This window comes from Acidovorax sp. DMC1 (assembly GCF_056314325.1).
The window spans coordinates 261,253-317,756 of the sequence record NZ_JBQUYO010000002.1 but is presented as its reverse complement, the minus strand read 5'-3'; the positions used below and the strand labels follow the sequence as shown (position 1 = coordinate 317,756).

Here is a 56,504-nt window from a genome sequence, read left to right as displayed (position 1 = left end):
TCCGCGAAAAGCCCACGGCGTCAACCGTGGGCTTTTTCATTGGCGATGGCCGCTGGGGGCATACACCACCCGAGGCGATGTCTAGGTGTTTTCTAGCGTGATGGCGTGCGCGCGGCCGGAATGCGAGCACGCCCCGCCTTGACCGGTTGTGTGGCCTGAGCAAGCAAGGGCGCACACTGAGCATCGTCGTCAGCGCCGGGGACTGTGACCGGCAGCAGTGCCAAGGCTGCAGGCGCCGCGACTGCGGCGGCAATGGCTGCACCTGCGCGCAGCAGCAAGGGGCCCGGTTCTACGCCCACGTCGGGCTTGCCCAGCGTGCCGCGCACATATAACGGAGTGCGCAAAGAAAAGAACTTCCACTCCAAGGATGCGGGCTTCACGCTGAGGTTCAGGCGCTCGTCTGCCATGTCGATGGTGCCGGTGACATCCACCACCGCTTCGTTGGTGCTCAGCTTGGCAGTGCGGACCGTGGCAACCCCTTCGCGCACCGCCAGGTCAGCCACTGCGCACCGGAGCTGCACCTCCTTGTCGTCGCCAAACAGTTTGCCAATCACAATGCTGCCGACGTTGAGCGCAGCGCGGTCCAGCAGTTCGCGGCTCAGGGTTCCCTCGCGAACGTACAGGCGCGCCTCGCCATTGCTTGTGCCGAGCCATTGCGCCACGGAGTTGCCTTGGCCATTCAATGCGATGGCCCCATCCAGCCGACCCAGGCTTTTACGCGTCAATTCCACCTCGGGGAACAAGGCAGCGAGTCGCAGGTTTTGCACGCGGGTATCCATGCGTACCGTGAGCGGTCGTTTGCGACTGTCCAGCACCAGCTTTGACTCAATCTGGCCTTTGGCTACGCCAAAGTGCAAAGGCTCCAGGCGCAGCACTGCATCGTCGAGCACCGCGTGCACGCTGAGGTCTTCCAGTGGCAGGCTGTCGGGGCGGATCACTCGTTGTCCCGAGAATTTCAGATCCATGTCCATGTTGCTCCAACGATCGGTGGCAAAGGCCGCGTTGGGCAATACCCTGCCATTCCGACCCGCTGGGGCCTTCGCCGTGGTGGCTGCCCCGAGCACTGGCCCCAGGTCTGCAAGCCGCAATTGGTTGGATGTGATGGCTCCCGACAGCTTGCCGCGCGGCGCCCCTGATACAAAGCGCAGATTGCCGTGGAGGTCGCTCTGACCGACTGTTCCGGTGAAGTCACGGTAGTTCCACACGGCGCGGCCCGGCTGCAGGCTACCCTGCAGTCGGCCCTGGGTTTGAAACGCAGGTGTGTTGGGCAGAACCAGGCCCGTGAGCGGGTACAGATCCGCCATGCTGGCGCCCTTGAGCATGACCTGAAAATCCATGCCTGACAGGTCGCCCGGGTTGGCCAATATGCCCTGAACCGCTGTTTCCACACTGCCCGCCTTGGCTGTGAATTGCAGGGGGTAGTTCACTTGCTTGTCACGCAGTGTGAGGACGGAGCCGGCCTTGCCGTGGCCTTCGATGCGTGCTTTGCCCAGCGTACCCATCACATCGAATCGCACACCATAGCGTGGGGAACCAGAAGCAACGTCTGCGCTGGCCGCAGACGAGGCCGCAGCCTGCGGTGGCGCCATTACCGTCTCTTGTGGCAAGGTATCGACACGGGCGGTCAGATCAAGGTCCTGTGTGGCGTCGGCATACCCCAGTCGGCCTTTACGAACCACCAGCTGGTGGACGCTGAACGTCCAGCGAGTCTTCGTATCGGCGGGGTTATTTGGAGGGAAGGTCCAGTTGTCGGTGCCATCGCGCAACCGAGCCAGCGAGATATCCGGGCCAGAGAGTTCCAAGGTATCAATCACCACTTCACGAGCCAGCAACGGCCAGAGCTTGAGCGACGCGCGTGCCACCTCTGCGCTGGCCGTGGGGCGGGGTTCAGCGCTCTTCCCTGGGCGGACGAAGCCTGGCGGGTCTTGCAGAACCAGCTGCGTGCCCTGCACGGTGACGCCAGGTACCCAGCGGTGCCAGCCCTCTTCGAGCGGCTGCGGCCAGTGCCAGGAAGCGGACAGGTCGCCTTCCACCGCAAACTGACGTCCGCTCGCTTCGCTAGCGGCTTGGTTCAGCCAGGGCTTGGCGCGATTCCAGTCCCACTGGGTCAAAGTCACCGCGCCAATCAAGAGCAGCCCCATCACGCTCGCCGCCACACCCCAGGCTATGCGTACCCCGCGGCTGCCTTGTCTCCTTGGGAATGCGGGTTGAGCTAAGAGGCGGGGCGATGGGGTAGTAGCGTGGTTGGTCGGAGGGCTCGTCATAGAACGGTCATGCTAGCCCGCAGAACGTGACTTTGGGCCCTTTAGGCCGAGTCGCAGGCCTTTTGGCGCGCTTGTCCTACAGAGTGGGAACGCGTGGACGATCTTCTTGCCGTGCGGGGCGCGGGGCACGTTGGCCCTTGCCTGGTCTGATGCTGTGTTCTTACGCACGTCGATCCCTCCTAGAATTCGCACGCCATGCACAACCCCCGTCATCCCCATGTACTCCCGGTGCGCGACGGGGTAAGCCCTAGCTGTGTGGTGCTGCCCACACGCGGGCAGGGCAGCATGCTGGATTTCCTGGCGGAGCGACTGCCCGCAGTGTCCCGTGATGGCTGGTACGACCGCATGAAGGCGGGCGATGTGATGGATGAGCGCGGGCAGATTGTTCAGCCCGAGCGGCCCTTTGAGGGTGGGGTGCGTCTTTACTACTACCGCAGCCTCCCGGCGGAGCCCGCGTTACCTTTCTATGAAACCGTGCTGTACCAGGACGAGCATCTGGTAGTGGCGGACAAGCCGCACTTCATGCCGGTCACGCCCTCGGGCCGTTATCTGCAAAACACCTTGCTGGTGCGGCTGAAGCGTCGGCTGGGGCTACCCGAGTTGTCACCTCTGCATCGTATTGATCGCGATACAGCCGGGCTGGTGATGTTGTCGCTGCAGCAGCGCACCCGTGGTGTCTACCAGGCCTTGTTCCGTGACCGGCAGATCATCAAGCACTACGACGCGATTGCGCCCTGGCGTGCGGATGTGGCATTTCCTCGCGACCATGCCAGTCGCCTGGAAGAAAGCCCGCAGTTCTTTCGCATGCAAGAGGTACCTGGCGAGCCCAACAGCCACACCCACATGCAGGTGCTGGAGGTAGCAGGCGGCTGGGCGCGCTACCGCCTGTCGCCCATCACCGGCAAGCGGCACCAGCTGCGCGTGCACATGGCGGCCCTGGGGCTGCCGCTGCGCAATGACCCGTTCTACCCCGTCGTCAACGACCCGCCCGAAGGCGACTATTCGCGGCCCCTGCAGCTGTTGGCGCAGTCACTGGCGTTTGTGGACCCGGTCACGGGGGCGCAGCGGGTGTTTGAGAGCAGGCAGTCCCTGCACTTGCCCGTGGGTGGGTAGGTTCTCTTCACGCATTCGCGGGTGCTACGGCACGAGCACGTGTGCCGGGCATTGGTGATTTTTGCAAGGGTTTTCCCTAGTTTTTGACAGGCCATTGCAGACAGCGCCGTTTGCATTACTCCGTGAATCGGGTACTTTGTCTGCCTCATATGCACGCCGTTGCATAAATCACAGAAAAGCACCAGATGATTTCGTCAAACACCCGCCATTCCGTGGCATTCAAATTGTCGGCAACCGCCTTGTTCAGCCTGTTGGTGGTCTTGCTGGCCACCATGGGCATCGTCAGCGGCCTGCTCTGGAAAGACTTTGGCCGCCTTTCGCGGGACGATGCCAAGCAGTACGCCGCCCAGGTGCGCATGCTGGTGCAGACCTTTGACGACACCGCCCAAGAGCAGGCCAAGCGGGACTTCACCCTGTTCAAGGCGAATTTCCCCGGCCAGTTTTCGGTGGCCGAGGCGCCCGGGGCCGACGGAAAACCCGAGGCCGTGCTGTCGTTCCAGGGTGCGGCCGTCAATGGCGATTTCGAGGTGGTGGACCGCTTTTCCAAAGACAGCATGGGCGCTGTGGCGACCATTTTTGCGCGCACGGGGGAGGACTTCATCCGCGTGACCACTTCACTCAAAAAACAGGATGGCGAGCGCGCCTACAAGACCCTGCTGGACCGCAAGCACCCGGCCTATGCCCTGATGAATGAGGGCAAGACTTACATTGGCCGCGCCAGCCTGTTTGGCCGTGAATACATGACCGTGTACGAGCCCATCCGCGAGGGCAACCGCACCATCGGCATCCTGTTCATCGGCTCTGACATGGGCGCCATCCTGGGCAAGCTCGACACGGTCATGGCGGGGCAGAAGCTGTTTGTGACCGGGGCGGTCTATGCGGTCAACCTCTCGGCGGGCCCTGCGCGGGGCAGCATTTTTGGCCTGCCGGGCGCGGGCAAGTCCCTCAAGGTGGACGAAAAGGACGAGCAGGCCAAGGCGTGGATGGCGTCGTTGGCGGCAGTGGGGCAGTCGGGTGAATTGGAGTCGGACTGGTCCCCGCGCCGCACCGGCGAGGATGATCGTGCCACGCGTTACCTAGCGGTGGAGCACTACAAGCCCTGGAACTGGGCCATCGTGGCCGAAGCGCCCCTGACCGAAATGATGAGCGAGGCCCGCAACGTGCTGGCTTGGCTGTGGCTGGGTGTGGTGGTGGCGCTGGCCCTGCTGACGGTGGTGCTGGTGCTGGCCACCCGCCGCCTGGTCGGGGCGCCCGTGCAGCAGCTGAGCGCCGCGCTGGCCTATTTGGCGCAAGGCGATCTCACGCACGCGGTGTCGGTGCGGTCCCGCGACGAAATCGGCACGCTGGCCCAAGCGATGGAGGGCTTCCGGGCCCGCCTGGTGGAAAGCCTGGGCACCGTGCGCACCAGCGCCGACAGCGTGTCGGCCGCCAGCACGGAAATCGCCCAGGGCAACCATGACCTCTCGGGCCGCACCGAGAACCAGGCGAGCGCGCTGGAGCAGACGGCCGCAAGCATGGAGCAGTTGGGCGCCACCATCCGCCACAACGCCGACAGCGCTAGCCAGGCCAACCAGCTGGCCGTGGGTGCCAGCCGCGTGGCGCAACAGGGTGGGGAGGTGGTGTCCAAGGTGGTTAGCACCATGCAAGACATCAACAACAGCAGCCAGAAGATCGCCGACATCATCGGTGTGATCGACGGCATTGCGTTCCAGACCAACATCCTTGCGCTCAACGCGGCCGTGGAGGCCGCCCGTGCTGGTGAACAAGGCCGTGGCTTTGCGGTGGTGGCGGCCGAAGTGCGCAACCTGGCCCAGCGCACCGCCGCCGAGGCCAAGGCCATCAAGGAGCTGATTGGCGCCAGCAGCGCGATGGTGCAGCAGGGCTCAGTGCTCGCCGACCAGGCTGGCACCACCATGCAGGAGGTGGTCCGCTCCATCCAGCGTGTGGCCGAGATGGTCTCCGAGATCAGCGCCGCGAGCAACGAACAGACCGCCGGCGTGGGCCAGGTTGGTGAGGCCGTCACCCAGCTCGATCAAACCACGCAGCAGAACGCCGCACTGGTGGAAGAAATGGCCGCCGCCGCCAGCAGCCTGCGCACGCAGGCGCAGCAGATGGTGGAGGCGATTGCGCGGTTTAATCTGGGCGGCAGCGAAGGTCGGCACTGAGCTCTGCGGCGGCTATAGGTCTGCGTCGCCCGACACCGGTGAGGAGTCCCTGCCGCCTTCAGGTGTCGGTCTTCAGGCCGGTCACCGGAATGGAATGGGTTTGGCAGGCGTCGACGCTGCTTGTGGCAGTCGCGAGTTGAAAAAGCCAGCCAGTCCCCGTTGTACGTCGGGGTGCAGGCGCCACGCAGTCCAGCCCAGCCCCAGGCTTCGGAGGTACACAGTGACGTAGGCTTCTTCCAATGGGTATTCAATGGCGAGCGTGGGATTGTCCTGCCGCATCACAGGTACCCCGTCGCCCTTGCTGTCTTTGGGGGCTGTCGTGACTTCGGGCGTCATCTGCGAGCGCAACGTGGCCAGTTCCCGGATCAGATTTTCGATCTCGGGTGCTGTCAGGGTTTTGTTGATTGCCAGAGTCGCCTGTGCGCGGTCGTCGCTCAGTTGCATGGAGCTTTTCCTTCTTTCGCTGGGAGTGGTGAACCCTTTATTGTGCTGCTTTCGGCTGGGCGTTTGCCGACGGAGCCAAAACTCCCAATCAGAACCATTGCCTTAGAGCGGTCAGGAAGCGCGTGGCCGTGGCTACAATAGCGCCACATTGAAACCCTGAAATGGCGAACGCCATGAAGTGGTTTCAATCGCCAGACTGAAAGCCCGTTGTCCATCAACGGGCTCCACAAGGCGGGTGTAGTTCAATGGTAGAACGGCAGCTTCCCAAGCTTCATACGAGGGTTCGATTCCCTTCACCCGCTCCAGCCCTTGTTGGCTGAGCCAAATCCCCCTCCGCTTCAATTGCCAGCACTGCGTGTACCACGCGGAGTGTTCGCTCTTGTGCGGCGCATTCCTGCAAGCGCTCGTTTCGCATATTCATAGTCGTTTTGCTTGGTTGAGCGGGGGCCCCGTCTCTTCTAGATTCTGTGCATCGGGTGCCGCAAGCCCCGGCATTTCAGCAACACGGAAAGGAAGACGATGCTCAGCGCACAACAAACAACCACTTTTGCGCGCACTGTGCGCTCATGGCTCCGTGCCTCGGCGTTGGGCGGTGCCATGCTGGTCTGCAGCGCGGCGGGGGCCGCCACCCCCATCCCCGCAGGCCCCCTGGTCACCACCGAATGGCTCGTGCAAAACCTCGATAACCAGCAGATTCGCATCGTCGAAGTGAGCGTGAACCCGGGCCTGTACGAGCGTGGGCATGTGCGGGGGGCGGTCAATTTTTCATGGCACCAGGACCTGAACGACCGTGTGCGCCGTGACATTGTGGGCAAGGAGGCGTTTGAGGCCCTGTTGTCCAAGGCAGGCGTATCGCAGGACACCACGGTGGTGCTGTATGGCGACACCAACAACTGGTTTGCCGCCTGGGGCGCGTGGGTGTTTGACATCTATGGCGTCAAGAACGTGAAGCTGCTCGACGGCGGCCGCAAGAAGTGGGAGGCCGAGAACCAGCCGTTGAACAACCGCGTGCCCGAGTTTGCAGCCACCAACTACAAGGTGGCCAAGGTGAACACCGATCTGCGGGCCCGCTTGTCAGACGCCTTGGCGGCGGCCGAAGGCAAGAGCAACGCGAAGCTGGTGGACATCCGCTCGGCCGATGAGTATACGGGCAAGATTTTTGCGCCTGCCGGGGTGCCCGAGCTGAGCATCCGTGCCGGCCACATCCCCGGCGCAGCCAACGTGCCCTGGGGCCAGGCGGTCAAGGAAGATGGCACCTTCAAGTCGGCCGAAGACCTGAAGAAGCTCTACGCCAGTGCGGGCGTGGATGGCAGCAAGCCCATCATTACGTACTGCCGCATCGGCGAGCGATCCAGCCACACCTGGTTTGCGCTGTCCAAGATCCTGGGCTACAGCGTGAAGAACTACGACGGCTCGTGGACGGAATACGGCAACGCGGTGGGTGTGCCCATCACCAACCCGGCGGGCACCATCTGGGCCGCCAAATGATGGGGTTGGCCGATAGGACCTTTTGGGAAGAAGGTGCAATGCAAAACAAAGAGAGTTTTTGATTTTTGGTAGGGGGTCTCTTTTACAGCCCGCTTCGTGCGGGCTTTTTTATGCCTGGGGGATTCATGGCGTTCAAGATCAATTTTTCTCATGCGGGAGCCCTGGCGCTGTTGGTGGCGCTGGCGGGCGCAGCCCAGGCGGTGCAGGCGCTGCCGGGCGGACGCACGCTGGCGTTTGCTTTGGCCACGGGCGCGGTGCTGGGACTGGTGCTGCAGCGCTCGCGCTTTTGCTTTTATTGCCACGCGCGCGACTGGTTTGAGGACCACAACCCGCGCGGACTGCTGGCCATCGTGCTGGCGCTGGCCGTGGGCGTGGTGGGCTACACCGTGGTGCTGGGCAGTTGGCTGCCTGTGCCCCAGCCTGGCAAGCTGCCACCCGACATGCACATCGGCCCCGTGAGCTGGGTGTTGGTGGCGGCGGGGCTGTCGTTTGGTGCGGGCATGGTGGTGTCGGGCTCGTGCATCAGCGCGCACTGGTACCGGCTGGCCGAGGGCTCGGCGGTGTCGCCGTTTGCGCTGGTCGGGTCGGCCCTGGGTTTTGTCCTGGGCTTCAAAACCTGGAACCCCCTGTACAGCCTGAGCGTGGCCGATGCCCCCGTGGTGTGGCTGCCCGCACACCTGGGGTACGGCGGGGCGTTGCTGGTGCAATTGGGTGCGCTGGCATTGGCGGCGGCCTGGTTGTGGCGCGGATTTGCACGCGAGGCGGCTGCTGAACCGGTGCCAGGGGGCGCGGTGCCCAGCCTGGGCACCGTGTGGCGCAGCTTGTGGGCCGGGCGCTGGCCCTACTGGGTGGGGGGCCTGGCCGTGGGGCTGATTGGCGCCTTTGCCATTGTGCGGATGCGGCCGCTGGGGGTGACGGCCACGCTGGGCAGCGCGGCGCGCCAGTGGGCGCAAGGGCAGGGCTGGATCCCCGATCGGCTGGAGGGGCTGGATGGTTTTGCAGGTTGCGCCACCGCGCCGCAGTCCACCTGGTTCACCCCCAATGCCTTGCTGTTGGCGGGCTTGGTGGCGGGGGCATTTGCTGCGGCCCTGGCCAGCCGCCAGTGTGCGCTGCGCTTGCCCACCTGGCGCGATGCCTTGCGGGGCCTGGCAGGTGGCGTGCTGCTGGGCTGGGGCGCGATGACGGGGCTGGGCTGCACCATAGGCACGCTGCTGTCCGGCGGCATGGCGGGGGCACTGTCGGGCTGGGTGTTTGGCGCGGCAGTGTTTGCGGCCGTGTGGGCGGGGCTGCGGCTGAAGCGGCTGTGGCCCGCCGGGCGCTGAGGGGGCAGGCAGAGGGGCGTCCGATACACTGCGGCCCGCATGGATACGCACACGACAACGAGACCCTTCATGGCCTGCTTCTGGATGGCGATGATCGCCGCAGGCCTGGGCGGCTGCGCCTATTCGCCGCCCGCGCCTTTCATCGTTGTGGGCAACGAAAAGGTGGTGTCCATCAACTGGGAAAACTCCACGCTGGGCCCGGATGGGGCCCAGCAGGCGGCTGACAAACACTGTGCGCGGTATGGCCTGCAGGCGGAGCTGGCCGTGCAGGTCAGCCGGTTTGAAGCGGCCTACCGCTGCGTGTAGGTGCGCTGCGGTGTGGGGTGACCAAAAGTTTGAGCTTTTTTAGCACTTTCCGCGCGCCCCATCTATGCAATTTGCTATAAAAATAGCAGCTATTGGGGAAATGGTGGCGCGCGCTGAGCAGGGCGGAGAAGGGCAGGGCTACTTGCCGCTCTGGATGTCTCCCAGGCACAGGTACTTGATCTCCACATAGTCGTCCATGCCGTAGTGCGAGCCCTCGCGGCCCAGGCCGGACTGCTTGATGCCGCCAAAAGGCACATGCTCGGTGGCCAGGATGCCCACGTTGGCGCCGACCATGCCGTATTCCAGCGCCTCGGTCACGCGGAAGATGCGGCCCACGTCGCGGCTGTAGAAGTAGCTGGCCAGGCCGAACTCGGTGTTGTTGGCCGCATCGATGGCTTCCTGCTCGGTCTTGAACTTGAACACCGGAGCGAAGGGGCCGAAGGTTTCTTCGCGCGCACAGAGCATGTCGGCCGAGGCGTTGGCAACCACCGTGGGTTCAAAGAACTGGCCCGAGCCCAGGGCGGTGAGGCGCTGGCCGCCTGCGACCACCTGGCCACCCTTGGCCAGCGCATCGTCCACATGGCGCTGCACTTTGGCCAGGGCGGCTTCTTCGATCAGCGGGCCCTGGTTCACGCCGGCCTCAAAGCCGTTGCCCACCTTGGCCGTCTTCACCTTGGCGGCGAACTTGGCCACGAACTCGTCGTACACGTCTTCCTGCACATAGAAGCGGTTGGTGCACACGCAGGTCTGGCCGGCGTTGCGGTACTTGCTGGCGAAGGCGCCTTCCACGGCGCTGTCCACATCGGCGTCGTCGAACACGATGAAGGGCGCGTTGCCGCCCAGTTCCAGCGACATCTTCTTGACCGTGGGGGCCGACTGCGCCATCAGGATGCGGCCCACTTCGGTGCTGCCCGTGAAGCTGATGTGGCGCACCACGTCGCTCGCGCACAGCACCTTGCCGATGGCAATGGAGTTGTCGCTGTCGGCGGGCAGGATGTTGAACACACCGGCCGGGATGCCCGCGCGGATGGCCAGCTCGGCGGCGGCCAGGGCGGTCAGCGGCGTCAGCTCAGCGGGCTTGATGACCACTGGGCAGCCAGCGGCCAGCGCGGGCGCGACCTTGCGCGTGATCATGGCCAGCGGGAAGTTCCACGGCGTGATGGCTGCACACACGCCGATGGGCTGCTTGAGCACCAGCAGGCGGCGGTTATTGTCGAACTGGGGCAGGGTCTCGCCATTGATGCGCTTGGCTTCTTCGGCAAACCACTCCACAAAGCTCGCGCCGTAGGCGACTTCGCCCTTGGCTTCGGGCAGGGGCTTGCCCTGCTCGGCGGTCATGATGCGGCCCAGGTCGTCCTGGTGGGCCATCAGCAGGTCATACCACTTGCGCAGGATGATGCTGCGCTCCTTGGCGGTCTTGGTTTTCCAGGGGCCCCAGGCGGCGTTGGCGGCGGCAATGGCGGCCTCCGCTTCGGCCGGGCCCAGGTTGGCCACATCGGCCAGCTTGAGGCCTGTGGCCGGGTCGTTCACGTCAAACCGGCGGCTGCCTGCGACCCACTGGCCGTTGATGAGGCCGTCGGTCTTGAGCAGGGTGGGGTCGTTCAGCAGGGCGAGGGGGGATGTCTTCATGTCCATGGGATGCTTCCGGGTGAAGAAAAAATGGGGTAGGGGTTAAGGGAAAGGCTAGCACGCATTGCCGCCGCACTTGTCACCAATGTGGCACTGGCGGCGTGGTTTCAGGTTGGTTGACAAGAATGCGGCGGGTACGGTCCAGGCGAGCGCGCGAAGCAACTCCGGGGCGTATTCCATCATCCGCGCCGCCCCCGCAGCCATTCCAGCGCCAGCAGCAGGCTGGTGGTGAACAGGATCAGCAGCGTGGCCACGGCGGCAATGGTGGGCGAGATGTTTTCGCGGATGCCGTTGAACATCTGGCGCGGTAGCGTGGACTGGTCGGCGCCCGCGAGGAACAGCGTGACCACGACCTCGTCGAACGAGGTGGCAAACGCAAACAGCGCGCCCGAGATCACGCCCGGCGCAATCACCGGCAGTGTGATGCGGAAGAATGTGTTCAGTGGCGTCTCGCCCAGGCTCAGCGAAGCGCGCACCAGGTTGTGGTTGAAGCCTGCCAGCGTGGCCAGCACGGTGGTCAGCACAAACGGGGCGCCCAGCGCGGCGTGCACGGCGATGAGGCCCAGGTAGCTGTCGGCTAGCCCTAGCGGCGCAAAGTACAGGTAGGTGGCCACGCCCACCACGATGATGGGCACCACCATGGGCGCGATCAGGATGCCCAAGAGCAGCCCCTTGAAACGGAAGTCCGCCCGCGACAGCCCCACGGCCGCCAGCGTGCCCAGCACCGTGGCAATCAGCGTGGCCGCAGGCGCCACGATGAAGCTGTTGCGCGTGGCGCGCGCCCATTCGGGCGATTCGAACAGGTGCTGGTACCACTTGAGCGACCAGCCGTGAATGGGGTAGGCGAGGAACGAACTCTCGGAAAACGACAGCGGCACCATCACCAGGATGGGCGCCAGCAAGAAGGCGAGCACGGCCACACACAGCGCGCGCACGGCCCACCAGCCGAGCTTGTCGGCCAGCGTGGCATAGAGGGGGAAGGAGGGAAGGCGGAACATGGTCAGCGGCTTTCTGTGTCAGAAGATTGTTCAACCTGGGGTCAGCCCAGGCTCAACTCGGCCTTGCCAAAGCGCCGGTACACGCCATACAGCACCAGCGTGGCGGCCAGCAGCAGGGCGCCCAAAGCGCAGGCCATGCCCCAGTTCACTTCCACATTGGTGTAGCGGGCGATGTAGTAGCTCAGCATCTGGTCGTCCGCCCCGCCCAGCAGCGCAGGCGTGACGTAGTAGCCGATGGCCAGGATGAACACCAGCAGTGCGCCCGCGCCAATGCCGGGGTAGGTCTGCGGCACATACACCCGAAAGAACGCGGCCACCGGCGAGCTGCCCAGCGACACCGCCGCACGCAGATAGGTGGGCGGCACGCTTTTCATCACGCTGTACAGCGGCAGGATCATGAAGGGCAGCAGGATGTGCACCATGGCAATCACCACGCCCGTGCGGTTGAACAGCAGCGCCAGCGGCTGCTCGATCAGGCCCAACCCCATCAGCCCCCGGTTGACCAGCCCTTCGGACTGCAGCAGCACGATCCATGCGGCCACGCGCACGAGGATGGAGGTCCAGAACGGCACCAGCACCAGGATCATCAGCACATTGGCCGGGCGGGCGGGCAAGGTGGCCAGCCACCACGCCAGCGGGTAACCCAGCAGCAGGCACACCAGCGTGACCACCAGGCTGATATGGAAGGTGCGCAGCAGGATGCCGCCAAACGCGCGTTGCTCCTCGGGCATGCGTTCGACGTGGCCCAGCGCATCGCGCTGCAGGTCCACCGAGGCGAGCAGGTAGTCGGGCGTCCAGCGCGCGCCGTTCTTGGCAATGGCCTGCCACAGCGGGGCCTCGGCCCAGCGCGGGTCCTTGTCCAGCAGCTGTGCGCGGATGGCTTCGGGCGTGCCCTCCATGGGCAGCGCGCGGTACGCCCCCATGATGAGTGAGCGCGCGCCGGGCACTTCGGTGTTGAGCCGCCGCGCCAGCGCCCCGGCGTCGGAGCTGTCGGGCAGGCGGGCCAAATCCTGCACCAGCGCGGCGTAAGCGGGTGCGCCGGGTGCGTCCTTGCGGTCCCAGCCGTCCAGCGCGCGCATGGTGGCGGGCAGGGCGTTGGCGACCTCGGGGTTTTCCACCGCGCGCTGCAGCAGCGCAGCAATGGGCACCAGCAGCGTGAGCAGCAGGAACACCAGCAGGGGCAAGGTCAGCACAAAGGCGCGCCATTTGCGGCGCGACTCGGCGCGCGCCAGGGCCTGGCGCAGCGCACCGGGAGGGCTGCCTGCGGGGGCAGTGGCGTGGGGATGGGCCAGGGTGGCTTGCATGCGGGTGTCCTGCTCTCAGCGTTTCACAAGGGCATCTTCAGAGGGGCAATACAGGAGGCTTATTGCGTGGCCCAGGCGGCAAAGCGCTTCTCCAGCGCCTCGCCCTGGTCGGCCCAGAAGCCCACGTTGAACTGCAGCGCCTCCTTGGCGTTGGTGGCCGATGTGGGCAGGTCGTCCAGCACCTTCTTGTCCAGCGACGCCAGCGCCTTGCTGTTGGCCGGGCCGTAGGCAATGTTCTGCGCATAGGCCGCCTGTTGGGGCGTCTGCATGGTGAAGGCGATGAACTTCACGGCCGCATCCTTGTTGGGTGTGCCCTTGGGGATGGCCCAGTAGTCCAGGTCGTAGATGCCGCCGGGCCAGTAGATCTTGAGGTTGCGGCCTTCGCGGTTGGCCGCGTCGATCCGGCCGTTGAACACCGTGGTCAGCGCCACATCGCCCGCCACCAGGAACTGCGGCGCCTGGGCTCCGGCCTCCCACCACTGGATGCTGGGTTTGAGCTCCGTCAGCTTCTTGAACGCACGGTCGGCTCCATCCTTGGTGGCCAGCACCTTGTACACGTCTGCAGGCTTCACGCCGTCGGCCAGCAGTGCAAATTCGAGGTTGTAGCGTGCGCCCTTGCGCATGCCGCGCTTGCCAGGGATCTTTTTGGTGTCCCAAAAGTCGGCCCAGCTGGTGGGCGGGGTCTTGAGCTTGTCGCCGTTGTAGGCCATGACGGTGGACCACACAAAGATGCCCACGGCGCACTCGTGCACGGCGGCGGGCAGCAGGTCGGCCTTGGGCACGATCTTGCTGTAGTCCAGCTTTTCATACAGGCCTTCATCGCAGCCGCGCGCGGCGTCGGGCGATTCGACCTCTACCACGTCCCAGGTCACCTTCTTGGTCTCGACCATGGCTTTGACCTTGGCCTGCTCGCCGTTGTATTCCACGGCCACGATCTTGGTGCCCTGCTTTTCGTAGGGCTCATAGAACGCCTTTTTCTGCGCATTGGCATTGGCGCCGCCGAAGTTCACAACGGTGAGTTGCTGTTGCGCAAAGCTGGGCAGGGCGACCAGGCAGGCAGTCAGGGATGCGCAGGCGATAAGGCTCTTTTTCATGGTGCAGATTTCCTTGGGTAGTGGAGGAACGGGGACAGGGAAGTGACTGGGAATTGACAGGGAAAGGGGGCGGGCGGTGAGGGCGCAGCGGGTTTGTGCAACAACCTCACACGGCGTAGATGCGTGTGGCGGCGGGCGGGAACTCCAGCAACACCTGGTCTCCCGGCTGCGCGTGGCTGGTACCCAGGGGCGACAAGGCCCGCTTGACCGTGGCCGGCTCCTGGCCGTGGCCCAGCTCGCAGACCAGGCGCAGGTGGTCGCCGTAGTAAATGGTGCGCGCCACGGTGGCCGGGATGGCGTTGGGCCGGGGGTATTCGGACTGCGGGTGCAGCACGATGCGCTCGGGCCGCACGCAAGCTTGCACCCGCGCGCCCACCGGGGCCTGGTTTACGTTGATACCGGGCAGCAAGAAGCCGCCGGGCATCTGGATGGCGGCGTCGGCCCCAGCGCCCTGCAGCGTGCCCGAGAGCACGGTGCTGTCGCCCACAAAACCCGCCACAAAGCGGTTGCTGGGGGTTTCGTACAGGCTCTCCACATCGGCCAGCTGCTGGATCACGCCTTCGTTGAACACGGCCACGCGGTCGCTCATGGTCAGGGCCTCGCCCTGGTCGTGCGTCACGTACACAAAGGTCACGCCCAGCTGGCGGTGCAGCTCTTTCAGCTCTATCTGCATGTGCTCGCGCAGCTGCTTGTCCAGCGCACCCAGGGGCTCGTCCATCAGCACCAGCTGCGGGTTGAACACCAATGCGCGCGCCAGGGCCACGCGCTGCTGCTGGCCGCCCGACAGGCGTGCGGGCAGTCGGTCTGCCATGCCGCCTAGGCGCACCATGTCCAGCGCCTTCTTCACGCGTTCGGCCTGCTCGGCCTTGGGCACCTTGCGCACCGTCAGCGGGTAGGCCACGTTCTCGCCCACCGTGAGGTGGGGGAACAGCGCGTAGTTCTGGAACACCATGCCAAAGTTGCGCTTGTGTGGCGGCATGCGCGTGATCTGCTTGCCGTCCAGCAGCATGTCACCTGCGGTAGGCGACTCAAACCCGGCCAGCATCATCAGCGTGGTGGTCTTGCCCGAGCCCGACGGGCCCAGCAGGCTCAGAAACTCGCCGCGCTGGATGTCCAGGTCCAGCGCGCGCACCACCAACTGCTCGCCGTCGTAGGTCTTCTGCACGCCGGTAAAGCGCACCAGGGGTTCGGCAGGCTGGTTCATGGCGGGCGGTGCCGGGTAGGTGGAGTGAAGGGCCGGGCGCATGTCAGTTCGTGGCCGCAGCCACGGCCTCCAGGCTGTCGGCCAGGATGGCCAGGCCCTCGTGCAGCAACTCGTCCGAGGCGGTCAGCGGCACCAGGATGCGGATCACGTTGCCATGCGTGCCGCACGACAGCAGGATCAGCCCACGCCGCGCGGCCTCGGCCACCACCTGCTTGGTCAGGGCGGCGTCGGGGCGGCCCAGATCACCGTTCTCGAACAACTCGATCGCCACCATGGCGCCCAGGCCGCGCACGTCGCCAATGGCAGGCACCTTGGCCGCGATGTCTTTCAGGCCGCGCACCAACAGCGCGCCCATGTCCTGGCTGCGGGCCAGCAGCTTCTCTTGTACAAAGGCCTCGATCACGGCCAGCGCGGCGGCGCAGGCCACGGGGCTGCCTGCGTAGGTGCCACCCAGGCCACCAGGAGCGGGCGCATCCATCACATCGGCGCGGCCCACCACGCCTGCCAGCGGGAAGCCGCCCGCCAGCGACTTGGCCGTGGTGATCAGGTCGGGCGCCACGGGCCATTGCTCGCTGGCAAACCAGGTGCCGGTGCGGCCTGCGCCGGTCTGCACCTCGTCGGCAATCAGCAGGATGCCGTAGCGGTCGGCCAGCGCCTTCAGGCCGCTGATGAACTCAGGCGGGGCGACGTAGAAGCCGCCTTCGCCCTGCACGGGCTCGACGATGAAGGCCGCCACGCGCTCGGGCTCGATGTCGTTCTTGAAGATCAGCTCTACCGAATGCAGCGCCTGCTCCACGCTCACGCCGTGCAGCGCGTTGGGGAACAGGGCGTGGTAGGTCTCGCCAGGGAAGGGGCCAAACCCGATCTTGTAAGGCGCAACCTTGCCCGTGAGGCCCAGCGTGAGGTTGGTGCGGCCGTGGTAGCCGCCGGTGAAGGCGATCACGCCGGGGCGCTTGGTGTAGGCGCGGGCGATCTTGACGGCGTTCTCCACGGCCTCAGCGCCGGTGGTCAGCAGCAGGCTCTTCTTGGCAAACGCGCCGGGGGCCAAGGTGTTCAGGCGCTCGCACACTTCCACGTAGGGCTCGTACGCCACCACTTGGAAGCAGGTGTGGGTGTACAGGTCCAGCTGCGCCTTCACGGCGGCAATCACGCCGGTGTGCAGGTGGCCGGTGTTGAGAACGGCGATGCCACCGGCGAAGTCGATGAAGCGGCGGCCCTCCACATCCCACAGCTCGGCGTTGCGGGCTTTCTGGATGAAGAGGTCATGGGCCTGGCCCACGCCCCGGGCCACAGATGCGTGGCGGCGGGTGAGGAGGGCGGCGTTGGTGAAGTGGCGGTCTTGCTGCATGGTGGTCGGTGGGGTGGATGACGAGGAAATAAAGGAATGGGGCGGATTCTGGAAGTCGCGCCACACACCGTCCATGTACAGCGCAGCGCTGTTTGGCGCGCACTGTGCAGGTCTAAAATCCTGTACAGGCAATCCCTGATTTGGTGTGCGCCAAGCCGGTGCACAATTCGCCTCCTTTTTTCCCCTCCTGATGCTCACTCTCAGCCCGGACCTGCAGACACCGCTGGTCAGCCAGATCGTTGATGGGCTGCGGGGCCTGATCGTTGGGCAGGTGCTCAAACCCGGCAGCAAACTCCCGTCCATCCGCGCTTTTGCCGCTGCGCATGGCGTGAGCGTGTTCACCGTGGTCGAGGCCTACGACCGGCTGGTGGCGCAGGGTTGGCTGGTGTCGCGTGCCAACGCGGGCTTTTTTGTGAAGCGGCGGGGCGACGAAGGCGCAGCGCCCGGGGCTGGTGCGCCAGCACGGCCGGTGCCCCGTTTTGATGCGCGCTGGTACCTCAAACAAATTTTTGAAAACCGCAACCTGCCCATGAAACCGGGCTGTGGCTGGCTGCCGCACGATTGGCTGTTTGGCGATGCGGTCAAGCGCAGCATGCGCCAGCTGTCGTCTGATGGCCCGGAGCTGGACGGCTACGGTTTGCCCCACGGCCACATGGCGCTGCGCATGGTGGTGGCCGAGTCGCTGGCCGAGCACCATCTGGCGGTGGATGCCGAGCAGGTGCTGCTGACCCAGGGCTCCAGCCAGGCGCTGGACCTGGTGGCGCGCCGCCTGGTCAAGCCCGGCGACGTGGTGCTGGTGGACGACCCCGGCTACCCCAACCTGCACTTCATGCTGCGCTTTGCGGGCGCGCAGGTGGTGGGCGTTCCGCGCACCCCCACGGGCTACGACCTGCCTGCGCTGGAGGCGCTGCTGGCCGCGCACCGGCCCACGGTGTTCTTTACCCAGCCGCGCCTGCAAAGCCCCACCTGCTCCATGGCGTCGGTCGCGCACCTGCACCGCCTGCTGCAGCTGGCCGAGCAGCATGGCTTTGCACTGGTGGAGAACGACATCTACGCCGACATGGATTCGACCGTGCGCCCCTCGCTGGCCAGCCTGGACCAGCTCAGCCGCGTGGTCTACATCGGCAGCTTCTCCAAGACCATTTCGCCCAACCTGCGCACGGGCTACGTGGCAGCGCGGCGCGATCTGCTGGATGAGCTGGTGCAGCTCAAGATGATCTCGGGCCTGACGTCCTCCGAGATCACCGAGCGCATCACCTTCGGCGTGGTGACCGATGGCCGCTGGCGCAAGCACCTCAAGTCGCTGCGTGAGCGCCTGGCCGAGGCGCACCGCGCGGTGGGCCGGCGGCTGCTGAACCTGGGGTTTGAACTGTTCCACGAGCCCGAGGCGGGCATGTACCTGTGGGCGCGCCACCCTGATCTGCCTGACAGTGCTGAGTTGTCGAAGGAAGCCACGGGCGCGGGCATCATGCTCGGCCCCGGCCAGCTCTTTCTGGTGGAGCCGCGCCCTACGGGCTGGCTGCGCTTCAACGTGTCGTTCAGCCAGGACGAGCGGCTGTGGCGCTTCTTGGAACAGCGCATCCTGCTGGGGCAGCAGGTGGCGGAATAGGTCGGTTCCATGCGCTGAGAGTCCGCGCGCAGTCCCCTGCGGGATCGCAAACAGCCTCTCTGAATGCGTTTTTAAGCATTTTTGGCACCATGCGCTAGTGCAATATGGCTTGTTTGCTATCAAATATGTAGTTGGCGGGCAAGCTACCCCGCTTTCCTTGCCGGAGGGCCTGGAGCCTACCGGTCGATGATGCGCCGCGCAAACCGCTCCAGGTACTCCATCAGCTGCTCCGCCCCGGCCATGGCGTGCGCTTCGTCGCCGCTGGCAATGCCCTGGGCCAGCTGCATGTGGGCGCGTGCGCCTTCGGACACCTCGCCCTCGTGCTGGTAGGCATACCAGAAGCGCCTGCATTGCACGATGAGCGGCTGCACGCATTTGACGGCCGAGTGGTTCTGGCTGGCCTGGTGCACCACCACGTCCAGCGCGTGGTCGGCCTGCATGTAGTCGTCCAGGTGGCCGCGTGCGGCGGCTTCCACCATCTTTTCGGCGCAATGCACGATGGCCTGGCGCTGCGGCGCTGTGGCGCGGCGCGCGGCACACGATGCGATCAGGCGCTCCAGCACGCGGCGTGTCTGGATCACGTCCAGGTGGTCGGCCAGGTCGATGTGCGACACCAGCAGCCCGCGTCGGGGCTGCTGCGCAATCAGGCCGATGGATACCATGCGCAGCAGCGCTTCGCGCACAGGGGTGCGGCCGAGGCCCGTGCTTTCCACAATCTCGGCCTCCACCACGGGCGAGCCGGGCTGCAGCTGCAGGGTGGAGATCATGGCCTCGATGGCGTCATAGGCCACGTCGGCCGCGCGCCGTTTGGGCGCGGGCTCTCGCTGGGTGGGGGCACTGCGGGTGGTCATGGGGAGCAGGGTGTGGGGAGCGGGGTTGCGGACCGCATCTTAGTGGCTTGCGGTAGCGGCCCCGCTGCCATCAGGCCAGGCTGGCGCCCGCCTTGCGCAGCTCGGCAATCTGCGGCGCCTTGGGCAGCCACAGCTTGTCGAACTCCTGGATGGTGCTGTCGGGGTTGAAGGCCGATGCGGTCTTGAACGCGATGGACGTGCCCTTGAACTTCTCGATCAGCCCGGCCTCGGTGGTCACGATGTCGTTGATCTGTGCGTCGAGCGACTGCGCCACCAGTTTGCGGATGAGGTCCTTGTCTTTGGCGTCCAGGCCTTGCCAGATGCGGCCCGACACCAGTGGCGCAAACGGCATGAAGAGCGCATTCATCTGCAGCAGCGTCTTGGCCACCTTGTCAAAGCGCTGGTTCCACGAGAACTCGATGTCGGCCTCCAGCCCGTCCACCTGGCCGTTGCTCATCGCATCGAACACCTGGGGCGTGGGGATGGGCGTGGGGGCTGCGCCCAGCATTTGATAAAAGTCGCGGTACACGGGCGTGGGGTTGATGCGCAGCTTCATGCCCTTGATGTCGGTGGGCAGGTTGATGTCCTTGGTGGAGAAAACGGCGCGCATGCCGGTAATGCCCCAGCCCAGGCCGATGGTGCCGGTCTCGCGCGGCAGCACCTCCAGCAGCTTGGTGGCGGCGGGGTGTTTGACCAGCTTGGCCACGGCGGGCGTGGAGCGCACTAGATAGGGCGCATTGATGGCCGCGATGCTGGCCACACGCGAGCCCAGCTCGGCCGCCTGGATCCAGCCCATATCGAGCGCACCGGACTGCAGCTGCTGCATCATCGCCGCCTCGTTGCCCAACTGGCCCGAGTGGAAGACCGTGACGCTCAGGCGGCCGTCGGTTTCCTTCTTCAGTGCCTCGCCAAACTGCAGCGCGGCGCGGTTCCACGAGTGGCCAGCGGGCGTGATCAGGCCCAGGCGGAATTCCTTGGCGTCGGCGGCCCGCACCAGCGCCGGAAAGCCCAGCCCCGTGACGGCGGCTGCGGCCACGGCGTGGCGCTGGATGAAGTGGCGGCGGGAGACTGGGCGGGCAGGCTGGGTCGTCATGGTGAACTCCGTGTGAAAGAACGTTGGGAGGGGGACGGATCTGTCGGACGGCATGCCCCGCTACTTGAGCAGGCCGAGCGACAGGCTGGGGAACAGCGACAACATCACCAGCGCCACGCAGCTGATGATGAAAAACGGCAGGGTCACGATGAACATCTTTCCGGGCTTGGCCCCGGTGACGGCCGACGCGACAAAAAAGCTCAGACCCACGGGCGGGGTCATCAGCCCCAACACCAGGTTGACGACGATCACCACGCCAAAGTGGCGCGGGTCGATGTGATAGACCTCGGTGGCAATCGGCAGCAGGATGGGCGCGGTCATGATGAGACCGGGGATGCCGTCGATCACCGTGCCGATGACCAGCAGGATGACGTTGGTGAGCAGCAGGAAGGTGACCGGGTCGTGCGCCACCGTCTGCACCCAGGCGGCCACCATCTGCGGCACCTTGCCGTAGATCAGCAGCCACGAGAACACGGCCGCCGCCGCCACCAGAAACAGCACGATGGCCGAGTAGATCGCCGAGCGCAGCAGGATGGCTGGCATGGCGCTAAAGCGGAATTCCTTGGTCACATACCGGCCCACCAGCGCCGAGACCAGCGCGCCCACGGCGGCCGATTCGGTGGGGTTGGCCACGCCACTCAGGATGGAGCCGACGATGATGATGGGGATCAGCAGCGTGGGGCTGGCCTGCACCACGGTGCGCGCGCGCTGGGCCAGGGTGCGTTTTTCGCTGCGCGGGTAGTTGTAGACAAACCCCATGAGCGCGATCACGACAAAGAACAGCAGCGTGAGCAGCACGCCGGGCAGGATGCCCGCAATCAGCATGTCGCCCACGGCCACCTGGGCCAGCACGCTGTAGACCACAAACATCACCGAGGGCGGGATGATGGGGCCCAGCATGCCGCCGTACACCGTGAGGCCCGCAGCAAAGGTCTTGTCGTAGCCCTGCTTCTCCATCTCGGGCACCATGACCTGCGACATGATGGCCACCTGCGCAGTGGCCGAGCCGATGATGGACGACACCAGCATGTTGGCCAGGATGTTGACGTAGGCCAGGCCGCCCTTGACCGAGCCTATGAAAGCCATCGACAGGTCCACCAGCCGCCGCGTGATGCCGCCGCTGTTCATGATCTCGCCGATCAGGATGAACAGCGGAATGGCGATGAGCCCATAGCTGTCCACCCCGCCGAACATCTGCATGGGGAAGGACTGGAAAAGCACCGGGCTGCCGATGCTGAGGATGTACACCGCGCCCGACAGGCACAGGCACACGCCGATGGGCACACCCACCATCAAGGCGGCGAGGAAGAACAGGGTGGTGATCATGGTCGGGGCTCGGGTGGGGGGATGGGCGCAGGGGGACGGGTCGTGGACGTGGGGCGTTCAGTTCACGGCGTCGGCGTTGACCACGTCAAAGCCCGCGTGCTGCACACGCTCTGCGGCGCCCATGTCTTCCAGCAGGTTGGCCAGCGCATGCACCGTGAAGGTGGCCGAGAAGATCGGCAGGATGAGCTGCAGCACCCAGGTGGGCCAGTTCAGCGTCTGGGTGCGCTCTGTGTAGAGGAAGTTGAAGCTCTCGGCCGCAAACTCCTTGGCGTCAAAGCCGTAGCGTGCGATGCCGATGGGGTCCATCCACACCCAGCACATCACCAGCATGGCCAGGCCAAACAGCAGCACGCCCACGGTGGCCGCCACCTTGAATGCCCGGGCACCCCGCGCGCCGAGGTGGTCGGTCAGCATGGTCACGGCAAAGTCCATGCGCAGCCGCGTCATGACCGACGCGCCTACAAAGGTCAGCCACACCACGGTGTAGACCGCCGCTTCGTCCACCCAGTAGATGGGCATCCCGGTGTAGCGCGTGACCACGTTGAGCAGGATGAGCAGCACCAGCAACGTCATCAGGCCCGTGAGCACCTGCCGCTCGGTGCGCAGGATGTGCGAGGACAGCGCCAGCACCCAGCGAACAGGTGCACGTGGCGTGGCAGCGGGTGGTGGGGCGGGGCTGTGGGTGGATGGCATGGTGCAGTGCTCGGGGTGCAAGGGGCGTGGGCAGGTGGCTTGGGGAGGTTGGATTTTTAATATCTGGTAGATATATTTGCAAGCAAGATGAATGCCTGTTGCTTGTGGGGGGACGTCGCTGCAGAGCTGGAGAAAAGGCTTCGGGTCAGGCAGGCGTCGCTGCGCTGGGGCCTTCCGGCGCAGGCCCGCCGCAGGCGGCCAGGGTGCCGATGCGTGCAGGTGCCAGCAGGTGCCGGGGCGCGGTCGGTGTCCACCCAAACAGGTGCTGTGTGGCTGCACCGCAAATGCGCCCCTGGCAGGCGCCCATGCCGCAGCGGGTGTGCAGCTTGGCGTCGATCCAGCCCTGGCGTGGTGCCAGGTCGGCATAGGCCACGTCTTCGCAGCGGCACACCAGGGTGTCAGGCCGGGGCAGGGCCTTGAGCTGCTCGTTCAGCACAAACGAGGACTGCAGCGCCTGGGCAAACCTTTCCCAGCGCGCAAGTTGCGAGCGCAGTGCCTGGGCCTGCTGCACGTGGCCTGCGGCTGTGTGGCCTGCAATGGCGCCCTGCACCAGGGCACGTTCGCTGCCGCCAAAGCCCGTGCTTTCCCCGGCCGCCAAAACGCCGTGCACCGTGGTGCGCATCTGCGCGTCCACTGCCAGACCGAGGCCGCCGCTCAGCGGTCCGCCCAGCACGCAACCGAGTAGCTGGCCCAGCTGGGTGTTGGGTACCAGGCCAAAGCCGCAGGCCACGCGGTCGCAGGCGATGGTTTCTTCTGCGTGCGCGCCATTGCGCAGCCGCACAGACTGCACCTGGGTGGTGCCATGTGCCTCCAGAACATGGGTGCTTGCGCGCAAGCCCGGGTGGATCAAGGTGAGCGCCTGCAGCGCCTTGGCCGGCCAGCGTGGCAGTTGCGCCGCAAAGCGCGCGAGTGCTGCCCAGGAGGCCTGCTCGGCAATGCGCACCACCCTGGCACCGGCCTGCGTGGCTGTGGCGGCCGTTGCCAGCAGCAGGGGGCCTGTACCAGCAATCACGATGCGCTGGCCGCGCACGTCCAGCCCCGCCTTGATGAGGGCCTGCAGCGCACCCGCACCCGTCACGCCGGGCAAGGTCCAGCCGGAGAAGGGCAACAGCAGCTCGCGTGCGCCGGTGCACAGGATGATGCGGTGGCTGTGCTGGGTCCAGCCCCGGTCAGCGTCTTCCAGCAGCAGGGCGGGGGCGTTGTCGGTGGGGTGACTGGCTCCCAGCCCCACCACCCGGGTGCCAGTCAATACGCGTATGTTGGTGTGCTTGGCGAGCGCCGCGCGATGCTGCTGCGCCATAGGGGGCAGTGCGGCCTGCGGGCCGTCGCGCCAGATCTGGCCGCCGGGCTGGGGGTTGTCGTCCACCACCGTTATCGCGGCCCCGCTGGGTGCGGCCGCCAGTGTTGCTGCCATGCCCGCTGGGCCCGCGCCGATGATGAGAATGTCGCAGCGTTCGTGCATGGGGGCGGGTGCGGGTATGCGGGTCATTGGCATGACATGGCGCTCCCGGAGGCGGTACCTGCATCGGTCTCGATGGCCATGCCCTCGGCGCACACCGTCTGGCAGGCCAGGCGGATGCGGCCCTGGATGCGCACTCGGCATTCATGGCACACGCCCATGCCACACAGCGGCGCGCGCGCTTCGCCTGTGACCGAGGTACGGGTAGTACCCGGCGGTTGTTGCGCCAGCGCGGCGGCCACGCTGGTGCCCGCTGGCACCAGCCGGGGAGTTCCGTTCACGACGATCTGCACGGTGGGGGTGCGGGAGGCGGGGCGTGTCATGCAGCACCCCGCAAATCAAAACGCTGCGCGGCGTAGGGCATGGGGTCGATGGGCGGTGTACTGCCGGTGATTTGCGCGGCCAGCAGCTGTGCGGTGCTGGGGGCCGTGGTCACGCCCAGCCCTTCGTGGCCCACGGCCAGCCACAGGTGGGGGTGCGTCGGGTGCGGGCCGATGATGGGCAGGCTGTCGGGCGTGGCAGCGCGAAAACCCGTCCAGGTACGAATCGCGTTCAGGTCCGCCAGGCCGGGCAGGTAGTCGAGCGCGCGCTGCAGCATGCGTGCCATCACGATGTTGTTGACGGCCGGGTCGGTGGTGTCGAACTCGCGCGACGAGCCGATCAGCAGTTGCCCCGTGGGCCGGGGTTGTACGTTGAAGGCCACCGAGGTCCCATCGCTGTGGTGCGCGCTGGTGATGTAGCCCAGCTCCACCAGCTGGTGGTGCACGGTGCCGGGGTAGCGGTCTGTGATGACGAGGTGGCCCTTTTTGGGGCGCAGCGGCAGGCCGGGGCACAGCTGCGGGGCCTGGATGCCGCTGGTCAGCACGATGGCGCCCGCGCTGCGCTGACTGCCGTCGCGCAGGGTGACGGTGTGGCCGTCGATCTGCGCGGCTTCGGCCTGTTCAAAAACCACGGTTCCATGCGCTGCAGCCTGGGCCACCAGCCACTGGGCGGCACGCGGGGCATAAACCACGCTGTCGCCATTCACCTTCAGCGCGCCCGCCAGGCCGCGGCGCAGCGCAGGTTCTGCGCGGGCGAGGGCTACGGCATCCAGCATCTCGCAGGCCACGCCTTGGGCTTGCAAGGTGGCGCGCTTGGCGTGCGCAGCCAGCAGCTCTTCCTCGTTGGCAGCCAGCCAGAGCGTGCCGCAGGCGGTGAAGGCGCAGCCAGCATCCATCTGCGGTGCCAATGCGTGCCAGAGGTCGAGCGACGATTTGCTGAGCGCCAGCTCAGCCGGGTTGTCATCCATCACCACCAGATGGCCCATGCCTGCCGCCGTGGCACCGCCCAGGCGCGCATCAATGATCCGCACCGACAGCCCGGCCTGTACGAGCGCATGGGCACAGGCCGCGCCGACGATGCCAGCGCCGATCACAAGGACGTCGGTGGTTTGCATGGGGCCTGTGCTGTGGGAGAAGGCGGTTTACAGCCGGATGCCCCAGCCGAAGGGGTCCGTGTCGTCGATCAGCAGGGTCGCTTCGGCACTCATGTAGGCACGGCCACGCAAGGTGGGGATGAGCTTGCCACCGTCCTGCAGCGTGTAGCTTGCCTCGAACTGGCTGCCGATGATGCTGGCCTGGCGCCACACCTGACCCGGCTGGAGCTTGCCATCGGCGGCCAGGCAGGCAATTTTGGCGCTGGTACCGGTGCCGCAGGGCGAGCGGTCGTAGGCTTTGCCGGGGCACAGCACGTAGTTGCGGCTGTCCGCGGGATCATCGGTGCTGTCGTCGTCAGCAAATAGTTCGATGTGGTCGATCTCGCCACCGTTGTCGCCGCGAATGCCCTGGTCCTTCAGGGCCTGCTGCACGGCGCAGGTGTAGTGCATCAGTGCCTCCAGGTTGTCGCTCGCCACGCGCTGGCCGTGGTCCGAGATCAAAAAGAACCAGTTGCCACCCCAGGCCACATCGCCCACCACGCGGCCGTAGCCGGGCACATCCACCGCCAGCTGGTGGTGCAGGCGGTAGGCGGGCACATTGCGCACGCTCACCGATCCGTCGGTGTGCAAGGTCGTGGTGACGGTGCCCACCGGCGTTTCGATGCGGTGATCGCCAGGCTGGATGCGGCCCATGTGGGCCAGCGATGCGATCAGGCCAATCGTGCCGTGGCCACACATGCCCAGGTAGCCGCTGTTGTTGAAGAAGATCACGCCCGCCGCGTTGGCGGGGTCTTGCGGTGCGCAGAGCAGCGCGCCCACCACCACGTCGCTACCGCGCGGCTCCAGCACGGTGGCGGCGCGCCAGGCATCGTGCTCGCGTGCCAGCCGCTCGCGCCGCTCGGCCATGGTGCCAGTGCCCAGGTCCGGAAATCCGCCAATGACAAGCCGGGTGGGCTCACCGCCGGTATGGGAGTCGATCACTTGGATGTGTTGCATGGTGCTGTGGTCGTGGTGGGGCAGTGGCTTAGTGTCTCAGGCCACAGACTGGTACTGGGTCGGGCGGGTTTCGAGCGCTTTGCGCACCACGCGCTCGACAAACGCCCGCTCTTCACCCACCAGCGGCAGGCGGGGGCGGCGCATGTGCTCGGTGCCCACACCCACCAGCACGTCGATGAGCTTGAGGTTCTGCACCAGCTTGTTCGATACATCGAGGTGCAGCATGGGCGTCATCCATTGGTACAGCGGCAGGGCTTCAGCAAATTTGCCCGCCTTCATCAGCTCGTACAGCGCCACCGTTTCGCGCGGGAAGGCGCAGCCCACGCCGGCCAGCAGGCCGTCGCAGCCCAGGGCCAGGCCTTCGTAGGCCAGGTCGTCCACGCCCAGGAAGAGCTGGTAGCGGTTGCCCACGGTGTTGCGCAGGTCGGTGATGCGGCGGATGTCGCCTGTGCTTTCCTTGATGGCGGCAATCCATTCGCAGTCGGCCAGCTCCAGCATGTGCTCGGGCTTCAGGTCCACGCGGTAGGCGACGGGGTTGTTGTAGACCATGAGCGGGCGCTGGGCGGCATGGGCCATGGCCCGGACGTTGGCCATGGCCTCGCGGGCGTCGGCCACGTAGATCACCGAGGGCATGACCATGTAGCCCGCCACACCCAGCCGATTGCCTCCGTCGATGTAGCGCAGGGCCTCGCGGGTGCTGGTCTCGGACACATTGGCCAGCACGGGCACGCGGCCGTCGGCTGCTTCCAGGGCAATTTTGGCGACCTGGAGCTTTTCTTCCAGCGTGAGGGTGCTGGCCTCGCCCAGCGAGCCGCAGGTGACCAGCCCGTGAATGCCGTTACGGATCTGGAAGTCGATGTGCCGTGCCGTGCCTTCGGCGTCGATGGACTCGTCGGCATGGAACTTGGTGGTGACGGCGGGGAAGATGCCTTGCCAGCGGGGTTGTGGGTTCACAGGGTGCTCCTTGGGTGCGTTGGGCGATGAAGTTATTAATATATTAACAAGATATCAAAAGCGCGCAAGCGAATTTTCGAGCGCGGGCCATTGGTCGCTGGGCGAATTGGAGGCGAGGGGCAGGCATGGAACCTGCAAATCCTGTGCCGCCCTTTGCTGTCGCACCGCTGCCACGGGCGCCAGGGCTGCAAACCTATAATGAAAGGTTGGTCCCCATAGGGGCAGCGACAGGCAGCGCACAGGCGCGGGTCCTGCGGTCTGCCTGCTCCGTGCAACCACTCCACAACACCATGAGCACTCCCACTTTTTCTGTCGCTGACATCCGCAAGTCCTTCCTGGACTTCTTCGTCTCCAAGGGCCACACCGTTGTGGCGTCCAGCCCCCTGGTGCCTGGCAACGACCCCACGCTGATGTTCACCAACTCGGGCATGGTGCAGTTCAAGGACGTGTTCCTGGGCACCGACAAGCGCCCTTACAACCGGGCGGTGTCCGTACAGGCCTGCCTGCGTGCTGGCGGCAAGCACAACGACCTGGAAAACGTGGGCTACACCGCGCGCCACCACACCTTCTTTGAAATGCTGGGCAACTGGTCGTTTGGCGATTACTTCAAGCGCGAATCGCTGAAGTGGGCCTGGGAACTGCTGACGCAGGTCTACAAGCTGCCCCCCGAGCGCCTGCTGGCCACGGTGTACCAAGAGGACGACGAGGCCTATGACATCTGGACCAAGGAAATCGGCCTGCCGCCCGAGCGTGTGATCCGCATCGGCGACAACAAGGGCGGTCGCTACAAGTCCGACAACTTCTGGATGATGGCCGACACCGGCCCGTGCGGCCCTTGCAGCGAAATCTTCTACGACCACGGCCCTGAGATCCCTGGCGGCCCTCCAGGCAGCCCCGACGAAGACGGCGACCGTTTCATCGAGATCTGGAACAACGTGTTCATGCAGTTCAACATGGACGAAACCGGTGCCGTCACCCCGCTGCCCGCCCCCTGCGTGGACACCGGCATGGGCCTGGAGCGCCTCGCCGCCATCCTGCAGCATGTGCACAGCAACTACGAGATCGACCTGTTCGATCAGCTCATCAAGGCTGCCGGTCGCGAAACCGGCGTGACCGACCTCAACAACAAGAGCCTGCGCGTGATTGCCGACCACATCCGCGCGACCGCTTTCCTGGTGAGTGATGGCGTGATCCCCAGTAACGAAGGCCGTGGCTACGTGCAGCGCCGCATCGTGCGCCGCGCCATCCGCCACGGCTACAAGCTGGGCAAGAAGACGCCGTTCTTCCACAAGCTGGTGGCCGACCTGGTGCGCCTGATGGGCGATGCCTACCCATCGCTGCGCGAGCAGGAGCAGCGCATCACCGACGTGCTCAAGACCGAAGAAGAGCGTTTCTTTGAGACGCTGGCCAACGGCATGGAAATTTTGGACGCCGCGCTGGATGGCGGCGCCAAGGTGCTACCGGGCGACGTGGCCTTCAAGCTGCACGACACCTACGGTTTCCCGCTCGACCTGACCAACGACGTGTGCCGCGAGCGCGACGTGGAAGTGGACGAGGCCGGCTTCAAGACCGCCATGGAAAAGCAGAAGGCCCAGGCACGTGCTGCTGGCAAGTTCAAGATGGACAAGGCGCTGGAGTACACCGGTGCTGCCAACCAGTTCACCGGCTACGAGCACCTGGCCGAGACTGCAAAAATCGTAGCTATCTACGTAGACGGGAACAGCGCTGCAGCCCTGAAAGCGGGTCAAAACGGCGTGGTGGTGCTGGACACGACCCCGTTCTACGCCGAAAGCGGCGGCCAAGTGGGTGACGAGGGTGTGATCAATAGCGGCTCTGCCCGCTTTGCGGTGGGCGATACGCTCAAGATCAAGGCCGATGTGTACGGCCACCACGGCACCCTGGAAGAGGGCACGCTGAACGTGGGCGACACGGTACAGGCCCAGGTGAACACCGCAGTGCGCGCTGCCACCATGCGCAACCACTCGGTCACGCACATCATGCACAAGGCCCTGCGCGAAGTGCTGGGCAGTCACGTGCAGCAAAAGGGTAGCTTGGTCAATGCCGACCGCACCCGTTTCGACTTTGCCCACAACGCACCCGTGACCGCTGCTGAGATCCGTGAGATCGAGCGCCGCGTGAACGAGGAAATCCTGGCCAACACGGCCACCGACGCGCGCGTGATGGACATCGAATCGGCCCAGAAGACCGGCGCCATGATGCTGTTCGGCGAAAAGTACGGCGAAACCGTGCGCGTGCTCGACATCGGTACCAGCCGCGAACTGTGCGGCGGCACCCACGTGCAGCGCACGGGCGACATCGGCCTGTTCAAGGTGGTGGGCGAAGGCGGCGTGGCCGCAGGCGTGCGCCGCATCGAGGCCGTGACCGGCGCCAACGCGCTGGCCTATCTGCAGAACCTGGAAGACACCGTGCACCAGGCCGCCAGCACCCTCAAGGCGCCGGTGGCCGAGCTCAATGGCCGCATCAGCCAGGCGCTGGACAATGCGCGCGCTCTGGAGAAGGAAGTCGCTGCGCTCAAGGGCAAGCTGGCCTCCAGCCAGGGCGACGAGCTGGTGAACCAGGCGGTGGAAGTCAAGGGCCTGAAGGTGCTGGCTGCCGCGCTGCCCGGCGCCGACGCCAAGACCCTGCGCGACACCATGGACAAGCTCAAGGACAAGCTCAAGACCGCTGCCATCGTGCTGGCCGCTGTGGATGGCGACAAGGTGCAGATTGCTGCGGGCGTGACGGCCGACAGCGTGGGCAAGCTCAAGGCCGGTGAACTGGTCAACTTTGTGGCCCAGCAAGTGGGCGGCAAGGGCGGCGGCAAGCCTGACATGGCGATGGCCGGTGGTACCGACGCGGCCAAGCTGCCTGCAGCGCTGGCCTCGGTGACGGGCTGGATCACGCAGCAACTGGGCTGATGTCCCGGGCCACCACAGCGGCACCGGCCGCTGTGGTGTGGCAGCCATGGCTGCCAAAAAGAGGGTGACGGAACGCGGGCTTTCACCCTAAAGTGCAGCGCATGGACACCCTGCGCGACAGCCCCCAAGACCCGCCGCCGTCCGCTGTGCTGCGCGGCACTGGTGCTGCTTTGGCGGGCCAAGGCGGCCACCTGCCGTGGTGGCGCCGTATCACCATCCCCTTTGAGGTCCTGATCGCCACCGTGGTGGTCACCGCCATGCTGTTGCTGACAGCGTTGCTGGTGTACCAGGTCAGCACCAGCGCGCGCCAGGCCATCATTGCGGCGTCGGACGAGAGCGCGCAGCGCATCAGCCAGCTCATCGCCGAACGGGTGCACCGCATCGTGGACCCGGCCGATGCCACCATCCGCCTGCTGGCGTTCGACCCGGTGGCCTCGGCGTCTACCTTGCCAGCACGGCTGCGACGCCTGCCCGTGCTAGCGCGGCTGCTGGAGCAGAACCAGCTGCTGTCGGCAGTGTTCATCGGTTACCCGGACGGGCAGTTTCTGCTGGTGCGACCGGTGCGCAACGAGGCTTTGCGGGTGCGGCTGGATGCACCGCCCAAAACGGCGTACCTGGTGCAATCCATGGCGCGAGAGCGTGGCCTGGCGGGCATGGTGGGGCGCTGGAGCTATTACGACGCAGACTTGCGGTTGATTGATTCCGCCGTCCGCCCGGAATACCGCTATGACCCCCGTACCCGTCCCTGGTATGCCGAGGCGCTGGAGCAAAACACGCAGATCCTGACGTCACCCTATGTGTTCTTCACCACGCAGGAGGTCGGCATCACCCTGAGCCAGCCCAGCGAGGACGGGCGTGCGGTGATTGGCCTGGACGTGGCCCTGACCGACCTGGGGCATGAGATCAGCGGCCTGCGCCTGATGCCCCGCACCGAGATTGCGGTCGTGGACAAAGACCGCCGCGTGCTGGCCTACCCCGACATGTCGCGCGTGCTGCTGCGCGATGGCAACACGCCCGGCCTTCGGCTGCGTGCGCTGGACGACCTGGGCGTGCCCAGCCTGCAAGCGCTACAGGCGCTCGGCCTGAAAGATGGCGAGTCGCGCCGCCTGCAGGCCGATGGCGAGGAATGGCTGGGCCGCTCGCTGCCGCTGGCGTCGATGCGCTGGCAGGGGCTGCAGATTCTGATGGCGATTCCCACCAAGGAGCTGCTGGCCGACGTGAACAACAATTTGCGCCAGCAGGTGTGGCTGTCGGTGTCGCTCATCGGTCTGATGCTGCCGTTGGGCTGGCTCGCTGGCCGACGGGTGGGACGCAGCCTGTTCGGGCTCGCGTTGCAGGCCAGGGCGCTGGCGCGCTTTGATTTCCGGCGGCCCGAACGGCGGGTGTCGCCAGTGCGCGAGGTGCGCGACCTGGGGCAGGTGATGGACCGCATGTCCGACACCATCCAGGAGTTCCTGCACATCACCCACCACATCAGCGCCGAATCGCGCACTGACCTGATGCTGTCGAGTGTGCTGTACGAGCTGGTGCGCGCCACCAGTTGCACCGGCGGTGCGGTGTACCTGGTGGACCCGCAGCGCACCGGCTTGCTGCGTGCCGCCCGCCATTGCGAGGACCCTGAGCAGCAGTCCCGCTACCCCGAGCACCTGGCTATGGTGCATTTCATCAACCACACCGAGCCCCAGCCTGGTGACCAGCACGAAGACGACGATGACACCGAGCCCGCCCGCGTACTGCGCGTGCAGCTGCGCACCCGCGACGGGCAGCCCCTGGGCCTGCTGGTGCTGCGCTACATCGCAGACCAGACGCAGGACGACGCGCATTTCCGGGCCTTTGTCGAAAAGCTGTCGGGCACGCTGTCGGTAGCCATTGAGACCCGCAGCCTGATCGAAGGCCAGAAGAAGCTGCTGGACGCCGTCATCCGCCTGCTGGCCGACGCCATCGACGCCAAGAGCCCCTACACCGGCGGCCACTGTGAGCGGGTGCCCGAGCTGGCCGAAGCACTCATGGACCGCATGTGTGCAGCCAAAGACGGCCCGTTTGCCCAGGTCACCATGACCGACGCCGAGCGCTACGAGTTCCGCCTGGGGGCCTGGCTGCACGACTGCGGCAAGGTCACCAGCCCGGAGCACATCATCGACAAGGCCACCAAGCTGGAAACGCTCTACAACCGCATTCATGAGGTGCGCATGCGCTTTGAGGTGTTGTGGCGGGACGCAGAGCTGGACTACTGGAAGCAGCATGTGTCGGGCGTGGACCCGGTGCGCCTGCAGCGCGAGCTGCTGCAACGGCGCGAACAGTTGCAGGACGACTTTGCCTTTGTGGCCCGCTGCAACGTCGGGGGTGAATTCATGGCCGAAGCGGATATCGCCCGCCTAAAGGCCATTGGCCGCCAGATCTGGCAGCGGCATTTTGACGACCGCCTGGGCCTGTCGGCCGCTGAGATGCTGCGGCTTTCGACCGTGCCGGTGCGCCCCTTGCCCGCCAACGAGCCGCTGCTGGCCGACCGGCCGGAGCACATCGTGCCCTGGGGCACCCGCAAGCCGCCGGTGGAGGCGGGCAACCCCGCCAACCGCTGGGGCTTTGACATGGTGCTGCCGCCGTACGAGGCGCACCTGGGTGAGCTGCACAACCTGTCCATCCAGCGGGGCACGCTCACGGCGGAAGACCGCTTCAAGATCAACGACCACATCGTGCAGACCATCATCATGCTCAGCGGTCTGCCGTTTCCGCCGCACCTGGCGCGCGTACCGTCGATTGCCGGGTCCCACCACGAAAAGCTGGACGGCACCGGCTACCCGCGGCGCCTGAAGGCGCCAGAGCTGACGCTGGCCGACCGTGTGATGACCCTGGCCGATATCTTTGAGGCGCTGACTGCGGCCGACCGGCCCTACAAGCCACCCAAGACGCTGTCCGAGTCGCTCAAGATCATGACCCACATGGTGCGCGAGCGGCATATCGATGCCGAGGTGTTCCGCTTCTTCCTGACCAGCGGTGTGTGGCGGGACTACGCAGAGCGCTTCCTGACGCCTGCGCAGCGCGATGAGGTGAATGTGGAGGCGATCCTGGCATCGCTGGGCTGACAGGGGGCACCGCACTGCGCACTGCACGGTGGCCGATGGAATCCGGCTTGGTCAGTGCCCGCCTTTGCGTACCGGTTCGTAGAAAGTGGGGGCTGGGGAGGGCGCAGCCCGCTCAGAACAATTCGACGTCGTCGTTGGCGACCTTGGTCGCCAAGTGCCCGCTGGCCACCAGATCGTCGTAGAAGCAGACCTGGTTGCGGCCATGTTCCTTGGCGTAGTACAGCGCCTGATCGGCCTGGCCCAGGATTTCGACCGGCGAACCGCGCGTGGTACTCACAAAACCCAGGCTCACCGTCACCTGGCCCACCTGCGGGAAGTGGTACTCCTGCACGGCCAGCCGGAAGCGGTTGAACACCTTGTGGGCAGTGCTCAGCGTGGTGGAGCGCAGCAGCACCACAAACTCTTCGCCGCCAAAGCGGAAGATGCGGTCGTGGCTGCGGAACGAGCTGCGCAGGATGTTGGCGATCAGGATCAGCACTTCGTCGCCATACAGGTGGCCGAAGCGGTCGTTGACCTGCTTGAAGTGGTCGATGTCCACCACCGCCAGCCATTGCTGCACGGGCTCGTTGTCGCTGGCCACGGCGGTTTCTTCGGCTGCAAAGGACTCGGTGACTGCGCCAGACCGGCTGGCCAGCCCGCTCATGGTGTAGCGGGAGAATTGCTCGTCAAACGTCTTGCGGTTGAACAGGCCGGTGAGCGCATCGCGCTCGCTGTAGTCGAGCAGGCTCTGGTAGTTCTGGTACACCTGAAACACGCCCATGAGCACGTCAAGCTTGTGGGCCGAGAACGGGCGCGACTGGGTGATCTCCAGGCAGGTGCTGACCTTGTCGTGCATCCACACCGGCAGCCAGAGCACATGGCGGCCGCGGCGGGGTGAGGCCAGGGCGCGCTCGCCCCGGTTGTCCACGCAGTCCCGCAGGGCGGGGTACTGGTCCAGCGGCTCCCTGCGGGGGTCGGCTGCAGCTTCGGAGTCGGTGGACACCAGCTGGCCGTTATCCACCCAGGTGCGGGGGCGCACATGGGGCACACCGCCCTCCGTGAACAGTTCCAGGGCCCGCACCTCGATGATGCTGCTGAGTTTTTGCAGCGTGGACAGCACCGACACCTCCAGCCGCAGGTGGTCGCGGTGGCCAGTCATCTCCACCAGGTTTTGCAGGATGGGTTTCATAGGCGGTGTGCTGCGGGCCGATCGGGGCATGTCGTTGGGTCAGTTACGGCGCACAAACACCACGTCCCACACCCCATGGCCCAGTCGCAGGCCTCGGTTTTCGAACTTGGTCAGCGGGCGGTAGTCGGGTTGCGGTGCAAAGCCGTCTGCGGTGTTTTGCAGCAGGGGCTCGGCGCTCAGCACCTGCAGCATCTGCTCTGCGTAGGGTTGCCAGTCGGTGGCGCAATGCAGGTAGCCGCCGGGCTTGAGGCGTGCAGCCAGCTTGGCCACCAGCGGGGGCTGGATCAGGCGGCGCTTGTTGTGCTTTTTCTTGTGCCAGGGGTCGGGGAAGAAGATGTGCACGCCGTCGAGGACGCCGGGCGGCAGCATGTGGTCGATCACCTCCACGGCGTCGTGCTGCAGGATGCGGATGTTGGTCAGCCCTTGTTCGCCAATGCGCTTGAGCAGGGCGCCCACGCCGGGCTCATGCACCTCGCAGCACAGAAAGTTGTCGTCAGGCCGCACGCGGGCAATATGGGCCGTGGCCTCGCCCATGCCAAAACCGATCTCCAGCACCAGCGGCGCGCTGCGGCCAAAGGCGGCGGTGGCGTCCAGCGGGGCAGCGGTGTAGGGCAGCACAAAACGCGGGCCGAAGTCTTCAAAGGCCTTGGCCTGGCCCGTGGTGGTGCGGCCGGCGCGGCGCACAAAGCTCTTGATGGTTTTGGGGTGGGTCACACCGGCGGGGGCAGATCCCTGTGCAGTGGGCGCTGTGGGGGCGGGGGAGGCTGCGGGCGCAGCACTGGCGGGGGCGGAGGCTGTGGTCAATTCGGTCACGGTGGGCCATTGTAGTTTCGTCGCCACGCCGCGACCCACTGTGCCAGTGCGTCGGGTATGCAAATGTTGTGCAGATTTGCCACAGCGGGCAAGCCCAGGGCCAGCGCGGCGTGCGACAAGGCCCGTAAGGGGTTGTCCAGGTCCAGCGCCTGCGCGCCGTTTTGTTTGGAGAGCTTTTCGCCGTTGTCACCGCACACCAGCGGGGTGTGCAGATAGCGCGGCGTGGGCAGCCCCAGCGCCTGCTGCAGCAGGATCTGGCGCGGGGTGTTGTCTGCCAGGTCCTCTCCCCGGACCACGTCGGTGATGCCCTGGTCGGCATCGTCCACCACCACGGCCAGCTGGTAAGCCCACAGCCCGTCTGCGCGGCGCAGCACGAAGTCGCCTACGGCGTTAGCCACCTGTTGCTGCTGGCGTCCCAGGCGGCGGTCGTGCCACTGCAGCAGGCCATCTGCTACTGAATATGTAGCGCTGCAGGCATGATCCACTGGCGCAATAGGCTGTTTTGGCTTGAAGTCTGTGACATTGAAGCGCCAGGAGCGCCCCGTGCGGCCGTTCAGCCCCTGGCGGCAAGTGCCGGGGTAGGGCAGCGCCGCATGCCGCTCGCGGGCATGGCCCTGGGCGGCATGGGCGTCTTCGATGTCCTTGCGTGAGCACGCGCAGGGGTAGGCATCGCCCTGCGCCACCAGCTGGTCCAGGGCGCGCTGGTACAGACTGCTGCGCGCAGACTGCCACTGGGGCGGGGCGTCGGGGTGCAGGCCACAGGTGGCCAGTTGCTGCAGGATGAAGGTGTCGGCCCCTGGCACGCAGCGGGGCTGGTCCACATCCTCGATGCGCACCAGCCACCGGCCGCTGTGTGCGCGTGCATCCAGCCAGCTGGCCAGCGCGGCCACCAGAGAACCCGCGTGCAGCGGGCCCGTGGGGGAGGGGGCAAACCGCCCCACATAGCGCCCCACATTGCGCTCCTCTGTGCGTGCTGTGGGGCTGCCCTCGTTGTGCGGCGTTGCTCCTACGCCCCCCGTCATGCCACGGCAAGTGCCAGTTCCAGGCCCGACACAAAGGCATCTTCCAGCCGGTGCCCCAGGCACCAGTCTCCGCAGGCGCCCAGGCCGGCCTTGGCATCCCACAGGTGGCTCTTGCCCAGCGGGTGGGTGGTTTGCGCATAGCGCCAGCGGCGGGTGTCGGCATGCGCAGGCTCGGCCCGGATGCCGGTGACCTCGGCAAATGCCTTGAGCAGCTTGGCCTGCACGCGGGCTTCGTCGTCTTCGAGGTGTTCTGCCGACCAGGCGGGGCTGGCCTGCACCGTCCAGCGCTCCACCACGTTGCGGCCCGGCTTGGACGACTCGCGCGCCAGCCAGGCAATGCGGTGGTGGGTGCTGCGTGCCGCGTTCCATTGCGGGCCCAGCGTGGTCAGGCCCGGGCGCACGGCCTGGGGGTAGGCCAGCATCAGGGTCCAGCAGGGCGCGATGGCGACCTTGGACATGGCGTCGGCCAGCGGGGAGTCGAGCCCGGAGCCGGAAATCAAGGCCTGTGCGGGCACCGAGGGCTGGGCCAGCAGTACCGCGTCAAAGCCCGCATACACATGCTGCTCGCCGCCCGCGCCTTCGGTGCGCAGTTGCCACCCGGGTGCGTTCACGGCGTCGGGTTCGATGCGGGTGACGCGGGTGTGGGTGACCAGCTGGCCTGCCTGGGCCAAGGGTTCCGCCCAGGTGGTCACCAGCGACTGCATGCCTGGGGTGGCGACCCAGTGGGCTTCGCGGTGGGGCAGGCCCACGGCGGCCACCCGGCCTGCGGCGTCCAGCACCTGGACCGAATTGGCGCTCCAGCGCTTGCAGATGCCGGGCACGGTGTCGATGGCTCGGGCAAAGCGCGGGTCGCGCACGGTGAAATACTGGGCACCGGCATCAAAGTTGCCAAAGGGGCTGTCGATGGTGGCGGTGCGGCCGCCGGCCTGGTGGGACTTTTCGAACACCGTCACCCGGTGGCCGGCCTGGACCAGGGTGCGGGCACAGGCAATGCCCGCCATGCCCGCGCCGATGATGGCGAAGTGGCGCTGCGGTTTGCCGGAGGGGGTGACGGGGGTGGCGTGCGCTGCGGAGGCCGCAGGGGCCGGGGCGCTGGTGCGTCGGAGCCGTTTGGCAGGGAGAGGATCAGGTTTGCTCATGGGAGGCCTTTCGGTGACGTTCGGCAAAAGAAATGCGATGCAAAACCAACAGCAACCACTCTACACGCGGTGCCGGCCTGTGCGCACTTGATCAGGGTCACAAATGATGGTGGTTTTCCAGCAGAGCGCGGCGTGTGGCGGGGCTTTGAAGCTGGTTCAGCCACCACTGCAGCGCGCGGCCGGGGGCGGTGAAGCCAGGGCCGCCCCAGGCGTAGTGCACGCGCACGTTGCGCTCCGGCCGGGCCACGCGGCGCGCCACCAGGCGGCCGGCCTCCAGGTAGGGGCGCACCATGGGTTCGGGCAGAAAGCCGCCGCCCAGGCCGCGCAACTGCACGCGCACCTTGGCCTGCATGGTGTCCACCGTCAACACGTCCTGTCCGCCCAGCAGGCCCATGGTGGCGCCGCCACGGGTGGCCGAGTCGGCCACGGCCACGGCGCGGTGCTCCAGCAGCGTGGCGTCGGAGATCGGCTCGGGCGCGGTGGCCAGCGGGTGGTGGGGCGCCACCACGTAGATGAAGAGCACATCGCCCAGCAGCCCTTGCTGCAGGCCGGCCACGTTGTTGCTGGCCACGGATACGCCAATGGCCAGGTCGGCGCGGCCGGAGGTCAGCGCCTCCAGCGTGCCGGTCATGATGCCGTCGCGCAGCTTGAGGCGCGTGGGGGGCTTCATGGCGTAGAACGCGTCCACCAGCTCCAGCAGGGTGTGGGGCGAGATGATGCCGTCCACCGACAGCGTGAGTTGCGGCTCCCAGCCCGTGGCCACGCGGCGCACGCGGTGGGCCACGGCGTCGATGTCCTGCAGCAGGCGCGCGCCTTCGCGCAGCAGCTCTACCCCGGCCTCGGTGGGGCGGGCCTGGCGCGCGCTGCGGTCGAACAGCAGCACGTCCAGTGCGTCTTCGATCTGGCGCACGCGATAGGTGAGGGCGCTGGGCACCAGGCCCAGTTGCCGTGCGGCGGCGGCAAAGCTGCCGGCCTCGGCAATCACCTGCAGCATGGTCAGCGCATCGGGGGTGAGGACGTCGCGGGCGTTTTGCATGGTGGCGCCATGTTAATTCAGATTATTTGAACTTTGCCATCAATCCGTCTGTGCCCGCAGCGGGTGTGGCAGTCCTACAGTCGAGTCTTGAAAGGAGCACTCACATGCTGACTGTTCGTAAATCGCAAGACCGGGGCCACGCCGACCATGGCTGGCTCAATTCCTTCCACAGCTTCTCGTTCGCCGGGTACTACGACCCTGCCCACATGGGCTTTGGCAACCTGCGCGTCATCAACGAAGACCGCATTGCGCCGGGCACCGGGTTTGGAACCCATGGCCACCGCGACATGGAAATCATCAGCTACGTGCTGTCGGGCGAATTGGCCCACAAGGACAGCATGGGCAACGTCAAGGGCATCCCGCCCGGTGACGTGCAGCGCATGAGCGCAGGCACTGGCGTGCAGCACAGCGAGTTCAACCACGCTGCGGGCCAGACCACGCACTTCCTGCAGATCTGGATTGAGCCCAACGTACGCGGCATTCCGCCCAGCTACGAGCAAAAGACCTTTGCCGAGGCGGAAAAGCGCGGCGCCTTGCGCCTGGTGGCGTCGCCCGATGGCGCCCAGGGCTCGGTCAAGATCCATGCCGATGCGGCCTTGTATGCGGGTTTGCTGGATGGGGACGAGTCCGTCACTCTGGCGCTGAACCCCGCCCGCAAGACCTATGTGCACCTTGTGCGCGGCGCGCTGACCGCCAACGGCCAGACCCTGTCGGGCGGCGATGCGCTGCTGATGGAAAAGGAAACCACCTTGTCGTTGACCGATGGCCACGACGCCGAGGTGCTGGTGTTTGACCTGGCCGCCTGATTTTTACTTCGTAACCACTTTCACTCAGGAGTTCTTCACCATGTTCACATCCCTGCAAAACCCCCTGGCTCTGGCGTCGCGCCTGCTGCTGGCCGCCCTGTTCCTGCCTGCGGGCATTGGCAAGCTCACCGGCTTTGCCGGTACCGTGGGCTACATCACTTCGGTCGGTCTGCCCATGCCCACGGTGGCGGCAGCCGTTGCGGCGGCGGTTGAAGTGCTGGGCAGCCTGGCGCTAATCTTTGGCGTGGGCACCCGGTTCGCCGCGCTGGCGCTGGCCTTCTTCACGCTGGTGGCCAGCTTCTTCTTCCATGCCTACTGGAATTTGCCCGCTGACAAGCAAATGATGCAGCAGCTCATGTTCTTCAAGAACGTGGGCGTGACCGGCGGCCTGCTCGCCCTGGCAGCCTTTGGCGCCGGTGCGTGGAGCCTGGACGCACGCCGCTCGGACCGCTGATCCGGTTGGCATAGAAAGGGCCTGCAGCCCGCAGGGGTGCAGGTTCTGGCATTCAATCGCGTGGTTGTTTGTTGTTCTACAGGCAGTTCGTCGGTCGTTTTTTTGGTTTTTCCCCTGGTCTCGTTCCCTCATCGTTTCAACAGGAGTTATCTCATGGCACACATCGCAGTTGTTTACCACTCGGGTTATGGTCACACGCAGCGCCTGGCGCAGGCGGTGGCGGAGGGCGCAGGCGCCCAGCTGGTCGCCATCGATGCAGAGGGCAACTTGCCCGAAGGCGGCTGGGAAACACTGGCTGCCGCCAGTGCCATCATTTTTGGCTCACCCACCTACATGGCCGGCCCGAGCTGGCAGTTCAAGAAGTTTGCCGACGCCTCGTCCAAGCCCTGGTTCAGCCAGGCCTGGAAGGACAAGCTGTTTGCAGGCTTTACCAACAGCGCCAGCACCAACGGTGACAAGCAGATCACGCTGGACTACATGTTCCACCTGGCCATGCAGCACGGTGGCATCTGGGTGGGCAACGGCATGATGCCCGCCAACTCCAAGGCGGCCACGCGCAACGATGTGAACTGGATCGGCTCGTTCAGCGGCGCCATGTCCCAGTCGCCGTCCGACGCCTCGGCTGCCGAGATGTTCCCCGGCGATCTTGAGACGGGCAAGCAGTTCGGCCAGCGCGTGGCCGACGTGGCCCGCCGCCTCGCCCGTTAACGCGAAGCCCCCTTTTGGCGCTACAGTGGCGCGCCCCAATACAACCAGGAGAACACCCCATGGCAGTTGAATTGCGGCGCGTCCCCGGCGCGCCCATGGCCCAGACCGTGCGCATCCGTGCGCACGACCTCGTGGCCGATGGCAGTGTGGAAGAGGGCGGCACCGACAGCGGCCCCAGCCCGCACGATCTGTATGACGCTGCCCTGGGGGCCTGCAAGGCGCTCACGGTGTTGTGGTACGCGCGCCGCAAGGGCCTGCCGGTGGACGATGTGCAGACCGTGGTCGAGCGCGACGCCTCGGCCGAGCGTGCGGGCGTCTACCGCCTCGCGACCCGGCTGCAGGTCAGCGGTGATCTCACCGATGCCCAGATCGCCGAGCTGGAAACCGTGGCGCAGAAATGCCCTGTGCACAAGTTGATGACCACGGTGACGACCGAGATCAGCACTTCGTTGGAGCGTGCACCATGAGCGATACCCCCAGCTTTCTGCCCCTCACGGGCCATGCCAAGGACCTGGGCGGCGGTTTCACCGTGCGCCGCCTGCTGCCCGCTGTGCAGCGCAAGGCCGTGGGGCCCTTCCTGTTTTTCGACCACTTCGGCCCGGTGACGGTGGCACCGGGTGACAGCCACGACGTGCGGCCCCATCCGCACATTGGCCTGGCGACGGTGACCTACCTGTTCTCGGGCGCCATCATGCACCGCGACAGCCTGGGCTATGTGCAGCAGATCGAACCCGGCGCCATCAACTGGATGACGGCAGGGCGGGGCATCGTGCACTCCGAGCGTCGCCCGGAGAGCCTGGCAAACCAGCCCTATGTGAACCACGGCATCCAGCTGTGGGCTGCTCTGCCACTGGCCCACGAAGAAGCCGACCCCTCGTTTGTGCACACGCCTGCTGCGGCCATCCCGCAGGTGCAGGTGGATGGGGCCAGCGTGCGGGTGCTGATCGGCGAGGCGTTTGGTCAGGCCTCACCGGTGGCCACGTATTCGCGCACCTTGTACCTGGACGTGCAGCTGCCTGCGGGCGCCACCCTGGAGATCCCGGCCCTGGTGCCTGAGCTGGCGGTGTACACCGTGGATGCACCGGTGTCGCTGAACGGTGGTGAGGTGCCTGCGCACATCCTGGCCGTGGTGGAGCCCGGCCAGCCTTTGCGTCTGTCGGCAGGTGACAGTGCCGTGCGCCTGATGGTGATCGGCGGCGAGCCGCTGGATGCGCCACGCCACATGTGGTGGAACTTTGTCTCCAGCCGCAAGGACCGCATCGTGCAGGCCGCCAGCGACTGGGAGGCCCAGGCCATGGGCCAGGTGCCGGGCGAGGTGGAGTGGATACCGCTGCCGGAACACCGCTTCAAAGCGTGATCAAAGCGTGATCAGAGTGTGATATTTGGATAAAAATGGGCTGTAGTGCTAGTGAATCAAGCGCTGGCAGCTCATGATTTGATAGCGTTTTCTGCGGCCGCTGAGGGCACATCGGTGGCAAGCCCGGTGTCCAGCACGCGGCGCTCGTCGAACACAAAGCACCCGCCGTGGTAGTGCGCGCCGTCTGTCAGCTCAAAGTATTTCAGGATGCCACCCTCCAGCTGGTAGACATGGGGCAGGCCTTCCTCGCGCATGAGAATGGCGGCTTTTTCGCACCGGATCCCGCCGGTGCAGAAGCTCACCACGGTCTTGTCCTGCAGCTCGGCCTTGTGGGCGCGCAGCGCGGGCGGAAACTCGGTGAACTTGTCGATGCGCCAGTCGATGGCGTTGTCGAACGTGCCTGCGTCCACCTCAAAGGCGTTGCGAGTGTCGAGTGTGACCACTTCGCGGCCTTCGTCGTCGTGCCCCTGGTCCAGCCAGCGGCGCAGCGTGGCCGGGTCTACCGAGGGCGCACGGCCTGCGGCAGGTCGGATGGTGGGGTGGTCCATGCGGATGATCTCGCGCTTGACCTTGACCAGCATCTTGCGAAACGGCACCGTGGCCGACCAGCTTTCCTTGGGTTCCAGGTCGGCAAAGCGGGCATCGGTGCGCAGCTGAGCGACAAACCCCCGCACGGCATCGGCCGGGCCCGCCAGAAAGAAGTTGATGCCTTCCTCCGCCAGCAGGATGGTGCCCTTGAGCTGGGCGGCCACCGCACGCTCATGCAGCACATCGCGCAGTGTGGCGGCATCGGGCAGCGGCACAAACTTGTAGCAGGAGATGTTGAGGACGGTGTCGGTAGGGTTCACGGCAGTAAAAAAGCACAAAGGCCCGCTGGCGGGCCTGTGGGTCACAGTGGCCGGGCTGCGCATTGCGCTGCCGGGCGTTTTCGGGTCATGCCGCCGGTGACAGCAGCGTGGACTCGATCTTGTTGGCCAGCTGCGCAATGGCCAGCGCCGCTGGGCAGCCGGGGGTTTGCAGCAGCAACAACTGGCGGCGCATCACGGCATCGCGCACCGAGGGGTCGGCCGGGATGTCGCCCATGTGGATCAGGCGCATGGGTCGGCCGGACTCGGTGCTCACAAAGCGGTCGAGCACCTGCTGCAGCTGGCTGGTGATGGCGCGGCCATCGCCAGGACGCGCGGCCTGGTTGATGACCATGCGCACATGTTGGCGCTTTTGCTGCATGGCCAGTACCTTGATGGCGGCGTAGGCATCGGTGAGCGAGGTGGGTTCGGGCGTGGCCACAATCAGCACCTCGGACGCCAACGACACCGAGAACAGCACCACGTCGGAGATGCCGGCACCGGTATCGAGCAGCACCACGTCGTAGCGCGGCGTGAGTGCCTGGATCACGTTCAGGAACTGGTTGCGCACCTCGGGCGTGAGGCGCGAATACTCCACCATGCCCGAGCCGGCCAGCAGCACATCAAAGCCACCAGGCGCGGCGATCACGGCGTCGTCCAGCGCGGCTTTGCCGGTGAACACGTCGTGCAGGGTTATCTTGGGGTGCAGATTCAGCACCACGTCCAGGTTGGCCAGGCCCAGGTCGGCGTCGAGCACCAGCACGCGCTGGCCTCGGCGGGTGAGGGCTGCGGCCAGGTTGGCCGATACGAAAGTCTTGCCCACACCACCTTTGCCGCTGGTCACCGCAATGATGCGGGCACCAGAAGCGGCCGAGGCCAGGGGGGCGGCAGGGCCTGCAGGGGCTGCAGGCGTGGTGGGTTGTGGGGACAGCGCGTCGCTCATCATCTAACTTTCAGTAGGCGCTGCCTGTTGGGTTGGGGTCCAGTGGAGGCAGATCGCCCCAACCCGAGGGGGTGTAGAGCGGGCCAAACAACAGGCTTTTCTCTTCGGCACTGACGGTGCTGTCGGGTTGTTCCTCGATGCTGACACGGTTGCGGCCCGACGCCTTGGCCTGGTAGAGCTGGTGGTCGGCACGGTCGGTCCACAGCAGGGTGGTGGAGCGGATCCACTGCATGGCGAACGCGCCACCAATGCTCACCGTCACATTCAGCTCCACCGTCGGGGAGATGCGGATGGGCGTGTTGGCCACTGCGCGCCGGATGCGTTCTGCCACCACCCGGCCAAAGGCGGCCTGGCAGGCGGGCAGCACCACCGCAAATTCTTCGCCGCCGTAGCGGGCCAGGGTGTCCATGGGGCGCACACAGGCGCTGAGCGTGCGGGCTACCGACTGGAGCACCACATCGCCAGCCAGATGGCCGTGGGTGTCATTCACCCTTTTGAAGTGGTCGATGTCCAGCATCAGCAGCAGGGCTGCCTCGCCGGAGCGTGTGACGCGATCGATTTCGCGTTCCAGCACGGCGCGGAAATGTCTGCGGTTCGCCAGTCCCGTGAGCGGGTCTTTGAGCGACAGCTCGCACAGGCCATCGATAAGGCCCTGCAAATAAAGGGAAGGCACCTCGCGGTGCAATGCTGCCTCGCTGCCGCCGACCTGAGCCACCAGTGCGTGGGCAGTATCCAGGCGAAGGTCGCGCAGATCTACCAGATGAGAGGCCGCAGAGTCAGACACAAATTGGAACAAAAAGAGTTGAGCAAGTGTACCAGCGCGTCAGCAAGAACAAGGCCGTGGCACAGCAGTCGCAGCGTAGGTAAAACCCGGCTCACGCCCGCGCCACGGGCTCGGGAAGCTGTTGCAGTGCCACCAGCGCCTCGGCGTCGGTCCGGTACATGGCCAGCCCGGGGCGCAAGTCCAGCAGGCCGGCCTGGCGCAGCACCTGCTCCACCGGCAGCTTCAGACCGCTCAGATGCAAGGTGCCGCCCCGCAGTTCCATCTGCGCCAGCAGTTGGGCAAAGGTTTCGACGCCCGTCACATCGATGCGATTGATGGGCTGGGCCAGCAGGCACAGGTGCACCACGTCGGGGTGGGCGGCCAGGTGCTCGGTCACGCGCCGCTCCAGCGCACTGGCGGAGGCAAAGTCCAGCTCCGCATCCATGCGCAGCGCTAGCAACCGTGGGGCGAGGGGTGGCAGCTGCCACAGGTGCCGGTCGCGCAGGCTGCCGTCCGGGTGCAGGCCCACCTCGATGATGCGCGGGTGCAGGCGCTGGTACAGGAAGTGGCTCAGGTTCATCAACAAACCCACCAGCACGCCCCAGTACATGCGCGGGGCGGTGGCCAGGGTCAGGGCAAAGGTGACGCCGCCGATCACAGCCTCTACGCGCGACACCCGCCACAGCCTCATCAGGGTGCCCGGTTTGATGAGGCTGGTGACGGCCGTGACCACGACCGCCGCCAGCACCGACTGCGGCACGTGGTACAGCGCGGGCGTCAACCACAGCAGCACGACCAGCACCAGGCTGATCGCAAACAGTGTGGCCCAGCCCGTCTTGGCACCGGCGTAGAGGTTGATGGCCGAGCGCGAAAACGACGCACTCGTGGCAAAACTGCCGCACAGGCCACTGCTGATCTTGGCCAGGCCCTGGCCAATCAGGTCCTGGTTTTCGTTCCACTGCTCCTTGGAGCGCTGGCTTTCCACCTTGGCGCTGGACGCGGTCTCCAAAAAGCTCACCAGCGTCACCACCAGCACGGGCATGACCAGTGCGCTGAAACTGGACCAGGGCAGGGCGCCCGGCCAGTAGGGGGCGGGCAAGCCCGAGGGCAATGCACCCACCACGGCACCCCCAGCATCGGCGTAGCCCAGGGCCCAGCTCAAGGCGCCTGCCGCGCCCACCACCACAATCGCAGCCGGAAACTGCGGCAGCCAGCGGCGCGCCAGCATCAGCAAGCCCAGGCTGCCCAGGCCAAAGCCCGCGGCCGTCAGGTCAAACAGGCCGGGTGAGGGCGTCGAGAGCAGAGCGCTCCAGTCGGCGGCGCGCAGTCCAGTCAGCGCCGCCAGTTGCGAGCCCAGGATCAGCAGCGCTGCGGCCTGCGTAAAACCATTGAGCACGGGCGAGGTCACGAGGTTGAGCAACCAGCCAAAGCGCGCGATACCCATCACCATTTGCAGCAGCCCCGACAGCAGGGCCATCCACGCGGCCAGGGCCACCCACTGCGCACTGCCGGGTTCGGCCAGGCCGGTGAGCGAGGCGCCGATCAGAAGGCTGGTCAGCGCGGTGGGGCCCACCCCCAGCCGGGTGGAGGAGCTGAACAGCACTGCGATCAGCGCCGGAATCAGCGACGCGTAGATGCCTGTGACCAGGGGCATGCCTGCCAGCGCTGCGTAGGCTACGCCCTGGGGCACCAGCATCAGCCCTACTGTCATGCCTGCCCAGAACTCGCCTTTGAGCAGTTGCCGATCCGGGCGGGGCCATTTCAAAAAAGGAAGCCAGCGTGCGAGCGAATGCAGGGTCATGCCCTCGATTGTCGCGCGCCCGGGACCTCGGCACCCCGGCTCTTCCCAATAGGCAAGGTCACCGGTGGTGGCGGACCGCAGGCTCCTTCGTCCTACAGGCACTTCGGCCCTGTCCGACCCGCAGGCTTCGACCGCTTGCCTACAGTCTGCCCATGTCTTAACCGCAAGGAGTCAAAGCATGAATTCCCAAAACCTGATGGATCGTCCCGCCCACCGCATCGCCAGCATCTTGGCCGTCAGCGCCCTGGCCTTGGGTCTCGCCGCATGCGGCAAGACCGAAGAGCCCACCGTGGGCCAGCGTCTGGACTCTGCGGTCGAAAAGACCGAGCAGGCGGCTGCCGACGCCCGAGTGAAGGCCGAAAGCGCCATGCAGAGTGCCGAAACCAAGATGGAGCAGGGCGCTGCCAATGCAGAAGCTACCGCCAAGGACGCCGCCAACACCGCCAAGGGCGCGATTGACGACGCCACAATCACCGCCCAGGTGAATGCGGGCTTGGCCAAGGACCCCGATCTGAGCGCGCTCAAGATCAACGTGGACACCGTGAACGGCAAGGTCACCCTGAACGGCCCCGCGCCCTCTACCGTAGCCCGTGACCGCGCCGAAACCATCGCCAAGAGCGTGACCGGCGTGACCTCCGTCAACAACCAGCTGGTCGTCACTGCCAGCTAATGTCGGACCACAGGGCGGGCGGCCTGTGCCGCACAGCCCTGATCACCGCACCCACGCGCCGCCCGGCTCACCACCGGGCGGCGCGCTACCATGGCCGGCATGAAAGACCACGACATCGATCTTGCCACCCACCTCGTCCACCACGACTACCAGCCGCCGACTGGTTTTGTAGCCCCCCAGCCCGGGGTGTTCAAAGCCTCCACGGTCATCTTCCCCAACGTCGCGGCCATGCGCTCGCGGGAGTGGAAGGACAAGAGCGGTTACACCTACGGCCTGCACGGTACGCCCACCACCTTCATCCTCGAAGAACGCCTGTGCGCGCTGGAAGGTGGCCTGCAGTGTGTGCTGGTGCCCAGCGGCCTCGCCGCCATCGCGAACGTGGGGATGGCCTTGCTCAAGTCCGGCGATGAGGTGCTGATCCCCGACAACGCCTACGGTCCCGGCAAGGACTTTGCCAACGGCGAGCTGGCCCGTTTCGGCATCACCCATGCGTTTTACGACCCGCTGGACCCGGCCGACCTGGCCGCGCGCATCACCCCCGCCACCCGGCTGGTGTGGCTGGAGGCGCCGGGCTCGGTGAGCATGGAGTTTCCTGACCTGTGCGAGCAGGTGCGCATCTGCCGTGCCCGCGGCGTGACCACGGCGCTGGACAACACCTGGGGTGCGGGTCTGGCGTTTGCGCCGTTTGACCTGACGGGCGATGGCAGCCTGGGGGTGGACATTTCTGCCCATGCGCTCACCAAGTACCCCAGCGGTGGTGGCGATGTGCTCATGGGCAGCGTCATCACACGCGACCTGGGCCTGCACATGAAGATCAAGCTCACCCACATGCGGCTGGGCCTGGGCGTCGGCGCCAACGATGCGGAGGCGATCCTGCGTGCGTTGCCCAGCATCGGTCTGCGCTATCGCGCCCACGACGAAGCCGCGCGCCAGCTGGCGCGCTGGTTGCAGCAGCAGCCCGCCATCGCGCAAGTGCTGCACCCTGCGCTGGAGGGCGCGCCCGGTCATTCCCACTGGAAGGCGCTGTGCGGCGCTGCCGAGGGCGGGCAGGGCGCGGCGGCCGGCCTGTTCAGCGTGATGATCGACGCGCGCTACACCCAGCAGCAGGTGGATGTCTTCTGCGACAGCCTGCGCCTGTTCAAGCTGGGCTACAGCTGGGGCGGCCCCATGAGCCTGGTGGTGCCCTACACCATCGCCAGCATGCGCAGCCGCCCGTCGCCCCACCTGAAGCCGGGCACGCTGGTGCGTTTTTCCATCGGGCTGGAGGCGGTGGAGGACCTGCGGCGTGATCTGCAGCAGGCGATGGAGCGGGCCTTCCCCGCCTGAGCTGCCCTTCGGCCTTCTGCCCAGGGTGTAGATGTGGGTCGGGCTACGGGCTTTCCTCAGTGGCGCAGCCGAACGCGCGGGCTTAGTGTGGCGGCATGAACGCGACATCTTCCAAGCCCGGGCCGGACACCGTTGGTACCCCAGACACCTCCGAGGCCCGGCAGGCCGAGGCCATCGCCGACCGCGTGAAGGCCCAGACGGCGCAACCTGTGCAGCTGCAGCCGTTGCGCCTGGCCGATCCTTTGCGGTGGTTGGTGCGGGGCCTGGATGATGTACGAGCAGCGCCCGGCATTGCGGTGTTTTACGGCGTGTGCTTCTGGGCCATGGCCGTGGTGCTGGGCTGGGTGTTTCGCACGCGGCCGGAGTACACCATGTCCATGGCCAGCGGTTGCCTGCTGCTGGGGCCGTTTCTGGCCATGGGGCTGTATGACACCAGCCGTCGGCGTGAGGCCGGCCTCCAGCCGCAGCTGAGCGAATCCCTGACGTGCTGGGACAGCCACATGGGTAGCATGGGCATGCTGGTGCTGGTGCTCGTGGTGCTGGAACTGCTCTGGGGCCGTGCGTCGCTGGTGGTGTTTGCGGTGTTCTTCAACACCGGCATGCCGTCCACCACGGGCGTGCTGCAGGCGGTGTTCAACCCGCAGAACTGGAGCTTTGTGGCGGTGTACACGGTGGTGGGCGGCGTGTTTGCGGCGCTGGTGTTTTCCACCTCGGTGGTGTCCATCCCCATGATCCTGGACCGCGATACCGACGCGCTGACTGCGGGCATCACCAGCATGCGTGCGGTGATTGAAAACCCCGGCGTGATGCTGCTGTGGGGGGCATTGATCACCCTCATCGTGGCCATCTCACTGTGGTTCTGGGGCGTGGGCCTGCTGCTGGCGGGGCCTGTGCTGGGTTTTGCCAGCTGGCATGCGTACCGAGCTGCCGTCATTCCGCTGCAGCGCACCCCGGCAGGGGCCTGAAAACCCCGTCCTGTTACAGTGAGTCTCAACTTCAGGAAGCAACTACCTTGGCAACACCCAACTACGGATACGAAAAACGCCAGCGCGAACTCGCCAAAAAGCAGAAAAAAGAAGACAAGCTGAGGGCCAAAGCGCAGCGCAAGCCAAACGATCCGCAGGGGGATGACCTGCCCGCTGACGAGCAGCCAGAGGGCGACGCGGGCCACCCCGAACAGCCTGCGGGTTGAATGACCCGCCTGCGTGGCGGCTAGCGCAGCAGTTTTTTCAACTCTGGCCACACATTGGCCAGCATTTGCGGATGCGCCTCGGCGCGAGGGTGGATGCGGTCGGGCTGGAACAGGCGCGTGGGGTCTGGCCCATCTGCCACCCCTTTCAGGAAAAACGGCACCACCGCCGCCTTGTGGGCCTGTGCCACGCTGGTAAACAGGCCCGCAAACTTGTTGGCGTAGTCGGTGCCGTAATTGGGCGGCACCTGCATGCCCACCAGCAGCACCTTGGCCCCGGCCTTCTGGGCCGTCTGGGTCATCCAGGTCAGGTTTTCTTCGGTGTTCTTGAGCGGCAGCCCGCGCAGCGCATCGTTGCCGCCTAGCTCGATCACCACATGGCTGGGCTGGTGCTGGGCCAGTAAAGCCGCCAGGCGCGAACGGCCGCCCGAGGTGGTCTCACCACTCACGCTGGCATTGACCACGGTGGCCGTGAGCTTGTCCTGTGCCAACTGCTTTTCCAGCAGCGCCACCCAGCCGGTGCCCCGCGCCAGGCCGTATTCGGCACTGAGTGAATCCCCCAGCACCAGGATCACGGGCGTGCGCCCCGCAGCCCCCGGCTTGGTGGGGGCTTGCGCAAAGGCCATGGGGGCACAAAGCCCCACCACCAGGCCGATAGATGCGCTCAGGATAAAGTGGCGTCGTTGCTGCAGATTGCGAATCAAAGTAAAGAGCCTTTCATGTCCGAATCCTCCCCACTGCCCAAGACACCGCCAGCCACCCCCATCATCGCCGTGGAGCATGTGTTCAAGTCGGTGACGGATTCCACCGGAACCCTCGACATTCTGCGGGATATCGATTTCCGCCTGGCGGCCAGGGAAACGGCGGCCATCGTTGGTGCCTCGGGCTCGGGCAAGAGCACGCTGCTGTCCATCATCGCGGGGCTCGATACGCCCACCCGTGGCACGGTGCGCCTGGACGGCCAGGACCTGTTTGCCATTGACGAAGATGCACGGGCTGCGCTGCGCGCCCAGAAGGTGGGCTTTGTGTTCCAGAGTTTCCAGCTCATGGGCAACCTGACGGCGCTGGAGAACGTAATGCTGCCGCTGGAGCTGGCCGAGCGCCGCGATGCGCGCAAGGCCGCTACGGAGATGCTGGCGCGCGTCGGGTTGGGCCAGCGCCTGTCGCATTACCCCAAGGTGCTGTCAGGCGGCGAGCAGCAGCGCGTGGCCCTGGCTCGGGCGTTTGTGGTGCAGCCGGCCGTGCTGCTGGCCGATGAACCCACGGGCAGCCTGGACTTTGCGACGGGCGAAACCATCATGAAGCTCATGTTCGAGCTCAACCGCGAGTTGGGCACGACCCTGGTGCTGGTGACCCACGACCGTGGAATTGCTGCCCAGTGCGAGCGGCGCATCACCATCGACGCAGGGCGTGTTGTGTGAGGGGTTAGCGGGATTATTCGAGCTTTTTAGGCCGCAGGCGCTAGTGAAACATGCGCTAGCAGCTATGAAATTGATAGTGTCCTGATGGATAGTGTCGCGCCGAGCGGATAATCCCCCCATGTCCAGCCCCAAAGTTCTCTTCGGCTTTCACGCCGTGGGCGTGCGTCTGAAGACCGCGCCGCAATCCATCATCGAGATTTACTACGAAGCCACGCGCCGCGATGCGCGCATGCGTCAGTTTCTCGACCGCGCCCGCGAGGCCGGTGCCCGCCTCATCGAAGCCGACAGTGTGCGCATTGCCAAGCTGGCGGGCAGCCACGGCCACCAGGGCGTGGCCGCGCGGGTAGAGCCCGTGAAGGTGGCCACCTCACTGGATGAACTGCTGGAAGACCTGGAAGCCGCTGGCATCGAGCAGCCCCTGCTGCTGGTGCTGGACGGCGTGACCGACCCGCACAACCTGGGCGCCTGCCTGCGTGTGGCCGATGGCGCGGGGGCCCATGCCGTCATCGCCCCCAAGGACCACGCCGTGGGCATCAATGCCACCGTGGCCAAGGTGGCCAGCGGTGCCGCCGAGACCATGCCGTATTTCATGGTCACCAACCTGGCGCGCACGCTGAACGAACTCAAGGAGCGCAACATCTGGTGCATCGGCACCAGCGACGATGCGCCCAAGACCATTTACCAGGTAGACCTGAAAGGCCCCGTGGCCCTGGTGCTGGGTGCCGAGGGCGACGGCATGCGCCAGCTCACGCGCAAGACCTGCGACGAGCTGGTCAGCATCCCCATGAAGGGCGCGGTCGAAAGCCTGAACGTGTCGGTGGCCAGCGGCGTGTGCCTGTACGAGGCGCTGCGCCAGCGGACCTGATCCCCGGCCCGCTGCACGCATCAACGAGGGTTCCATGCTGGACACCGTGAAAGCCTGGGTCCTGCACAGCCAGTGCATTGCCGTGCTGACAGGCGCCGGAGTCAGCGCCGAATCCGGCGTGCCCACCTTTCGCGATGCGCAGACAGGGTACTGGGCACAGTTCCGCCCCGAAGACATGGCGACGGAATCAGGCTTTCGCGCCCACCCCCAGCGTGTGTGGGACTGGTACCAGTACCGGCGCGACCTGCTGGCCGGCGTGTCGCCCAACTCTGGGCACCGGGCGCTGGCCGATTTTCAGCGCCGCCACCCCGGCCGCATCACCCTGATCACCCAGAACGTGGACGGCCTGCACCAGCGCGCGGGCAGCACCGGCGTGCTGTGCCTGCACGGCGACATCTTTCAGGACCGGTGGCTTGATACCCCGCGCAACTGCTGCTTCGTCGACCACGCAGTGGCCGGCCACCCGCCGTACTGCGACCGCTGCGGCAACCTGCTGCGCCCGGGCGTGGTGTGGTTTGGCGAGCCTTTGCCGCTGGCGACACTGGAAGCCGCCGAACAGGCGGCCAAGCAGTGCGACCTGATGCTGGTGGTGGGCACGGCCGGTGCGGTGTACCCCGCCGCGGGCCTGGCCCACCAGGCTCGGGCCGCCGGTGCCAGGGTGGTGGTGCTCAACCCCGCGCCCAGTGCGCTGGATGAGGTGGCCCACCAGGTGCTGAAGGGCACGGCGGCTACGCTGCTGCCCCAGTTGCTGGACGACTGAGCGTACGCGGGGCAGAACGTCTCGGTTCGGAGCGCCACCACCGGTGTTTCGCGGCGGCTCGCGTCTCAGTAGAAACCCTGATTTGATGTACTGCCGCCACCCTTTGTCGCCCATTGGACAGGTGCAAGGGCGCGGAGCCCGGTAGCCTCCGCCCCTTTGTTTTACCCGCCTTGCACACCATGAGCCGTCGCCAATTTCTTTTGCGTGCCACCCAGGCCGTCGCCGCCACTGGCCTGCCCGCATGGGCCCACACCGCGATGGCGGCCGAAGAGGCGCTGACCGCGCGCTCCGTCACCCTGGGCTGCTCCATCGCGCTGACGGGCCCGCTGGGGCAGGCGGGCATCGAGCAGGTGGCGGGCATGAAGGCCGCGTTTGCCGAGGTGAATGCCGCCGGTGGCGTGCTGGGCCGCGAGATCCGCATGGAGGTCAAGGACGACGGCTATGTGGCTGCACGCACCCTCAAGAACGTGACCGAGATGGTGGAGGCGCAGTCGGTGTTCGCACTGATCTCGCCGCTGGGCACGGCCAACACCGCGTCCATCCTGCCGCTCATCGAGTCCAAGGGCATCCCCACCGTGGGCCCGGTGACCGGCGCTACATCGCTGCGTGCAGCGGCCAACAAGCACGTGTTCTTCCTGCGTCCCAGCTACCGCGAAGAAACCCAGCGCCTGGTCAAGCAGATCGTGGAAATGGGCCTCAAGCGCATTGCGGTGGTGTACCTGGACAACCCGTTTGGCAAAGAGGTGCTCAAGGACATGTCCACTGCGCTGGACGAGATCAAGGTCGAGCGCGGCGGCGAGTTTGCGCTGGCCGTGGATGGCAAGAACGGTGCCGAGCTGGCCGACAAAGTGGCGGCCGAGCGCCCCGGCGCCGTGCTGCTGGCCACCACGGGCACGGCCAACACCGCGTTTGTACAGGCCTTCCGTGCCAAGGCGCAAGGCGTGCCGCTGGCGGGCCTTTCCGTCACCGTGATCTCGTCGGAGCTGCCCAAGCTGGCTGCCTCCACGCGTGGCCTGGCGCTGGTTCAGGTGTTCCCCGATGCCAATTCGCAAAAGTCGGTGGCGGTGCGCAAGTTCCAGGCCACGATGAAGGCCACGGGTGGGGACCCGGCGTTCCTGAACAGCAACAGCGCACTGGAAGGCTGGCTCAACGCGCAGATCATGATCGAAGGCCTGAAGAACGCGGGCAAGGAACCCACGCGCGAGCGCCTGCGCGCCGGGCTGACTGCCATCCGCTCGCTATCGTTTGGCGACTTCAACGTGGGCTTTGGCAACAAGGCGCCGTACATCGGCTCGGACGCCATCTACCTGGCGATCTACGCGGAGAATGGTCGCCGGATCAGCTGATGGGCTTATGGGCTGAGGGGCGTCATTCCGTTCACCCAGCATCCCGTCAAGCCATACGCCAAGGGCCCGCGCACGCGCGGGCCCTTTTGTTTGGATTCAGCCTTGGGCGCTGGCAGCGTCCAGCTGGGCCAGCGCATCACTGTCCAGTTGCAGCTGGGTGGCCTTGACCAGTTCGTGCAGCTGGGCTACTGACGTGGCGCTGGCAATGGGCGCGGTGATGCCCGGTTGCACCATCTGCCAGGCCACGGCCACCTGGCCGGGCGTGGCGTTGTAGCGTTGTGCCACGGCGTCCAGCGCCGCCAGAATGCGCAGCCCCCGGTCGGTGAGGTACTTGGCCGTGGTGTTGGCGCCGCGTGCGCTCTTGGCGGCGTCGGCCGCCGTGCGGTACTTGCCGGTGAGGAACCCGGCGGCCAGCGCATAAAAGTTGATCACGCCGACCTGCTGCTGTACGCACAGCGGCTGCAGCGCGTCTTCAAACACGGCGCGGTCGTACAGGTTGAACAGCGGCTGCAGGCTTTCGTAGCGCGGCAGGCCCAGGCGTTCGCTGGTCTGCAGGGCCTCCTGCAGGCGCGCGGCGCTGTAGTTGGAGGCGCCAATGGCACGCACCTTGCCAGCCCGGATCAGATCGGCGTACGCGCCCAGTGTGTCGGCCAGCGGCACGGTGGTGTCGTCGTCGTGTGACTGGTACAGGTCGATGTGGTCGGTTTGCAGGCGCTGCAGCGATGCCTCCACCGCCTGGCGGATGTAGGCGGGGCGCAGGCCCACCTCGCCATCCCCCATGTCCTTGCCCACCTTGGTGGCCAGCACGATGCGGTGGCGCTTGCCGCTGCGCTTGAGCCAGCGGCCGATCACCGATTCGGATTCGCCCCCCGTGTGCCCCGGTGCCCAGCGCGAGTACACATCGGCGGTGTCGATGAAGTTGAAGCCTGCGTCCACCCACGCGTCGAGCAGTGCAAACGAGGTGGCTTCATCGGCCGTCCAACCAAACACATTGCCGCCAAAACACAGGGGCGAGACCTGCAGGCCCGAGCGGCCCAGGGAGCGGAGTTGCATGGATGTGCCTTTCAAAAAAGAGAAAGAAATCGTGCCCGTTGCCGGGGTTGCGCAGCACACCCCGGCCTCTCAAACCCTCAGACCAGCCCCAGCGCACCCAGCAGTGCACCGGCGCCCAGCATCCACAGAAGGTGCAGCTTGGTGCGCCACACCAGCACCGTGGCCGTGGCGGTCAGCAGCCACAGGGGCCAGTCGGTGGTCCATTCGCCATGGGCGCGGGCCAGCACCCAGGACGTGGCGACCAGCAGGCCGATCACGACCGGGGCCATGCCTTGCTTGAACGCGCGCACGCCGCGCCGCTCGCGGTTGCGGTGGCCCCAGCGCGTGGCCGTCCAGGTCAGCAGGCTGCTGGGTAGCATCACGCCCAGCATACACACCGCCATGCCCAGGGCGCCCAACAGCCAGCCCATCACGCCCGGGCCGCCGGCGTTGATGCCGACGTTCCAGCCCAGCAGGGCAATGAACAGCACGTTCGGGCCCGGGGCCGCCTGGGCGATGGCGATGGAGGCATTGAACTGCGGGTCGGTCAGCCACGCCTGGCGTTCGACCAGGAACCGGTGCATGTCGGGCGCGGTGGCAATGGCGCCGCCCACGGCCAGCAGCGACAGCGACAGGTAGTACAGGAACAGGTTAAACCAGTCGCCAATGCTCAGGGCCATCAGCGGTGCGGTGAGGGGGGCAGCAGTGCTCATGGCGCGAGCTTTCTCCAGGTCAGCAGGCAGGCGGCCCCGCCGATCACCGGCAGGATCCAGAACAGCGGCCAGCGCAGCCAGGCCATGGCGACGATGGTCAGCGCCGTGATGGCCAGGCACAGGGGGCGGCCCAGCGGGTGGCTGCGGATGGAGACAAACAGCTTGATGCCCACCCCCGCAATCAGGCCCGCCGCCACGGCCCCCATGCCACGCAATGCGCCGGCCACGGCAGGTTGGGCCGAGAACTGTGCATACACCACCGCCAGTGCGAGCACCAGCATGAGCGGAAAGGTCAGCATGCCCGCCAGCGCCGCAAACGCGCCGCGCAGGCCAAAGTAGCGGTCCCCAATCATGATGCTGAGGTTGACCACGTTGGGGCCCGGCATGATCTGCGCAACGGCCCAGTCTTCGACGAACTCCTCGTTCGTCATCCAGCGCTTTTTCTCCACCAGCTCGCGCTGCACCACCGCCAGCACCCCCCCAAAGCCCTGCAGGGCCAGCCAGGTGAAGGACCAGAACAGGTCGGTCGGGTTGCGGGGCTGCGGGCGCGCGGGCGTGTCGGTGGGGGAAGGCGAGGCGGTGGCGGGTGCCATGGGTGCAAGATGGAGTGAAAGGTGGCTGATGCGCCGGTGATTCATGCCTCGGTAGCTATCATTATGATAGCTAATGGGCGATACGGCGGCCCCCGTGATGTTACGCGCGCGCCGGGCGGTGTGCTGGCGGCGGGGCGTCGCCATCGGGCAAGTCTGGGGCGGCCAATCGTGCACACGCGCAAGGCGGCGTGCCGCTATGCTGGTGGGTGGTCTAAGAGACACATTCATCCCAAGAGACAAGGACACCCCATGAAACTCATCCGCTACGGCCAGCCTGGTGCAGAACGCCCCGGCCTGGTAGACGCCCAGGGCACGCTGCGCGACCTGTCCATGCTGTTGCCTGATATCGGCCCCGCACAGCTCAACCCCCGCACCTTGTCCGCGCTGGCCGCCATCGACGCCAGCCGCCTGCCTGCGGTGTATGGCTCGCCCCGCCTGGGCAGCCCGGTGGGCGGTGTGGGCAAGATCGTGTGTGTGGGCCTCAACTATGCCGACCACGCCAAAGAGGCGGGCATGCAGCCGCCCGCCGAGCCGGTGCTGTTCATGAAAGCCGTGACTGCTTTGAGCGGCCCCAACGACGATGTGCGCATTCCCCCCGGCGCGACCAAGACCGACTGGGAGGTGGAACTGGGCATCGTCATCGGCACCCGCGCCCGCCA

Annotated in this window: 52 protein-coding genes and 1 tRNA gene (1 of these 53 running past the window's edge); 23 read left to right on the top strand and 30 right to left on the bottom strand. The window is 66.1% G+C overall.

The window, feature by feature from the left end:
• Window positions 1–92 precede the first annotated feature (92 nt).
• A complete protein-coding gene (locus ACT531_RS05895; protein WP_476016822.1) occupies window positions 93–2,264 on the bottom strand; it encodes an AsmA family protein in 2,172 nt (723 codons plus the stop codon).
• Between the two features lie 195 nt (window positions 2,265–2,459).
• Here ACT531_RS05895 and ACT531_RS05890 point away from each other — a divergent pair, with 195 nt between their 5' ends.
• Together ACT531_RS05890 and ACT531_RS05885 are read left to right on the top strand one after the other, a co-directional pair.
• Complete coding sequence (locus ACT531_RS05890) at window positions 2,460–3,377, top strand: pseudouridine synthase (RefSeq protein ID WP_476016821.1); 918 nt, start codon at window positions 2,460–2,462, stop codon at window positions 3,375–3,377.
• A 212-nt stretch (window positions 3,378–3,589) separates the two neighbouring features.
• Window positions 3,590–5,542 (top strand): Cache 3/Cache 2 fusion domain-containing protein, encoded by a 1,953-nt coding sequence (locus tag ACT531_RS05885; protein ID WP_476016820.1) that lies wholly within the window; start codon window positions 3,590–3,592, stop codon window positions 5,540–5,542.
• An 81-nt stretch (window positions 5,543–5,623) separates the two neighbouring features.
• Here ACT531_RS05885 and ACT531_RS05880 read toward each other — a convergent pair whose 3' ends face one another.
• Window positions 5,624–5,986 carry a hypothetical protein gene (locus ACT531_RS05880; protein WP_476016819.1) on the bottom strand — a complete coding sequence of 121 codons (363 nt, stop codon included), beginning with the start codon at window positions 5,984–5,986 and terminating at the stop codon, window positions 5,624–5,626.
• Window positions 5,987–6,217: 231 nt separating this feature from the next.
• On the opposite strand from ACT531_RS05880, the gene ACT531_RS05875 reads away from it, so the two are divergent.
• The 4 genes from ACT531_RS05875 to ACT531_RS05860 all read left to right on the top strand — a co-directional run bounded on the left by ACT531_RS05875 (window position 6,218) and on the right by ACT531_RS05860 (window position 9,102).
• Window positions 6,218–6,291: transfer RNA gene (locus ACT531_RS05875), tRNA-Gly, on the top strand.
• 214 nt (window positions 6,292–6,505) lie between these two features.
• The gene (locus tag ACT531_RS05870; protein WP_476016818.1) at window positions 6,506–7,474 is read left to right on the top strand and encodes a sulfurtransferase; all 969 of its coding nucleotides are present in this window, start codon (window positions 6,506–6,508) and stop codon (window positions 7,472–7,474) included.
• A gap of 125 nt (window positions 7,475–7,599) precedes the next feature.
• On the top strand, window positions 7,600–8,796 hold the full coding sequence (locus tag ACT531_RS05865) for a YeeE/YedE family protein (protein WP_476016817.1): 1,197 nt from the start codon (window positions 7,600–7,602) through the stop codon (window positions 8,794–8,796).
• A gap of 69 nt (window positions 8,797–8,865) precedes the next feature.
• Window positions 8,866–9,102, top strand: coding sequence for a hypothetical protein (locus ACT531_RS05860; RefSeq protein WP_476016816.1), 237 nt, complete (start codon window positions 8,866–8,868; stop codon window positions 9,100–9,102).
• 138 nt (window positions 9,103–9,240) lie between these two features.
• Here ACT531_RS05860 and ACT531_RS05855 read toward each other — a convergent pair whose 3' ends face one another.
• From ACT531_RS05855 to gabT, 6 genes are all read right to left on the bottom strand, one after another.
• Window positions 9,241–10,737 carry an NAD-dependent succinate-semialdehyde dehydrogenase gene (locus ACT531_RS05855; protein ID WP_476016815.1) on the bottom strand — a complete coding sequence of 499 codons (1,497 nt, stop codon included), beginning with the start codon at window positions 10,735–10,737 and terminating at the stop codon, window positions 9,241–9,243.
• A gap of 173 nt (window positions 10,738–10,910) precedes the next feature.
• Window positions 10,911–11,729, bottom strand: coding sequence for an ABC transporter permease (locus ACT531_RS05850; protein ID WP_476016814.1), 819 nt, complete (start codon window positions 11,727–11,729; stop codon window positions 10,911–10,913).
• Between the two features lie 41 nt (window positions 11,730–11,770).
• A complete protein-coding gene (locus tag ACT531_RS05845; protein WP_476016813.1) occupies window positions 11,771–13,033 on the bottom strand; it encodes an ABC transporter permease in 1,263 nt (420 codons plus the stop codon).
• A gap of 59 nt (window positions 13,034–13,092) precedes the next feature.
• Entirely contained in the window at window positions 13,093–14,127 is a 1,035-nt protein-coding gene (locus ACT531_RS05840) for an ABC transporter substrate-binding protein (RefSeq protein WP_476016812.1), read from the bottom strand.
• A gap of 106 nt (window positions 14,128–14,233) precedes the next feature.
• On the bottom strand, window positions 14,234–15,373 hold the full coding sequence (locus ACT531_RS05835) for an ABC transporter ATP-binding protein (protein WP_476016811.1): 1,140 nt from the start codon (window positions 15,371–15,373) through the stop codon (window positions 14,234–14,236).
• 1 nt (window position 15,374) lies between these two features.
• Entirely contained in the window at window positions 15,375–16,679 is a 1,305-nt protein-coding gene (gene gabT, locus ACT531_RS05830) for a 4-aminobutyrate--2-oxoglutarate transaminase (protein ID WP_476016810.1), read from the bottom strand.
• Between the two features lie 190 nt (window positions 16,680–16,869).
• Here gabT and ACT531_RS05825 point away from each other — a divergent pair, with 190 nt between their 5' ends.
• Window positions 16,870–18,288, top strand: coding sequence for an aminotransferase-like domain-containing protein (locus tag ACT531_RS05825; protein WP_436139365.1), 1,419 nt, complete (start codon window positions 16,870–16,872; stop codon window positions 18,286–18,288).
• Between the two features lie 176 nt (window positions 18,289–18,464).
• Here ACT531_RS05825 and ACT531_RS05820 read toward each other — a convergent pair whose 3' ends face one another.
• From ACT531_RS05820 to ACT531_RS05780, 9 genes are all read right to left on the bottom strand, one after another.
• Window positions 18,465–19,139 (bottom strand): GntR family transcriptional regulator, encoded by a 675-nt coding sequence (locus tag ACT531_RS05820; RefSeq protein WP_476016809.1) that lies wholly within the window; start codon window positions 19,137–19,139, stop codon window positions 18,465–18,467.
• Window positions 19,140–19,209: 70 nt separating this feature from the next.
• Entirely contained in the window at window positions 19,210–20,232 is a 1,023-nt protein-coding gene (locus ACT531_RS05815) for a TRAP transporter substrate-binding protein (RefSeq protein ID WP_291442743.1), read from the bottom strand.
• A gap of 60 nt (window positions 20,233–20,292) precedes the next feature.
• A complete protein-coding gene (locus ACT531_RS05810; protein WP_060985884.1) occupies window positions 20,293–21,558 on the bottom strand; it encodes a TRAP transporter large permease in 1,266 nt (421 codons plus the stop codon).
• A gap of 57 nt (window positions 21,559–21,615) precedes the next feature.
• Complete coding sequence (locus ACT531_RS05805) at window positions 21,616–22,251, bottom strand: TRAP transporter small permease (protein WP_476016808.1); 636 nt, start codon at window positions 22,249–22,251, stop codon at window positions 21,616–21,618.
• 145 nt (window positions 22,252–22,396) lie between these two features.
• Window positions 22,397–23,713 (bottom strand): FAD-dependent oxidoreductase, encoded by a 1,317-nt coding sequence (locus ACT531_RS05800; protein WP_476016807.1) that lies wholly within the window; start codon window positions 23,711–23,713, stop codon window positions 22,397–22,399.
• A 23-nt stretch (window positions 23,714–23,736) separates the two neighbouring features.
• Entirely contained in the window at window positions 23,737–24,033 is a 297-nt protein-coding gene (locus tag ACT531_RS05795; RefSeq protein WP_476016806.1) for a 2Fe-2S iron-sulfur cluster-binding protein, read from the bottom strand.
• Window positions 24,030–25,145, bottom strand: coding sequence for an NAD(P)/FAD-dependent oxidoreductase (locus ACT531_RS05790; RefSeq protein WP_476016805.1), 1,116 nt, complete (start codon window positions 25,143–25,145; stop codon window positions 24,030–24,032). Before ACT531_RS05790 ends, ACT531_RS05795 begins: the two co-directional genes overlap by 4 nt.
• 27 nt (window positions 25,146–25,172) lie before the next feature.
• Window positions 25,173–26,120: a 4-hydroxyproline epimerase gene (locus ACT531_RS05785; RefSeq protein ID WP_291442753.1), complete on the bottom strand. Its 948-nt coding sequence runs from the start codon at window positions 26,118–26,120 to the stop codon at window positions 25,173–25,175.
• A gap of 36 nt (window positions 26,121–26,156) precedes the next feature.
• Complete coding sequence (locus tag ACT531_RS05780; protein ID WP_291442755.1) at window positions 26,157–27,074, bottom strand: dihydrodipicolinate synthase family protein; 918 nt, start codon at window positions 27,072–27,074, stop codon at window positions 26,157–26,159.
• A gap of 290 nt (window positions 27,075–27,364) precedes the next feature.
• On the opposite strand from ACT531_RS05780, the gene alaS reads away from it, so the two are divergent.
• Window positions 27,365–29,992, top strand: a complete 2,628-nt coding sequence (gene alaS, locus ACT531_RS05775) for an alanine--tRNA ligase (RefSeq protein WP_476016804.1) — start codon at window positions 27,365–27,367, stop codon at window positions 29,990–29,992.
• Window positions 29,993–30,093: 101 nt separating this feature from the next.
• Complete coding sequence (locus tag ACT531_RS05770) at window positions 30,094–33,075, top strand: HD domain-containing phosphohydrolase (protein WP_476016803.1); 2,982 nt, start codon at window positions 30,094–30,096, stop codon at window positions 33,073–33,075.
• Between the two features lie 112 nt (window positions 33,076–33,187).
• On the opposite strand, the gene ACT531_RS05765 is transcribed toward ACT531_RS05770, so the two are convergent.
• The 5 genes from ACT531_RS05765 to ACT531_RS05745 form a co-directional block, all read right to left on the bottom strand.
• Complete coding sequence (locus tag ACT531_RS05765; protein WP_015013931.1) at window positions 33,188–34,243, bottom strand: GGDEF domain-containing protein; 1,056 nt, start codon at window positions 34,241–34,243, stop codon at window positions 33,188–33,190.
• 39 nt (window positions 34,244–34,282) lie between these two features.
• Window positions 34,283–35,056 (bottom strand): tRNA (guanosine(46)-N7)-methyltransferase TrmB, encoded by a 774-nt coding sequence (gene trmB, locus ACT531_RS05760; RefSeq protein WP_476016802.1) that lies wholly within the window; start codon window positions 35,054–35,056, stop codon window positions 34,283–34,285.
• Window positions 35,053–36,009, bottom strand: coding sequence for a tRNA glutamyl-Q(34) synthetase GluQRS (gene gluQRS / locus ACT531_RS05755; RefSeq protein WP_476016997.1), 957 nt, complete (start codon window positions 36,007–36,009; stop codon window positions 35,053–35,055). The genes trmB and gluQRS overlap by 4 nt, the downstream gene beginning before the upstream one ends.
• A gap of 65 nt (window positions 36,010–36,074) precedes the next feature.
• Window positions 36,075–37,217 (bottom strand): NAD(P)/FAD-dependent oxidoreductase, encoded by a 1,143-nt coding sequence (locus ACT531_RS05750; protein ID WP_476016801.1) that lies wholly within the window; start codon window positions 37,215–37,217, stop codon window positions 36,075–36,077.
• Between the two features lie 97 nt (window positions 37,218–37,314).
• A complete protein-coding gene (locus ACT531_RS05745) occupies window positions 37,315–38,253 on the bottom strand; it encodes a LysR family transcriptional regulator (RefSeq protein ID WP_056744595.1) in 939 nt (312 codons plus the stop codon).
• Between the two features lie 104 nt (window positions 38,254–38,357).
• On the opposite strand from ACT531_RS05745, the gene ACT531_RS05740 reads away from it, so the two are divergent.
• From ACT531_RS05740 to ACT531_RS05720, 5 genes are all read left to right on the top strand, one after another.
• The gene (locus ACT531_RS05740) at window positions 38,358–39,059 is read left to right on the top strand and encodes a pirin family protein (RefSeq protein WP_015013936.1); all 702 of its coding nucleotides are present in this window, start codon (window positions 38,358–38,360) and stop codon (window positions 39,057–39,059) included.
• A gap of 40 nt (window positions 39,060–39,099) precedes the next feature.
• Entirely contained in the window at window positions 39,100–39,513 is a 414-nt protein-coding gene (locus ACT531_RS05735) for a DoxX family protein (RefSeq protein ID WP_056063161.1), read from the top strand.
• A gap of 153 nt (window positions 39,514–39,666) precedes the next feature.
• A complete protein-coding gene (locus ACT531_RS05730) occupies window positions 39,667–40,221 on the top strand; it encodes a flavodoxin family protein (protein WP_476016800.1) in 555 nt (184 codons plus the stop codon).
• 59 nt (window positions 40,222–40,280) lie between these two features.
• Window positions 40,281–40,688: an OsmC family protein gene (locus ACT531_RS05725; RefSeq protein ID WP_476016799.1), complete on the top strand. Its 408-nt coding sequence runs from the start codon at window positions 40,281–40,283 to the stop codon at window positions 40,686–40,688.
• A complete protein-coding gene (locus ACT531_RS05720; protein WP_476016798.1) occupies window positions 40,685–41,578 on the top strand; it encodes a pirin family protein in 894 nt (297 codons plus the stop codon). Before ACT531_RS05725 ends, ACT531_RS05720 begins: the two co-directional genes overlap by 4 nt.
• Window positions 41,579–41,649: 71 nt before the next feature.
• Here ACT531_RS05720 and ACT531_RS05715 read toward each other — a convergent pair whose 3' ends face one another.
• The 4 genes from ACT531_RS05715 to ACT531_RS05700 form a co-directional block, all read right to left on the bottom strand.
• Entirely contained in the window at window positions 41,650–42,426 is a 777-nt protein-coding gene (locus ACT531_RS05715; RefSeq protein ID WP_476016797.1) for a sulfurtransferase, read from the bottom strand.
• 85 nt (window positions 42,427–42,511) lie between these two features.
• Window positions 42,512–43,366: a MinD/ParA family protein gene (locus ACT531_RS05710; protein WP_015013942.1), complete on the bottom strand. Its 855-nt coding sequence runs from the start codon at window positions 43,364–43,366 to the stop codon at window positions 42,512–42,514.
• 10 nt (window positions 43,367–43,376) lie between these two features.
• Complete coding sequence (locus ACT531_RS05705; protein WP_476016796.1) at window positions 43,377–44,150, bottom strand: GGDEF domain-containing protein; 774 nt, start codon at window positions 44,148–44,150, stop codon at window positions 43,377–43,379.
• A 91-nt stretch (window positions 44,151–44,241) separates the two neighbouring features.
• Entirely contained in the window at window positions 44,242–45,930 is a 1,689-nt protein-coding gene (locus ACT531_RS05700) for a SulP family inorganic anion transporter (RefSeq protein WP_476016795.1), read from the bottom strand.
• A 178-nt stretch (window positions 45,931–46,108) separates the two neighbouring features.
• Here ACT531_RS05700 and ACT531_RS05695 point away from each other — a divergent pair, with 178 nt between their 5' ends.
• The 4 genes from ACT531_RS05695 (at window position 46,109) to ACT531_RS05680 (ending at window position 49,118) form a co-directional block, all read left to right on the top strand.
• Window positions 46,109–46,600: a BON domain-containing protein gene (locus ACT531_RS05695; protein ID WP_015013945.1), complete on the top strand. Its 492-nt coding sequence runs from the start codon at window positions 46,109–46,111 to the stop codon at window positions 46,598–46,600.
• A 90-nt stretch (window positions 46,601–46,690) separates the two neighbouring features.
• A complete protein-coding gene (locus ACT531_RS05690; RefSeq protein WP_476016794.1) occupies window positions 46,691–47,926 on the top strand; it encodes a PLP-dependent transferase in 1,236 nt (411 codons plus the stop codon).
• Window positions 47,927–48,021: 95 nt separating this feature from the next.
• Window positions 48,022–48,891, top strand: coding sequence for a DUF2189 domain-containing protein (locus tag ACT531_RS05685; protein WP_476016793.1), 870 nt, complete (start codon window positions 48,022–48,024; stop codon window positions 48,889–48,891).
• A gap of 47 nt (window positions 48,892–48,938) precedes the next feature.
• On the top strand, window positions 48,939–49,118 hold the full coding sequence (locus ACT531_RS05680; protein WP_110958560.1) for a hypothetical protein: 180 nt from the start codon (window positions 48,939–48,941) through the stop codon (window positions 49,116–49,118).
• 20 nt (window positions 49,119–49,138) lie between these two features.
• Here ACT531_RS05680 and ACT531_RS05675 read toward each other — a convergent pair whose 3' ends face one another.
• A complete protein-coding gene (locus tag ACT531_RS05675; RefSeq protein ID WP_476016792.1) occupies window positions 49,139–49,741 on the bottom strand; it encodes an arylesterase in 603 nt (200 codons plus the stop codon).
• A gap of 93 nt (window positions 49,742–49,834) precedes the next feature.
• Between ACT531_RS05675 and ACT531_RS05670 the strand changes: the two genes are divergently transcribed.
• From ACT531_RS05670 to ACT531_RS05655, 4 genes are all read left to right on the top strand, one after another.
• Window positions 49,835–50,536, top strand: a complete 702-nt coding sequence (locus ACT531_RS05670) for an ABC transporter ATP-binding protein (RefSeq protein ID WP_295938331.1) — start codon at window positions 49,835–49,837, stop codon at window positions 50,534–50,536.
• Between the two features lie 118 nt (window positions 50,537–50,654).
• Window positions 50,655–51,401 carry a 23S rRNA (guanosine(2251)-2'-O)-methyltransferase RlmB gene (rlmB, locus tag ACT531_RS05665; protein ID WP_060987527.1) on the top strand — a complete coding sequence of 249 codons (747 nt, stop codon included), beginning with the start codon at window positions 50,655–50,657 and terminating at the stop codon, window positions 51,399–51,401.
• Window positions 51,402–51,435: 34 nt separating this feature from the next.
• Window positions 51,436–52,161, top strand: a complete 726-nt coding sequence (locus tag ACT531_RS05660) for an SIR2 family NAD-dependent protein deacylase (RefSeq protein WP_476016791.1) — start codon at window positions 51,436–51,438, stop codon at window positions 52,159–52,161.
• A gap of 179 nt (window positions 52,162–52,340) precedes the next feature.
• Entirely contained in the window at window positions 52,341–53,507 is a 1,167-nt protein-coding gene (locus tag ACT531_RS05655) for an ABC transporter substrate-binding protein (RefSeq protein ID WP_110958565.1), read from the top strand.
• 96 nt (window positions 53,508–53,603) lie between these two features.
• Here the strand turns inward: ACT531_RS05655 and ACT531_RS05650 are convergent, their stop codons facing one another.
• The 3 genes from ACT531_RS05650 to ACT531_RS05640 form a co-directional block, all read right to left on the bottom strand.
• A complete protein-coding gene (locus tag ACT531_RS05650) occupies window positions 53,604–54,560 on the bottom strand; it encodes an aldo/keto reductase (protein WP_476016790.1) in 957 nt (318 codons plus the stop codon).
• 77 nt (window positions 54,561–54,637) lie between these two features.
• The gene (locus tag ACT531_RS05645) at window positions 54,638–55,252 is read right to left on the bottom strand and encodes a chromate transporter (RefSeq protein WP_110958567.1); all 615 of its coding nucleotides are present in this window, start codon (window positions 55,250–55,252) and stop codon (window positions 54,638–54,640) included.
• The gene (locus tag ACT531_RS05640; RefSeq protein WP_476016789.1) at window positions 55,249–55,845 is read right to left on the bottom strand and encodes a chromate transporter; all 597 of its coding nucleotides are present in this window, start codon (window positions 55,843–55,845) and stop codon (window positions 55,249–55,251) included. Before ACT531_RS05640 ends, ACT531_RS05645 begins: the two co-directional genes overlap by 4 nt.
• 249 nt (window positions 55,846–56,094) lie before the next feature.
• On the opposite strand from ACT531_RS05640, the gene ACT531_RS05635 reads away from it, so the two are divergent.
• A protein-coding gene (locus ACT531_RS05635; RefSeq protein WP_476016788.1) for a fumarylacetoacetate hydrolase family protein crosses the window boundary here: on the top strand, window positions 56,095–56,504 show its start. The gene runs 436 nt beyond the window's last position; 410 of the gene's 846 nt are visible here — the first part of the coding sequence; its start codon is at window positions 56,095–56,097; the stop codon falls past the right edge of the window.

Bases quoted from the DNA above. Each gene is read 5' to 3' on its own strand.
- ACT531_RS05895 (WP_476016822.1), bottom strand. From the start codon at position 2,264: ATGACGAGCCCTCCGACCAACCACGCTACTACCCCATCGCCCCGCCTC.
- ACT531_RS05890 (WP_476016821.1), top strand. From the start codon at position 2,460: ATGCACAACCCCCGTCATCCCCATGTACTCCCGGTGCGCGACGGGGTA.
- ACT531_RS05880 (WP_476016819.1), bottom strand. From the start codon at position 5,986: ATGCAACTGAGCGACGACCGCGCACAGGCGACTCTGGCAATCAACAAA.
- ACT531_RS05870 (WP_476016818.1), top strand. From the start codon at position 6,506: ATGCTCAGCGCACAACAAACAACCACTTTTGCGCGCACTGTGCGCTCA.
- ACT531_RS05865 (WP_476016817.1), top strand. From the start codon at position 7,600: ATGGCGTTCAAGATCAATTTTTCTCATGCGGGAGCCCTGGCGCTGTTG.
- ACT531_RS05860 (WP_476016816.1), top strand. From the start codon at position 8,866: ATGGCCTGCTTCTGGATGGCGATGATCGCCGCAGGCCTGGGCGGCTGC.
- ACT531_RS05855 (WP_476016815.1), bottom strand. From the start codon at position 10,737: ATGGACATGAAGACATCCCCCCTCGCCCTGCTGAACGACCCCACCCTG.
- ACT531_RS05850 (WP_476016814.1), bottom strand. From the start codon at position 11,729: ATGTTCCGCCTTCCCTCCTTCCCCCTCTATGCCACGCTGGCCGACAAG.
- ACT531_RS05845 (WP_476016813.1), bottom strand. From the start codon at position 13,033: ATGCAAGCCACCCTGGCCCATCCCCACGCCACTGCCCCCGCAGGCAGC.
- ACT531_RS05840 (WP_476016812.1), bottom strand. From the start codon at position 14,127: ATGAAAAAGAGCCTTATCGCCTGCGCATCCCTGACTGCCTGCCTGGTC.
- ACT531_RS05835 (WP_476016811.1), bottom strand. From the start codon at position 15,373: ATGCGCCCGGCCCTTCACTCCACCTACCCGGCACCGCCCGCCATGAAC.
- gabT (WP_476016810.1), bottom strand. From the start codon at position 16,679: ATGCAGCAAGACCGCCACTTCACCAACGCCGCCCTCCTCACCCGCCGC.
- ACT531_RS05825 (WP_436139365.1), top strand. From the start codon at position 16,870: ATGCTCACTCTCAGCCCGGACCTGCAGACACCGCTGGTCAGCCAGATC.
- ACT531_RS05820 (WP_476016809.1), bottom strand. From the start codon at position 19,139: ATGACCACCCGCAGTGCCCCCACCCAGCGAGAGCCCGCGCCCAAACGG.
- ACT531_RS05815 (WP_291442743.1), bottom strand. From the start codon at position 20,232: ATGACGACCCAGCCTGCCCGCCCAGTCTCCCGCCGCCACTTCATCCAG.
- ACT531_RS05810 (WP_060985884.1), bottom strand. From the start codon at position 21,558: ATGATCACCACCCTGTTCTTCCTCGCCGCCTTGATGGTGGGTGTGCCC.
- ACT531_RS05805 (WP_476016808.1), bottom strand. From the start codon at position 22,251: ATGCCATCCACCCACAGCCCCGCCCCACCACCCGCTGCCACGCCACGT.
- ACT531_RS05800 (WP_476016807.1), bottom strand. From the start codon at position 23,713: ATGCACGAACGCTGCGACATTCTCATCATCGGCGCGGGCCCAGCGGGC.
- ACT531_RS05795 (WP_476016806.1), bottom strand. From the start codon at position 24,033: ATGACACGCCCCGCCTCCCGCACCCCCACCGTGCAGATCGTCGTGAAC.
- ACT531_RS05790 (WP_476016805.1), bottom strand. From the start codon at position 25,145: ATGCAAACCACCGACGTCCTTGTGATCGGCGCTGGCATCGTCGGCGCG.
- ACT531_RS05785 (WP_291442753.1), bottom strand. From the start codon at position 26,120: ATGCAACACATCCAAGTGATCGACTCCCATACCGGCGGTGAGCCCACC.
- alaS (WP_476016804.1), top strand. From the start codon at position 27,365: ATGAGCACTCCCACTTTTTCTGTCGCTGACATCCGCAAGTCCTTCCTG.
- ACT531_RS05770 (WP_476016803.1), top strand. From the start codon at position 30,094: ATGGACACCCTGCGCGACAGCCCCCAAGACCCGCCGCCGTCCGCTGTG.
- ACT531_RS05765 (WP_015013931.1), bottom strand. From the start codon at position 34,243: ATGAAACCCATCCTGCAAAACCTGGTGGAGATGACTGGCCACCGCGAC.
- ACT531_RS05750 (WP_476016801.1), bottom strand. From the start codon at position 37,217: ATGAGCAAACCTGATCCTCTCCCTGCCAAACGGCTCCGACGCACCAGC.
- ACT531_RS05745 (WP_056744595.1), bottom strand. From the start codon at position 38,253: ATGCAAAACGCCCGCGACGTCCTCACCCCCGATGCGCTGACCATGCTG.
- ACT531_RS05740 (WP_015013936.1), top strand. From the start codon at position 38,358: ATGCTGACTGTTCGTAAATCGCAAGACCGGGGCCACGCCGACCATGGC.
- ACT531_RS05735 (WP_056063161.1), top strand. From the start codon at position 39,100: ATGTTCACATCCCTGCAAAACCCCCTGGCTCTGGCGTCGCGCCTGCTG.
- ACT531_RS05730 (WP_476016800.1), top strand. From the start codon at position 39,667: ATGGCACACATCGCAGTTGTTTACCACTCGGGTTATGGTCACACGCAG.
- ACT531_RS05725 (WP_476016799.1), top strand. From the start codon at position 40,281: ATGGCAGTTGAATTGCGGCGCGTCCCCGGCGCGCCCATGGCCCAGACC.
- ACT531_RS05720 (WP_476016798.1), top strand. From the start codon at position 40,685: ATGAGCGATACCCCCAGCTTTCTGCCCCTCACGGGCCATGCCAAGGAC.
- ACT531_RS05710 (WP_015013942.1), bottom strand. From the start codon at position 43,366: ATGAGCGACGCGCTGTCCCCACAACCCACCACGCCTGCAGCCCCTGCA.
- ACT531_RS05700 (WP_476016795.1), bottom strand. From the start codon at position 45,930: ATGACCCTGCATTCGCTCGCACGCTGGCTTCCTTTTTTGAAATGGCCC.
- ACT531_RS05695 (WP_015013945.1), top strand. From the start codon at position 46,109: ATGAATTCCCAAAACCTGATGGATCGTCCCGCCCACCGCATCGCCAGC.
- ACT531_RS05690 (WP_476016794.1), top strand. From the start codon at position 46,691: ATGGCCGGCATGAAAGACCACGACATCGATCTTGCCACCCACCTCGTC.
- ACT531_RS05685 (WP_476016793.1), top strand. From the start codon at position 48,022: ATGAACGCGACATCTTCCAAGCCCGGGCCGGACACCGTTGGTACCCCA.
- ACT531_RS05675 (WP_476016792.1), bottom strand. From the start codon at position 49,741: ATGGCCTTTGCGCAAGCCCCCACCAAGCCGGGGGCTGCGGGGCGCACG.
- ACT531_RS05670 (WP_295938331.1), top strand. From the start codon at position 49,835: ATGTCCGAATCCTCCCCACTGCCCAAGACACCGCCAGCCACCCCCATC.
- rlmB (WP_060987527.1), top strand. From the start codon at position 50,655: ATGTCCAGCCCCAAAGTTCTCTTCGGCTTTCACGCCGTGGGCGTGCGT.
- ACT531_RS05660 (WP_476016791.1), top strand. From the start codon at position 51,436: ATGCTGGACACCGTGAAAGCCTGGGTCCTGCACAGCCAGTGCATTGCC.
- ACT531_RS05655 (WP_110958565.1), top strand. From the start codon at position 52,341: ATGAGCCGTCGCCAATTTCTTTTGCGTGCCACCCAGGCCGTCGCCGCC.
- ACT531_RS05650 (WP_476016790.1), bottom strand. From the start codon at position 54,560: ATGCAACTCCGCTCCCTGGGCCGCTCGGGCCTGCAGGTCTCGCCCCTG.
- ACT531_RS05645 (WP_110958567.1), bottom strand. From the start codon at position 55,252: ATGAGCACTGCTGCCCCCCTCACCGCACCGCTGATGGCCCTGAGCATT.
- ACT531_RS05640 (WP_476016789.1), bottom strand. From the start codon at position 55,845: ATGGCACCCGCCACCGCCTCGCCTTCCCCCACCGACACGCCCGCGCGC.